Origin of the sequence: Halomonas sp. MMSF_3323 (assembly GCF_030733595.1) — a bacterium.
Classification (GTDB): Bacteria; Pseudomonadota; Gammaproteobacteria; order Pseudomonadales; family Halomonadaceae; genus Halomonas; species Halomonas litopenaei.
The window spans coordinates 115,343-161,113 of record NZ_JASHIT010000006.1 but is presented as its reverse complement, the minus strand read 5'-3'; the positions used below and the strand labels follow the sequence as shown (position 1 = coordinate 161,113).

General features: G+C 65.0%; 39 protein-coding genes (1 of these 39 running past the window's edge). 22 read left to right on the top strand and 17 right to left on the bottom strand.

Annotated elements, in window-relative coordinates:
• Positions 1–23: 23 nt before the first annotated feature.
• Positions 24–1,874: a 3D-(3,5/4)-trihydroxycyclohexane-1,2-dione acylhydrolase (decyclizing) gene (gene iolD, locus RBB39_RS04660; RefSeq protein ID WP_045994830.1), complete on the bottom strand. Its 1,851-nt coding sequence runs from the start codon at positions 1,872–1,874 to the stop codon at positions 24–26.
• A gap of 83 nt (positions 1,875–1,957) precedes the next feature.
• Here iolD and RBB39_RS04655 point away from each other — a divergent pair, with 83 nt between their 5' ends.
• Positions 1,958–2,230, top strand: a complete 273-nt coding sequence (locus tag RBB39_RS04655; RefSeq protein ID WP_157033131.1) for a hypothetical protein — start codon at positions 1,958–1,960, stop codon at positions 2,228–2,230.
• Here the strand turns inward: RBB39_RS04655 and RBB39_RS04650 are convergent.
• The 7 genes from RBB39_RS04650 to RBB39_RS04620 form a co-directional block, all read right to left on the bottom strand.
• Complete coding sequence (locus RBB39_RS04650; RefSeq protein WP_157033130.1) at positions 2,227–2,991, bottom strand: SDR family NAD(P)-dependent oxidoreductase; 765 nt, start codon at positions 2,989–2,991, stop codon at positions 2,227–2,229. The two genes, RBB39_RS04655 and RBB39_RS04650, sit on opposite strands and share 4 nt — an antisense overlap.
• Before the next feature lie 61 nt (positions 2,992–3,052).
• Positions 3,053–3,835 carry an HpcH/HpaI aldolase/citrate lyase family protein gene (locus RBB39_RS04645; protein WP_045994828.1) on the bottom strand — a complete coding sequence of 261 codons (783 nt, stop codon included), beginning with the start codon at positions 3,833–3,835 and terminating at the stop codon, positions 3,053–3,055.
• A gap of 19 nt (positions 3,836–3,854) precedes the next feature.
• Positions 3,855–4,784, bottom strand: coding sequence for an SMP-30/gluconolactonase/LRE family protein (locus RBB39_RS04640; RefSeq protein ID WP_045994827.1), 930 nt, complete (start codon positions 4,782–4,784; stop codon positions 3,855–3,857).
• A gap of 103 nt (positions 4,785–4,887) precedes the next feature.
• Complete coding sequence (gene araD / locus RBB39_RS04635) at positions 4,888–6,615, bottom strand: L-arabinonate dehydratase (RefSeq protein WP_045994826.1); 1,728 nt, start codon at positions 6,613–6,615, stop codon at positions 4,888–4,890.
• Positions 6,616–6,744: 129 nt separating this feature from the next.
• A complete protein-coding gene (locus RBB39_RS04630) occupies positions 6,745–7,995 on the bottom strand; it encodes a Gfo/Idh/MocA family protein (protein WP_253029035.1) in 1,251 nt (416 codons plus the stop codon).
• Between the two features lie 673 nt (positions 7,996–8,668).
• Positions 8,669–9,700: a LacI family DNA-binding transcriptional regulator gene (locus tag RBB39_RS04625; RefSeq protein WP_045994825.1), complete on the bottom strand. Its 1,032-nt coding sequence runs from the start codon at positions 9,698–9,700 to the stop codon at positions 8,669–8,671.
• A 307-nt stretch (positions 9,701–10,007) separates the two neighbouring features.
• Positions 10,008–10,130: a hypothetical protein gene (locus RBB39_RS04620; RefSeq protein ID WP_287164521.1), complete on the bottom strand. Its 123-nt coding sequence runs from the start codon at positions 10,128–10,130 to the stop codon at positions 10,008–10,010.
• A gap of 92 nt (positions 10,131–10,222) precedes the next feature.
• Between RBB39_RS04620 and RBB39_RS04615 the strand changes: the two genes are divergently transcribed.
• Positions 10,223–11,488, top strand: a complete 1,266-nt coding sequence (locus RBB39_RS04615; RefSeq protein WP_083970645.1) for a beta-propeller fold lactonase family protein — start codon at positions 10,223–10,225, stop codon at positions 11,486–11,488.
• A 169-nt stretch (positions 11,489–11,657) separates the two neighbouring features.
• On the opposite strand, the gene RBB39_RS04610 is transcribed toward RBB39_RS04615, so the two are convergent.
• Positions 11,658–12,809: a DUF2955 domain-containing protein gene (locus tag RBB39_RS04610; protein WP_083970644.1), complete on the bottom strand. Its 1,152-nt coding sequence runs from the start codon at positions 12,807–12,809 to the stop codon at positions 11,658–11,660.
• A complete protein-coding gene (locus tag RBB39_RS04605) occupies positions 12,799–13,860 on the bottom strand; it encodes an HlyD family secretion protein (protein WP_045994823.1) in 1,062 nt (353 codons plus the stop codon). Before RBB39_RS04605 ends, RBB39_RS04610 begins: the two co-directional genes overlap by 11 nt.
• Before the next feature lie 268 nt (positions 13,861–14,128).
• On the opposite strand from RBB39_RS04605, the gene RBB39_RS04600 reads away from it, so the two are divergent.
• The 7 genes from RBB39_RS04600 (at position 14,129) to RBB39_RS04570 (ending at position 20,012) form a co-directional block, all read left to right on the top strand.
• Complete coding sequence (locus RBB39_RS04600) at positions 14,129–15,748, top strand: glucan biosynthesis protein (RefSeq protein WP_045994822.1); 1,620 nt, start codon at positions 14,129–14,131, stop codon at positions 15,746–15,748.
• A 107-nt stretch (positions 15,749–15,855) separates the two neighbouring features.
• Positions 15,856–16,113 (top strand): type II toxin-antitoxin system RelB/DinJ family antitoxin, encoded by a 258-nt coding sequence (locus RBB39_RS04595; RefSeq protein WP_045994821.1) that lies wholly within the window; start codon positions 15,856–15,858, stop codon positions 16,111–16,113.
• Positions 16,113–16,385, top strand: a complete 273-nt coding sequence (locus RBB39_RS04590) for a type II toxin-antitoxin system mRNA interferase toxin, RelE/StbE family (RefSeq protein WP_083970643.1) — start codon at positions 16,113–16,115, stop codon at positions 16,383–16,385. The genes RBB39_RS04595 and RBB39_RS04590 overlap by 1 nt, the downstream gene beginning before the upstream one ends.
• A 406-nt stretch (positions 16,386–16,791) precedes the next feature.
• Complete coding sequence (locus tag RBB39_RS04585; protein WP_253029036.1) at positions 16,792–17,829, top strand: TRAP transporter substrate-binding protein; 1,038 nt, start codon at positions 16,792–16,794, stop codon at positions 17,827–17,829.
• The gene (locus tag RBB39_RS04580) at positions 17,830–18,330 is read left to right on the top strand and encodes a TRAP transporter small permease (RefSeq protein ID WP_239452596.1); all 501 of its coding nucleotides are present in this window, start codon (positions 17,830–17,832) and stop codon (positions 18,328–18,330) included.
• Positions 18,330–19,580, top strand: a complete 1,251-nt coding sequence (locus RBB39_RS04575) for a TRAP transporter large permease (RefSeq protein WP_239452597.1) — start codon at positions 18,330–18,332, stop codon at positions 19,578–19,580. The genes RBB39_RS04580 and RBB39_RS04575 overlap by 1 nt, the downstream gene beginning before the upstream one ends.
• 162 nt (positions 19,581–19,742) lie before the next feature.
• Positions 19,743–20,012, top strand: coding sequence for a hypothetical protein (locus tag RBB39_RS04570; protein ID WP_315900842.1), 270 nt, complete (start codon positions 19,743–19,745; stop codon positions 20,010–20,012).
• Between the two features lie 60 nt (positions 20,013–20,072).
• Here RBB39_RS04570 and RBB39_RS04565 read toward each other — a convergent pair whose 3' ends face one another.
• A complete protein-coding gene (locus RBB39_RS04565; protein ID WP_108133746.1) occupies positions 20,073–21,113 on the bottom strand; it encodes a LacI family DNA-binding transcriptional regulator in 1,041 nt (346 codons plus the stop codon).
• A gap of 167 nt (positions 21,114–21,280) precedes the next feature.
• Between RBB39_RS04565 and RBB39_RS04560 the strand changes: the two genes are divergently transcribed.
• The 4 genes from RBB39_RS04560 (at position 21,281) to RBB39_RS04545 (ending at position 25,222) form a co-directional block, all read left to right on the top strand.
• Positions 21,281–22,255, top strand: a complete 975-nt coding sequence (locus tag RBB39_RS04560) for a TRAP transporter substrate-binding protein (RefSeq protein WP_045994306.1) — start codon at positions 21,281–21,283, stop codon at positions 22,253–22,255.
• A gap of 141 nt (positions 22,256–22,396) precedes the next feature.
• Positions 22,397–22,909, top strand: coding sequence for a TRAP transporter small permease (locus RBB39_RS04555; RefSeq protein ID WP_045994307.1), 513 nt, complete (start codon positions 22,397–22,399; stop codon positions 22,907–22,909).
• A gap of 6 nt (positions 22,910–22,915) precedes the next feature.
• Complete coding sequence (locus RBB39_RS04550) at positions 22,916–24,208, top strand: TRAP transporter large permease (RefSeq protein ID WP_045994308.1); 1,293 nt, start codon at positions 22,916–22,918, stop codon at positions 24,206–24,208.
• A 63-nt stretch (positions 24,209–24,271) separates the two neighbouring features.
• On the top strand, positions 24,272–25,222 hold the full coding sequence (locus RBB39_RS04545) for an NAD(P)-dependent oxidoreductase (protein WP_045994309.1): 951 nt from the start codon (positions 24,272–24,274) through the stop codon (positions 25,220–25,222).
• A 62-nt stretch (positions 25,223–25,284) separates the two neighbouring features.
• Here the strand turns inward: RBB39_RS04545 and RBB39_RS04540 are convergent, their stop codons facing one another.
• Positions 25,285–25,986, bottom strand: coding sequence for a DUF938 domain-containing protein (locus RBB39_RS04540; protein ID WP_045994310.1), 702 nt, complete (start codon positions 25,984–25,986; stop codon positions 25,285–25,287).
• Positions 25,987–26,153: 167 nt separating this feature from the next.
• Here RBB39_RS04540 and hutC point away from each other — a divergent pair, with 167 nt between their 5' ends.
• Positions 26,154–26,861: a histidine utilization repressor gene (gene hutC, locus RBB39_RS04535; RefSeq protein WP_045994311.1), complete on the top strand. Its 708-nt coding sequence runs from the start codon at positions 26,154–26,156 to the stop codon at positions 26,859–26,861.
• A gap of 85 nt (positions 26,862–26,946) precedes the next feature.
• On the opposite strand, the gene RBB39_RS04530 is transcribed toward hutC, so the two are convergent.
• Complete coding sequence (locus tag RBB39_RS04530; protein ID WP_045994312.1) at positions 26,947–28,269, bottom strand: YjiH family protein; 1,323 nt, start codon at positions 28,267–28,269, stop codon at positions 26,947–26,949.
• Positions 28,270–28,974: 705 nt separating this feature from the next.
• On the opposite strand from RBB39_RS04530, the gene hutI reads away from it, so the two are divergent.
• The 3 genes from hutI (at position 28,975) to hutU (ending at position 33,004) form a co-directional block, all read left to right on the top strand.
• A complete protein-coding gene (hutI, locus tag RBB39_RS04525; RefSeq protein ID WP_045994313.1) occupies positions 28,975–30,186 on the top strand; it encodes an imidazolonepropionase in 1,212 nt (403 codons plus the stop codon).
• 106 nt (positions 30,187–30,292) lie between these two features.
• Positions 30,293–31,276, top strand: a complete 984-nt coding sequence (gene hutG / locus RBB39_RS04520) for a formimidoylglutamase (protein ID WP_083970572.1) — start codon at positions 30,293–30,295, stop codon at positions 31,274–31,276.
• A 36-nt stretch (positions 31,277–31,312) separates the two neighbouring features.
• Positions 31,313–33,004: a urocanate hydratase gene (hutU, locus tag RBB39_RS04515; protein WP_045994314.1), complete on the top strand. Its 1,692-nt coding sequence runs from the start codon at positions 31,313–31,315 to the stop codon at positions 33,002–33,004.
• 209 nt (positions 33,005–33,213) lie between these two features.
• On the opposite strand, the gene RBB39_RS04510 is transcribed toward hutU, so the two are convergent.
• The 3 genes from RBB39_RS04510 to hrpB all read right to left on the bottom strand — a co-directional run bounded on the left by RBB39_RS04510 (position 33,214) and on the right by hrpB (position 37,412).
• A complete protein-coding gene (locus tag RBB39_RS04510; RefSeq protein WP_157033107.1) occupies positions 33,214–33,681 on the bottom strand; it encodes a YchJ family protein in 468 nt (155 codons plus the stop codon).
• A 108-nt stretch (positions 33,682–33,789) separates the two neighbouring features.
• Positions 33,790–34,722, bottom strand: a complete 933-nt coding sequence (locus RBB39_RS04505; RefSeq protein WP_204248984.1) for a glutaminase — start codon at positions 34,720–34,722, stop codon at positions 33,790–33,792.
• A 110-nt stretch (positions 34,723–34,832) separates the two neighbouring features.
• Positions 34,833–37,412, bottom strand: a complete 2,580-nt coding sequence (gene hrpB, locus RBB39_RS04500) for an ATP-dependent helicase HrpB (RefSeq protein WP_045994316.1) — start codon at positions 37,410–37,412, stop codon at positions 34,833–34,835.
• Between the two features lie 298 nt (positions 37,413–37,710).
• Here hrpB and RBB39_RS04495 point away from each other — a divergent pair, with 298 nt between their 5' ends.
• A complete protein-coding gene (locus RBB39_RS04495; protein ID WP_239452598.1) occupies positions 37,711–39,138 on the top strand; it encodes an NCS2 family permease in 1,428 nt (475 codons plus the stop codon).
• Positions 39,139–39,196: 58 nt separating this feature from the next.
• Here RBB39_RS04495 and RBB39_RS04490 read toward each other — a convergent pair whose 3' ends face one another.
• On the bottom strand, positions 39,197–39,868 hold the full coding sequence (locus RBB39_RS04490) for a TetR/AcrR family transcriptional regulator (RefSeq protein ID WP_045994317.1): 672 nt from the start codon (positions 39,866–39,868) through the stop codon (positions 39,197–39,199).
• Between the two features lie 364 nt (positions 39,869–40,232).
• On the opposite strand from RBB39_RS04490, the gene xdhA reads away from it, so the two are divergent.
• The 4 genes from xdhA to guaD form a co-directional block, all read left to right on the top strand.
• Positions 40,233–41,711 (top strand): xanthine dehydrogenase small subunit, encoded by a 1,479-nt coding sequence (gene xdhA, locus RBB39_RS04485; protein ID WP_045994318.1) that lies wholly within the window; start codon positions 40,233–40,235, stop codon positions 41,709–41,711.
• Positions 41,695–44,103 (top strand): xanthine dehydrogenase molybdopterin binding subunit, encoded by a 2,409-nt coding sequence (xdhB, locus tag RBB39_RS04480; RefSeq protein WP_045994319.1) that lies wholly within the window; start codon positions 41,695–41,697, stop codon positions 44,101–44,103. Before xdhA ends, xdhB begins: the two co-directional genes overlap by 17 nt.
• Complete coding sequence (gene xdhC, locus RBB39_RS04475) at positions 44,100–44,939, top strand: xanthine dehydrogenase accessory protein XdhC (protein ID WP_045994320.1); 840 nt, start codon at positions 44,100–44,102, stop codon at positions 44,937–44,939. Before xdhB ends, xdhC begins: the two co-directional genes overlap by 4 nt.
• A 270-nt stretch (positions 44,940–45,209) precedes the next feature.
• Positions 45,210–45,771 carry the beginning of a guanine deaminase gene (gene guaD, locus RBB39_RS04470; RefSeq protein ID WP_253029032.1) on the top strand. The gene runs 734 nt beyond the window's last position, so the window shows 562 of its 1,296 coding nt (coding positions 1–562); it begins with the start codon at positions 45,210–45,212; its stop codon lies off the right edge, out of view.

Here is a 45,771-nt window from a genome sequence, read left to right as displayed (position 1 = left end):
CACGCCCTGGCTCGGTGACGTGGCTAGATACCGCGACGCTGGTGGACACGACCGGCGTCCATGGCAGCGACGCGCTCGGCGTCGACCCCATCGGGCACCTGTTGCGGCAGTCCCACGTCCCACCAGCAGTCGCAGGAGGACCACTTGGTGGGATCGATATCGACCACGATGACGTAGGTACGCGGGCTCTCCTGGGCACGCTCGTAGGCGGCGCGGAAGTCGGCGATGTCGCCAAGGTGCTCGCCATGGGCGCCCTGGGCACGGGCATGCTGGAGAAAGTCGACGCGCACCAGTTCATCTGCCTGACTGCGACAGTCGGCCAGCATGTTGTTGAAGGAGGGATTGCCGCTGTTGTTCTGCAGCTTGTCGATCACCGCGTAACCGGCGTTGTCGCACACCACCACAATCATCTTGTGGCCGGTCAGCACCGAGCTGTAGATATCGGAGTTCAGCATCATGTAGGAGCCGTCACCGACCAGCACCACCACATCGCTGTCGGGGTTGGCGATCTTGGCACCCCAGCCGCCGGCGATTTCGTAGCCCATGCACGAATAGCCAAACTCGATGTCGAACTTGCCAAGCTGACGGCTCTGCCAGTTCATGTTGAGCTCTGCCGGCAGACCGCCGGCGGCGGTCAGCACGGTGTCCCCCGGTTGCTGCACCGTATTGACTGCGGCGACCACCTGGGCGTAGGACGCCACCTGGCCGGGCGTGATCTCGCCGCGCCGAGCGCAAAGCGCCTTCCACTCGGCCGCCAGCGCCTGTGCGCTGTCCAGCCAAGCGGCGTCTGCCTGCCAGTCGCCCAGAGCGTCATCGAGCCGCGCCAGACTGTGCCGGGCATCACCGACGACCGCCAGCGCCCGATGCTTGTACGCATCGGTGGGTGCCACGTTGAGCGACACCATGGCAAGGTCCGGATGCCGAAACAGCGACCATGACCCGGTGGTGAAATCCTGAAGCCTGGTGCCCACGGCCAGCAGCAGATCGCAGTCGTGTGCCAGGGCGTTGGCCGAGTCGCTGCCGGTGACGCCGACAGGTCCCGCGTTGCAGGGGTGTGACTGCAGCAGCGAGGCGCGACCGGCGATGGTCTCCACCACCGGGATGCGGTGGCGCACGGCAAAGTCCGCCAGGCGCTCGTTGGCCTTCGAGTAGTGCACTCCGCCACCGGCCAGAATCAGCGGCCTTTCGGCCTTCTTCAGCAAGGCGATGGCCTCGTCGATGCTGCGGCTGTCGGCTTCCGGGCGGCGAATTCGGTGCACGCGCTCCTCGAACAGCGCCTCGGGGTAGTCATACACCAGCCCCTGCACGTCCTGGGGCAGCGAGATCAGCACCGGCCCGCAGTTGGCGGGGTCCAGCAGAGTTGCCACCGCCGCCGGCAGCGACTGGATGATCTGCGCCGGGTGGGTGATGCGATCCCAGTAGCGGGTGACGGGCTTGAAGGCGTCATTGACGCTCAAGCCCGGCTGATGAGGGTGCTCGACCTGCTGCAGCACGGGGTCCGGCAGACGGCTTGTGTGGGCATCACCGGCCAGCATCAACAGCGGCAGGCGGTTGGTGTGGGCGATGCCGGCGGCGGTGATCATATTGGTCGCGCCCGGCCCGATGGAGGTGGTGGCGATGCCGATCCGCTCGCGCCGATTGGCCTTGGCATAGGCCACCGCCGCCATCGCCATCGACTGTTCGTTCTGCCCCCGCCACAACGGAATCACGTCCTGGATGCGGTTGAGCTGCTGGCCGAGGCAGGTCACGTTACCGTGACCAAAGATGGCAAAGCCGCAGCCAAACAGCGTATCGATGTGTCCGTCCCGCTCGACCTTCTGGGCCGCCAGAAAGCTGGCAATGGCCTCGGACACCGTCAATCTTGTCGTCTTCATTTCTTTCTCCCGTCATCCCGAAGGCTGCATCGAAGTACCGGCGAACGGATGAATTCCGTCTTCCGGACGCTGACGACTGGCCCATGAATATCTCGTTCACTGTGATCGCTCGCTGTGAGCGTTCATTGCGATCGCTCGCTGCGGTCACCGACAGCGCAAACCCGCTGCAGACCTTCACCGCACCATGTCTTGCCGCGCTGCTTGCCGCACTGCTTGCCGCACTGCATGAAAACGTTTTCATTCGTCGTCAAAAAAGAGAGGCTGACACTTGCCCTCTGCGTGCTGGCCCTGGCGCTCTGCGCGAATCCGTCAGCCGGTGGCTAACCCGCTACCCGTGCCAGGCGCTCCTGGGCTAGACCAGTCCACCATCCACGATAAAGGTCTGGCCGCTGATCATCTGGCTGTCGTCTGCGGCAAGAAACAGCACCATCCGGGCGATATCCTCTGGCTTGACGCGCTGGTGGAGGCTCTGATTCTCGAGCACCTGCTGCTCGAGCTCCGCGCTCCACCACAGGGACTTCTGCCGCTCCGTGATCACCCAGCCTGGCAGCACGGTGTTGACGCGGATGCCGGCGTCGCCCATGTCCCGGGACAAGGTTCTGGTCAGCCCTATCGTGGCCGCCTTGGCACTGGAGTAGGCACAGATATCCCGTGAACGTCGCATGAAGCTGGGGGAGCTGAAGTTGATGATCGACCCGCCCCCGGCCGCTTTCATGCCGGCGAAGACGGCCTGGCAGGCAAACACCGCGTGGCGCAGGTTGGTCGCCTGCAGGTCGTCCCAGGTGTCGACGTCCAGTTCACTCAAGGGCACACGGGTGTCCCGCGCCGCATTGTTGACCAGCACCTCGACCGGGCCGAACGCGCCAGCCGCCTGCGCGATCGACGCCCGCAGCGCTTCGATGTCGGTCACGTCGCAGCGGGTAAACGCCACCTGGCCGCCCTGGCGCTGCAGTCGTTGTGCCAGTAGTGATCCCGCCTGCTCGTCGATATCGATGAAACTGACGCAGGCCTTCTGCTCGCAGAAATGCTCGACCAGGCTGGCACCGATACCGGACGCCCCACCGCTGATGAACACATGGCGCCCCTCGAGGCTCGGATACCGTGCATAGCTGTCCAATCGAAAACCCTCCACATCACCTGGATGTTCTGTCCTGCTTCATCTGCGACACCTAAGGCTCTCAATAACCTGCCTTTCCCGTCGCCTCGCGCTGCATCTCCTGCAGAATGCTGCTCGAACCTGCCACCAGCATTCGCGCATCCGACGACACCGTCACCAGATCGCATCCACGGGCCAGCATTTCGCGGGCGTGTGCCGCGCTGCCGTTATGGATACCGACGATCTTTCCCTGCTGGCGACAGCCATCGACCAACCGCTGAATGATGGCGTCAAGTTCGCTATCGTCATGGTCGAACCCCGGCGTCTTGCCGTGGGACAGTGCCAGATCCGCGGGACCGATATAGATACCGTCGAGGCCTTCCACCGCGAGGATATCCTCGAGATTCGCCACGCCTTCCCGGGTCTCGATCATCGCCAGCACCAGCAGCTCGTGGTTGGCATGGGTGACATAGTCATTACCGGCATAGAGCATGGCGCGGTGGGGACCGAAGCTGCGCACACCCAGGGGCGGATAGCGGCAGGCCGCCACCAGTGCCCGCGCATCCTCGGCACTGTTGATCAGCGGGGCGATGACACCGTAGGCCCCGGCGTCCAGCACCTTCATGATCAGCCCCGACTCGAGACTCGGCACCCTGACCAGCGGCACCGTCGGGGTGGTCGAAATGGCCGTCAACATCTCCACCAGCTGGGGGTAGTCGATCAACCCGTGCTGCATGTCGATGGTCAGGCTATCCCAGCCCTGGTGGGCCATGACCTCGGCAGAAAAACCGCAGGGCAACGACAGCCAACCATTGACCACGCCCGTGCCTTCCTTGATGTGCGACAGAATTCGATTGGTTCTCATGTTCTGCTCCGTATAGGGCTCACAAGAATGCCGGAGGGGAAGACGGCGCCAGCTCGGCGTGTCGGCTCGCGCCGCCGAAGGTCGAGACCGGCACACCCGGCACCTCGACCTCCAGCGCAAGGACGCTGCCGGACAGCGGAAACGCCGCCAGATCGGCCTCGGACAGTCCCTTGCGCAGGGTGGTGACAAACAGGGTCTTCATGTCCGGGCCGCCAAAGCACGGCATGGTCGGCCCCGTGCATGGCAGCGATACCTGTCGCGCCAGACGCCCGCGATCGTCCCAGTAGTTGAGCACGCCGCCGAACACACCGGCGCTCCAGTACCCACCTGCGACGTCGGTGGCGCCACCGTCGGGACGTCCGTGCACGGCGGGATCGGTCACCGCCATGACCCGGGGCGCCCCCATGGCGCCGCTCTCCAGGCAATAGTCGGCGACATAAAGGGTGTCGCGGCGCGTATCGCTGAAGTAGAGACGGCGGCCGTCGGCGCTCCAGGCCAATCCGTTGGCAACGATGAATCCCTGGTGCAGACGTGTGGTCTCGCCCGAACGGGACACGCTGTAAAGAGAACCAAGCGGGCGCGACCTGCACTGCTCGTCCATGGTCCCCACCAGCAGACGCCCGTCGGGGCCTACCTTGCCGTCATTGAAGCGTGTGCCGGCCAGCGGCTCGCCGGGAGGACAGCAGAGAAACTCGAGCGCGCCGCTTGACGGCTCGAAAAGATGGATGCCCGAGCGCATCGCCACCACCAGGCGGCCATCGTCGCAACGACCAAAGGAGCCCAGGGTTTCCGGCAACACCCAGCGCTGGCGATGACCATCCGCAAGGCGCCAGGACTCGATCGCCGGGGCGTAGAGGTCGGCCCAAAGCAGGCACCCCGTCTCGGCGTCCCAGACCGGCGATTCGCCGAGCTCGGCACGACTTTCGATCAGCACTTCGACGCTGGTCATATCCCCTGCTCCTCTGTTGGCAACGCCTCCGGCCACGCCGGGCGACGTACCGGGCGACGTACCGGACGACGTACCGGGCGAAGTAAAGAACGCTGTCCCATGCTCAGTAGATGTCCGGCTCGGGAATGCTGCCGGGCGCCCCTTTGGCGAAGTCGAAGTCGCAGCCTTCATCCGCCTGGGTCACGTGCGCCTTGTACAGCGCGGCATAGCCATGCGGATGGCGATCTGCCGGCGGCTGCCAGTCTTCCAGGCGACGGCGGATCTCCGCCTCCTCGACCAGCAGGTCCAGGCGCCGATTGGGCACGTCCACCGAGATGATGTCTCCGGTCCTGACCACCGCCAGGGGGCCGCCGACCGCCGACTCCGGCGTCACGTGCAGGATGCAGCTTCCGTAGCTGGTGCCGCTCATGCGGGAGTCCGAGATGCGCAACATGTCACGCACCCCCTGCTTGAGCAGCTTGCCGGGGATCGGCATCATCCCCCACTCCGGCATGCCAGGGCCGCCCACCGGCCCGCCGTTCTTGAGCACGATGACGCTGTCGGCCGTCACCGGGAGATCCTCGTCGTCGATGTGTGCCTTGAGCTCGGCGATGGTCTCGAACACGAAGGCCGGCCCCTGGTGGACATGCAGCCGCGGATCGGCCGCGGTCGGCTTGATGATGGCGCCCTTGGGCGCCAGGCTGCCGCTTAGCACGGCGGTCCCGCCGGAACTGTTGACCGGTTCCTCAAGCGAGTGAATGACCTCCGGTCGCCAGACCCTTGCCCCCTCGATATTGTCGCCGAGGCGGCGGCCTGTGACGGTCATGGCATCGAGCGCCAGCTCCTCGCCGATCGTCGACATCAGCGCCGGCAGTCCCCCGGCGTAGAAGAAGTCCTCCATCAGGAACTCACCGGATGGCTTGAGGTTCAGCACCAGAGGCACGCGTCGCGATATCTCGTTGAAGCGCTCCATCGGCAGGTGAATGCCGAGGCGCCCCGCCATGGCGACGAGATGAATGATGGCGTTGGTGGAACCACCGATCGCCATGTCCACGGCGATGGCATTGTCAAAGGATGCCTCGCTCATCACGTCGGTGGGCTTGAGGTCTTCCCACACCATGTCCACCGCCCGCTTGCCGCTGGCGAAGCAAATCCGTGAATGGTTGGCGTCCACCGCCGGGATGCTCGAGGCCCCCGGCAGGCTCATGCCCAAGGCCTCGCCGATCGACATCAGGGTGGCCGCGGTCCCCATCGTCATGCAGGTCCCCGCCGATCGGGCGATACCGTTCTCGATGTCGTTCCAGTCGGCCTGGGAGATGTTGCCGATGCGACGCTCGTCCCAGTACTTCCAGACATCGGTACCGCTACCCAGCACCTGCCCGCGAAAGTTGCCACGCAGCATGGCACCGGCCGGTACGTAGATGGTCGGCAGATTCATCGAAATGGCGCCCATCAGCACGCCAGGGGTGGTCTTGTCACAGCCGCCCATGACCACGGCGCCATCCACCGGGTAGCTTCTCAAGAGCTCTTCCACTTCCATGGCCAGCATGTTGCGATACATCATGGCGCTGGGCTTCATCAGCTGTTCGCCCAACGATATCGCTGGCAATTCCACCGCAAAGCCCCCGGCGGCGGTAATCCCGCGCTTGATATCCTTGACCCGCTCGGGAAAGTGGGAGTGGCAGGTATTGAGATCATTCCAGGTATTGATGATGGCGATCACCGGCTTGCCGACGAACTCCTCATCCCAATAGCCCATCTGCTTCACTCGGGAACGATGTCCGAATGAACGAAGATCATCCCGCTTGAACCAGCGATTACTGCGCAGATCATCCACACTTTTCGCGTGCATTGCGTTCTCCTGAGCCACACTTCAGCCTCACCACTTTGGCCGTCCTGCCGGTTATTGTTGTGTCACCACCGCCATCCCGTACGGGGCGGCGTTACATCCAGCCCCTGATGGGGTATCGAAGCCAAATGCCTAGGGGGATGTTGCTGGCATCGCCACCCACTCCCCATTGGCATTGGTCGATGCCAAGGCTGTCGCCACGAACTCCACCCCGCGCACCCCCGCACGGAGGTCCGGATACCAGTACGCCAGGGGGTCGGCTCTGGTCCCATGACGCGCGGCATCAATCACCTCGAACAGGTCGCTGTACAGGCTGGCAAAGGCTTCTCGGTAGCCCTCCGGGTGACCAAAGGCCACACTCGATACCCGCCGGGAGGCCGGGTGCAGTCCTGGCGCGCCCTTGGACAACCATTGAGGGGCGTCGTCCAGGCGTCGGAACAGCAGCTTGTCGGGATTTTCCTGGTGCCACTCGAGGCCGCCCTTGCTGCCGAAAATACGAAAGCAAAGGCCATGCTCGGCGCCGGCAGCCGCCTGGGTGATCCACATCATGCCCCTGGCGCCATTGGTGTAACGCAGCATCAGGTTGGCGTTGTCATGGGCCGTGCGCTCGGGCACCACTGCGACCACATCGGCGCTGACTTCACGGGTACTGAGCCCCGAAACGTACTCCAGCATGTGGAAGGCATGGGTGGCGATGTCACCCAGGATCAACGATTCGCCCGCGACGGCGGCTTGCATATGCCAGTCTTCTCCCGCCACTTCGGCATCGCTCATCCTGGCCAGGTGACCCTGGACGTAGTCGCACTGGAGCTGTCGAATCTCGCCCAGTTCCCCCGCCTCGATCATGGCCCTGGCCTGACGCACCATGGGGTAGCCGGTGTAGCCGTAGGCCACACAGAAGCATCGCTCGCCTCGTTTCGCCAAGGCTTCGAGTGCCCGCGCTTGCGCCAGGCTATTGGTCAGCGGCTTTTCACACACCACGTGAAAACCCAGCTCCAGCGCCAGTCTTGCCAGCGCAAAGTGCGAGTCATTGGGGGTCAGGATGGCGACAACCTCGGCGCCGTCCTCACGGGCGGCTTCCTCGCGCAACAGCGTCTCGCCGTCGCCATAGCCACGCGCAACGCCCAGCTGCCGTGCCTGTTGTAGCGAACGGTCGGCGTTCGACGACAGCGCCGCTGCCACCAGCTGGTAGCGCCCATCCATCTGCGCCGCCGCCCGGTGAACCTGACCGATAAACGACGCAACGCCACCACCGATCATCGCCAGCCGCAGTGGACGGGCTGCCCCGGCTTCGCCGGATGCCTGCGGCGAGGCTTGCCCTGCCATCGGCAAGGAAGATTGGGCCGAGGTATCGCAGGCGTCAGACATCGGTCGCTGTGTCATGTGTTGAACCTTTTCAAGAACCTTTACCGAAAGCCTTTATCGAGCGCCGCTATCGACTAACTTTATCGACTAACTTTATCGATCAACTTTATCGATGCTGAATGGCAGACACTCGAGCCTTGGAGCTTGGAGTGGACGACACCTGGTATCGATGGAACTGGTATCGGCGCCCTCCTTCATGTGGACCGAGGCTAGCGCATCAAAAACGCTTTTGAAAACGTTTTCATCGCGATTTATACCAAGGATTAATTCACGAAAAACTCATCGTATCGGCTCGTTCATCCTCGATTAACACGGACCAGGCCAAGCGATCTCTTACATAAAAAGGAAATCTCTTCAAAAAATTTTGCGATTACATTTACACCTGGATAAGCGATACCCGAACACAAGGACACCAATGTCGTCGACACGGAGCGTGCAACACACTTCCCTCGACGCCACATGATTCAGCGCGATCATCCATTGCGTACAGGCTGAGGGCTCACCGCCGAGACACCGCCCTGCTCAGTGGCGGCAAAAAGGAGAGTTCATGAAATGACGGGATTGGCTGCAACTACCAGAAGCGAGAAAAAGCGAAGGCCTTACTCAGAGATATCGCCAACTGTTCAAGTCATCGACGCACACTCAATCAGCCATCCCGCCTGCCCACGGACAACCGGGAAAGATGGCATCCTCAGGTGATGCGACGGGTCGTGCTGCGCTGGACAATATGACAGGGCAACAGGACGCGATCGGCTGACACGGCGGGCCGCTGCACACGCTCGAAAAGCCCCGCCACCGTCCGTTCCACCATGTCACTGAACGGCTGGCGAATGGTCGTCAGGTCAAACGACCGACTGGAGGCAAACTGAATATCATCGATGCCGACCACGCCGACGTCGTCAGGGACCCTTAACGAAAAGTCATGGCGGATCGCATCCAGCCCACCACAGGCCATGATGTCATCGAAGTAGAAGATGCTGTCGGGCATACCGGGGGTGCTGTTCAGCAGCTCGCAGGTGGCCGTGTAGCCTGCCTCGTAACTGTGCCTCAGGCCTTCGGCATGGCCATGCAGACGCTGTCCACGCTGCTCGAGTCGCTGCGAGAAACCACGCAGGCGATCCTGGGTGGCCTGCTCGTTGGAAGAGGCTCCGACATAGGCCGGTCGACAATAGCCGCTGTCCAGGAGGTGATCCGCCGCCATCCGCCCCATCTCCTCGTCATCACAGGTCACCACCAGAGCGCCGGAATCCGGCGCATCGCGCCCGAAGACCGCCACCGGGGTCCTGTGCTGCTCGCAGGCTTCGACCAGTTCGGCAGGCACCGAGGCGGACGTCACGATCAGCGCATCCACGTGATACTCCATCACCAGGGAGACGGCCTCCTCGATGCTCTTGGCGGTATTCACGTTGATCAACAAGGTGTGGCAGTTGTAGCGCTGAATGGCGGAAGAAAACTCGCTGAGAATGGCGAGATAGGCAGGGTTCTCGAAGTTGGTGACGAGGATGCCGATCAGACTGGAGCGCGACTTGATGCCACGTGCCAGGCGGTTCGGCTTGTAGCCAAGACTGTCTGCCACCGCGAGGATTCTGCTGCGCATCTCGGGGGAGCTGCTGCCGTTGGGATTCATGGCGCGTGACACGGCCGCGATCGACACCCTGGCCTCGCGCGCCACGTCGGTGATGGTGACGCGCCCCGACGGCGACCGGTCGCTCGTTTTCGTCATGCCAACTACTCCTTTGCGAGCTCGCTTCCTCGGATCACCCAACCGCGGCGACTTCAGGCCCCTCGCGACATTCTACAGCGTCTCGAGCGTCGCACACCGTCGCCGAACTGCGCACCGCCTCGTTGCACTGGCGAATCCCTTGATGGACACCTTGGCTCACCTTGAAATCCAGCAGCCTGGATTGCCAGCAGAAAATCCGATTGTTGCACGCGCGTTTGACGACAGTCACCTGCATCATTGCGGCGCAATCTTGCCTAAGCTTTATCTCAACAACGATTCTTTAAAGCACAGTTTCTGCTAGATGCTCTCACTCCGGCAACTTCAACGATGGCAATTGAATGACGTGCACGCTGATCCCGGCGACGCCGTCGAGGCCATGGCGCGAGCCAGCTGACCTGGGCTGCTTGCCCTGGTAGGCGTAAGGACTCACCGGCGAGCACCTACATAAACCACGACTAGCCTGAATGCCTGGATCTGCCGGCATCGCGGCACAAGAAAAGCAAAAACTGACCAAGGTACGCTATGAAAAATCCAGTCTTGATGGGCCTCGTCCTGCTTTCGGTTTCCCTGCCTGCCATGGCCAGGGACGTGACGGGTGGTGTCTACGTCGCCACCAACAACGCCGACGAGAACTCGCTGATCGCCTGGCGCCAGTTTGACGATGGCACCCTGGAGAAAGTCGGCGAGTACACCACCGGCGGCACGGGCAACGGCATGGATGGCGGCCTCGACCCGCTCGGTTCGGCCTACGGCGTGTGGCGTTCGGCAGACAACCGCAACGTACTGGTGGCCAACGTCGGCGACGGCACCCTGTCGTCACTTCACGTCGAAGACGACCTGACGCTGACGCTCAACAATGTGGTGGATGCCGGCGGCGCCAAACCCAAGGCCATCGACGGCCATGGCGACATCGTCTACGTCGCCAGCACCGATGGTGCCAACGATGAGCCGGGGGTGATCAAGGGCTTTACCATCGATGGCGATGGCAACCTGACCGAGATCCCCGACTCCGTTCGGCCGCTGGACGATTCTCCGGTCAGCATGGAGTTCACCGAGGACGGCAAGTACCTGACGCTTGTCGGCTTTCTTACCGGCATGGTGCATGTCTACGCAGTGGACGACGAAGGCCTCCTGTCGCAGGAGCCGATCTCGAGCCTCGAGTCGCCGCACCTGAGCGAGGAGCGCTTCTTCGCCCTGCCCATCGGCACCAAGCTGGTCACTCGCCCGGACGGTCACAGCACCCTGCTGGTGACCGAAACCCGCTATATCACCCAGGGCTACCAGTTCCACCCGTCCTCCGAGGAATCGAAGGCCAAGTATCCCTTCCTGCAGGAATACGAGGGCCAGACCGGCTCCATGTCGTCCTACGACATCGACGAGAACGGCAAGCTGACCCTGGTGTCGGCGGATGTGATGACTGGCGACGACATCTGGGGTGGCGAGCAGGCCGCCTGCTGGGTCACCACCTCGGAAGACGGCAAGTACGCCTGGACCACCAACTCCCATACCTCGAGCCTGTCGACCTTCAGCGTCGATCCCGAGGACGGCAGCATCGCTCTGCTGGAAGAAGCCGCCTACCGCGCCGAGGATTACAACGAGTATTTCGCCGACATGGACCTGAGCGCCGACGGCAACTACGTCAACATCATCAGCGGCAACACCGGCAAGACCTGGGTGTTCGAGATCCAGCACGATGACGGCAGCCTGAGCGTGGTCGATGCCTATCCCGGCAGTGCCGAAGTCCACTCCTACGGGCTGGTGACCATCCCGCTGCCCCAGGGCGGCTAGGCGACTTTTCGGACAAGGACTAGGGGGCGGCGACCAGAGCAGAAAGCTATGCCACAAAGCTTCGCCAGGAAGCTGACCAAAATCGCCAGATCAGCCGGGTAGGTAAAGTAGCTAAAATGGGGGCCGTGCTGACACGGCCCCCTTCTCTATTGCAAGCAGCATAAAAAACTCAACTCGTGCGCGGTGCTTCCCGGCTCGAGGCCGCAGGCCATAGATCCAGCAGCCGATGCAGTACCGCCATCACCGCCAGGGTGACCAGCAGTGCCACGCACATCGAGCTGAACCGATAGACGGCGTCGACGACCAGATCCTGATCGGGTCTCAGGTACTGGCCAAACAGGATACCCAGGGTCGTCAGCCCGCCGAAGCCGATGCCGGAGCCGGCGTTCTCGATGACGTGCTCCCGTGCGAACAGCAAAAGACCGATGGCGTAGGCCAGCAGCACCAGAAGCAGATGGTCGCTCTTGGTGAACAGCACCATTTGCAGCACCAGTGCCAGGTTGCAGCCCAACAGAGTGCCGATGGCACGACGCCAGGCCGACATCCGGGCGCCATGGTAGCCGAGGGCAAACAGGATCAGGATGGTCGCCATCTGCGCGGACAGGGAGTCGCGCAGATCGAGCAATTGAAACACCAGAAAGGACAGGGTCGCGGTCAGCGCCCCGATCAACGCCTGATGGCGCTTCAGCGCCGCCGTCTTGGCCTGACGTGGTGGCGGCTGTCGCGGCGTGACATCGGGAAACAGCCAGTGCATCAGGGCGGCGATGGCCACCGCCAGAAAACTCGCCACGGTGTTGCTGGCCAGCAGATCGAACAGGTCGAGGTCGGGGTAGCTGGCAAAATGCAGCATGATGCTCAGGGTCAGCACGCCGTTGGCGCCGAACACGAACAACGGCCCCCTGGCCATCAGGGTGAAGCGTCCCAGGAACATCAGGAACACCAGTCCCGTCATCACCACCGGCAGATGCTGGGTCAACCCCACCACCAGGCTGATCTCGACCACATTGAGGCAGGCGTTACCCAGGAACTGGCGCACCACATGGGCGTTGAACACCGGAATGATCCCGAGCAGAAACATCGGAAAGACGGTGAAGAAGACACCATAGTTCCAGTGCATCAGCTGGCTGATCAGAAAGCCGAACCAGGCCCCCACCGCGATACGCAGACACTGGCGCAGGCCGTTGTCGCTGAGCTTCGAGGCCTTCGGTTGCTGCTGCCCTGACGACGCCGGTGGCTGCTTAATAGACGACGCCCGTAGCTGCTTGGTAGACGACGCCCGTGGCCGCTTGGTAAACGACGCCGGTAGCCGGTTAATAAACATAATGCAGCCAGGACATCAGCCGAATCTGCAGCGCCCCCAGCGGATGGGCCAGCGGGTGCTCCCCGGGAAACAGCTGCACCGTGGCGCGGGAGCCGGTGGGTAGACTCGTCGGTGCGTCCCCGGCCAGCGAAAGGTGCAGGCGAAGGCGCTGGGCGTCGCGCAGCCAGCGGTCGGTGGTGGGGATGTCGGCCAGGTTACCGTCGGCGCTGATCTGTCCGTCGTAGACCCCGGCGTCGCGCTTCTCTACCCGGGCGGCAAAGACCTGGCCGGGCATGGCGTCGAACACCACCCGGGCCTCGTCGCCGGCGGTGACCTTGCGCAGGCTCTTCTCGCGGAAATCCGCGATCAGTTCGACCTCATCGGTGATCAGCGCCAGCGCTGGCTGTCCCTGGGTGGCGTAGTCACCCACCTCGAGTTGCAGGTTGCTCAGCGTGCCGGAATGCTGGGCCCGCACCAGGGTGTGGTCGAGATCGAGCTCGGCCTGCTCCAGGGCGTTGCGGGCCTGACGCAAACGCAAGTTGGCCTCCCCTTCGGCACCCAGTTCGGCCTCCAAGCGCGCCACTTCGGCCTCGGCGGACTTGACCTCGGCCTGGGCCTGACGGTCGGTGGCTACCAGGCCATCAAGGCGCTGGCGCGAGATGCTGTTCTGGCTGATCAAGCGCTCACCTCGCCGGCGCTCCTGGGCGCTCTCCTGGGCCCTGGCGCGGGCCGCTTCGAGGGCGGCGCGGGCCGATGCGATGCTGGCGCTCAAAGTCGCGTTCTGCTGGCGGGCTGCCTCCCGTTCCAGTCGCGCCTGCTCAAGCGCCAGCTCGAAGGGCGCGGGGTCGATACGAAACAACGGATCACCCGCCTCGACATGGTCGTTATTGCTGACGTGGACCCGCTCGACGGGGCCGCTGACTTCCGGGGCGATACGCACCACCGGGCGCATGACCCGCGCCTCCGGGGTCATCGGCATGTAGGTATCTGCCACCACAAAATAGGCAAACATCAGGACGAACATGCCCAAGGCCAGGCGAACGATCCACCTGAAGCGCTGGTCGGGGGTCATGGTATTCCTCTTGGTTACACGACGGGCTGACTTGACGGGCTCACGTGACGGAGCCGCTCGGTATTTGACGAAGGCGTCCCCCGTCGACCGGCCGCGTAGACTAGCACTTTGTTAGCCTGTTAACAATATTGAGACCCTTCATGCACCCTTCCTGAACCTTTGCCGATTCGGGCAGTCGTACCCTTCGACGTGCTCGACCAGGCGTAGCGACTGCTTACCCAGGCAGTCGCCCGACACCCGACATGCTCGACCCACAAGGATGATGGAAATGCAGCGACGTGACTTCCTCAAGGCGGCCACCGCCCTCAGCGCCTACGCCCTGCCAATCTCCCCGCTGCTGGCCGCGCTGGACCAGCGGCTCATGACCACCGGAGAAAAGGTCTCCTTCGACTACGCCTGGCTGAAAGGCTTCGCCCGCCATCTGTCGGGGCAACCTCACCAGGATCACGAAGGCGAACTGCCCGACCAGCTCAAGTCCCTTTCCTGGGACGACTACCAGGCCATCGGCTACCGCGCCGACCACGCCCTGTGGAGCAACAGCGACGCGCCCTATACGGCCCAGCTGTTTCACCTGGGTCGTGGCTTCACCACCCCGGTCAGGATCTACCAGGTCAGCCAGGGACAGGCGCAGGAACTGGCCTACGACCCGGCGCTATTCAACTTTTCCAATGCCGATGGGGATAGCGTGGTCGATACCGATACGCTATCCGAACGCCTCGGCTTCGCCGGCTTCCGCCTGCACCATCATCAGGACCCCAAGCGCGATATCGCCTCCTTCCTGGGCGCCAGCTACTTCCGTGCGGTCAGTCAGAGCATGCAGTACGGCATGTCGGCCAGGGGCCTGGCTATCGACACCGCCGGCAGCGAACCCGAGGAATTCCCCGATTTCACCCGCTTCTGGCTCGAACAGCCCGAGGGTGAAGACAAGCTCATCGTCTACGCCCTGCTCGAGTCGGAGAGCACCACCGGGGCCTACCGCTTCGATATTCGTCGCGACGTCGAAGGCGTGGTCATGGACGTGGCCGCGACCCTCTATCCGCGCAAGACGATCGAGCGTCTGGGCATCGCGCCACTGACCAGCATGTACCTGGTCGGCGAGAACGATCGTGACGTCAACTATGACTGGCGCCCGGAGATCCATGACTCGGATGGGCTGTCGATCCACACCGAAAGCGGCGAATGGTTGTGGCGCCCGCTGGTAAACCCGCCCCAGCTTCGCTACAACGCCTATTCCGCCACCCATGTTCAGGGCTTCGGCCTGGCCCAGCGCGACCACGACTTCGACCACTACCAGGACGATGGGGTCTACTACGATCGCCGACCCAGCGTGTGGGTCGAACCTACCGAGGGCTGGGGCGAAGGCAGCGTGGACCTGGTGGAGCTGCCTGCCAAGGACGAGACCTTCGACAATATCGTGGCCTACTGGCAACCCAAGGCCCCGGTGGAGGCCGGCCAGGAGCTACGCTACGCCTATCGTCTGAGCTGGTACGACCTGCCGCCACAGCAACCCAGCCTGTCGCGCTGCGTGGCGACCCGTACCGGACTAGGTGGCGTCGTCGGCCAACGTCGCGAGTACTTCAGCTGGCGCTTCGCCGTGGACTTCCGCGGCGGCCCCTTCCCCTTCGATGACGCAAGCGAGGCCGAGGTGGAGCCGGTCATCGAGACCAGCGCCGGGCGCGTCGAGATCACCTCGGCCCGACCGCTGGACGCCATCCAGGGCTACCGGGCCATGTTCGATGTGGTACCACCGGACGAGGGCACCGAGCCGATCAATCTGCGTCTGTATCTGCGCGATAGCGAAGGCAAGCCGCTGTCGGAGACCTGGATCTACCAGTGGACGCCGCCGCCCGGCGATGAGCGCGAGTTGCATAACCCCGATCACTTGTAGTCGCCCCCCCACCGACGATGCGGGGCGCCCTCCTTCCTTGATGACAAGTTGCCAGTGCCAGGCCACAATGTAGCTACACAGTGGCTACCAATGAGAAGGAGACATTCATGGGTACCGATACCGTGGTCCGAGCTCGCATCGACAGCGAGACCAAAGAGCGCGCCACCGCCGCCCTCGATGCCATGGGCCTGACCGTGTCCGACGCCATCCGCCTGCTGATGCTGCGGATCGCCGACGAAAAGCGCCTGCCGTTTGCGGTGCAGGTACCAAGCGCCACCACGACCAAGGCGCTGGAAGAGCTCGAAGCCGGAAAGGGCAAGCGCTTCGATAGTGCGGATGCGCTGTTCGACGATCTAGGCATCTAATGCTGACCCCAGTTCGCTCGAGCCAGTTCAAGCGAGACGTAAAGCGGGTCCAGAAGCGCGGCAAGGACATGGAAAAGCTACGCCGACTGCTGGGCCTGCTGCTTGAGCAAGCGCCCTTGCCGGATACCTACCAGGATCATGCATTGCAGGGAAACTGGAAGGGTTACCGAGATGCCCATATCGAGCCAGATTGGCTGTTGCTGTATCGCGTCGTGGATGACCAACTGCAATTGGCCCGGACAGGTAGCCACGCAGATCTCTTCCGCGAGTAGGCTAGGGCTTGTCTGAAAAGTGCCTGCGCTCGGTAATACGGCGTTAAAAATCGGCTGGTGCGCCAGCCCGGTCAAAATGCTCATTTACACCCCGTAAACTGCGCTTTCTCACCAATTTTTGCCTTGTCTAACCTTCGCTCGTCGACTTTTCGAACAGCGCCTAGCCTGAAACCCTTCCCCGCATGGCGGTTCCCGACACCACGACACAGGGTAATTCCCCTGCTCTCATCCTTTGCTCTTCCCCCTCAACTCAGCCGAATTGACCGCGTGGCGCCGCTTCCGGCATGATCGTGGCTGCTAGATCACTCCAACCTCTCAACAAAAACAAGGCGCTAGGCGGCTACCATCGTAAAGTGACGGCCCGCCGAGAAGACGCCATTTCGCTGAACACCACCAAGGAACCCCCATGACACGCCACATCGCGCCCCGCCCCCTTGCCCTGACCACCCTGGCCGCCAGCATCGCTCTGTCCACTGCGCTTGCCACGTCCGCCGCCCAGGCCAACGACTTCGCCGACATGGACCCGGTCAAGCTGCGCCTGGCCCACGTGGTCAACGAGCAGGACGGCTTCCATATCGCCGCTACCAAGTTCGAGGAGCTGGTCGAAGCCCGCACCGACGGCAAGGTCGACGTCGAGATCTTCCCCAACGCCACCCTGGGTGATGAGCGCACCCTGCTCGAGGGCATGCAGATCGGCACCGTCGACATGGGCGTGATCACCAACGGCCCGGTGGCCAACTTCGTCGAGCCCATGGCGGTATTCGAACTGCCGTTCCTGTTCGCCTCGCCCGAGGAGGCCTACTCGGTACTCGACGGCCCCATCGGCCAGGAACTGCTCGACAGGCTGGCCGACGTCAACCTCAAGGGCCTGGCCTACGCCGAGCGCGGTTTCCGCAACCTGACCAACTCCGAGCGCCCGGTGGCAAGCCCCGAGGACATCGACGGCCTGCGCATCCGCGTCATGGAAAACCCGGTCTACGTCGACACCTTCCGCGAACTCGGCGCCAATGCCGTGCCGATGGCCTGGACCGAGGCGCTGACCGCCATGCAGCAGGGCACCATCGATGGCCAGGAAAACCCGATCAACGTGGTCCACTCGTTCAAGCTCAACGAGACCCAGGACTACATGACGCTGTCGCGCCACACCTACGCCCCGGCGATCTTCGTCATGGGTATGCCGTCCTGGCAGAAGCTGCCCGAGGCCGCCCAGGAGGTCGTCGAGGCCGCCGCCCAGGAAGCCGCCGAGTACGAGCGTGAGCAGAACGCCGCCATGGCCGAGCAACAGCTTGCCGAACTCAAGGAAGCCGGCATGCAGATCGAGGAGTCCCCCGACATCGCCGCCTTCCAGGACGCCGTCGCTCCGGTCTACGAGACCTACGGCGAGCAGTTCGGCGACTACCTGCCGCGCATCCAGGAAGCGCTGAAGGCCGGGGAGTCCAAGTAAGTGCTGTCCCTGCTCGAACGCCTTGAGCGGGGACTCGACGCCGTGACACGCCCGGTGGTGTTCGCCGCCATGGCGGCGCTGATCGGCGTCATCTCCCTGCAGATCATCTCCCGGGTAGCCTTCACCGCGGTGGGCTGGACCGAAGAGGTCGCACGCTTTCTGCTGGTCTGGATCACCTTCCTGGCCGCTACCCTGGCCTACCGCGCCGGTCGTCATATCGCCGTGACCTTCGTGGTCGACGCCCTGCCCGGCCTTGGCGGACGAGTCGCCAGGATCATCGCCCACCTGGTGGTGCTGGCCTTTCTGCTGGCGCTGATCATCATCGGCTGGAACTACATGCAGTTGCAGAGTTTCCAGAAGTCGGCGTCACTGCGCCTGTCGATGACCTGGGTCTACGCGGTGATGCCCCTGGCAGGCGCCTTGATGGCCTTCACCACCTTGGTGGCGATCGTGCGAGAGCTCACCGGCCAGACGCCGGCGAGCCCGCAGGAGGTGGCGTGATGCTGTTGCTGTTCATCTCCTTCGTGGTGCTGATGCTGATCGGCGTGCCCATCGCCTTCACCATCGGCGCCAGCACCCTGGTGACGCTGGTGGTACAGGGCACACCGCTCGCCGTGGTGCCCCAACAGATGTTCCAGGGCATAAACACCTTCGCCCTGGTCGCGGTGCCGATGTTTATCCTCACCGGCGACCTCATGGCCCAGGGCGCGGTCAGCCGCAAGCTGGTCGACTTCGCCGACAGCCTGTTCGGCTTTCTCAAGGGCGGGCTTTCGCTGGTGTCGGTACTGGCCGGGATGTTCTTTGCCGCCATCTCAGGCTCCGGTGCGGCCACCACCGCTGCGGTGGGCTCGAGCCTGGTGCCGGAACTCAAGCGCAAGGGCTATGACCCGGCCTCCGCCGCCAGTCTGATCGCCGCCAGTGGCACCATCGGCGTGGTGATCCCACCCTCGGTGCCGATGATCATCTACGCGGTCATCGCCCAGGAGTCGGTGTCGGACCTGTTTCTGGCCGGCTTTCTGCCGGGGCTGGCCATGGGTCTTGGCCTCGGTGCCATCGCCCTGGTCCAGGCCCACCGTCGCCAGTACCCCCACGGCAGCCCGCTGTCGCTGGCGACCATCTGGCGGACCCTGCGTGCAGCAAGCTGGGGGCTGATGACGCCGGTCATCATCCTCGGCGGGATCTTCTCGGGGGTGTTCACCCCCAGCGAGGCGGCGGTGGTGGCGGTGGTCTACGCCCTGCTGGTGTCGCTGTTCGTCTATCGCGACCTGACCTATCGGGACGTGTACGCCGTGATGATCCGCTCGGCGATCACCACCTCGGTGATCATGCTGGTGATCGCCACCTCGGCGGTGCTCAGCTGGACATTGTCCAGCGCCCAGGTGCCGGCCCAGATCGCCCAGTCGGTGCTGTCGCTGTCCACCGATCCCTACGTCATCCTGCTGCTGGTGGTGGCGGTGATCCTGCTGACCGGGGTGTTCATCGAGACCGCCAGCGCCCTGATCATCCTGACACCGGTATTGCTGCCGCTGGTGACCCAGCTCGGCATCGACCCGGTGCACTTTGGCCTGATCATCGTGGTGGGGCTGGCGATCGGCATGATCACACCCCCTGTGGCGATCAACCTGTACGTGGCCTCTTCGGTGACCCAGCTGCCGCTCGAGCGTATCACCCGTGCCATCCTGCCCTACCTGCTGGGGCTGATCGGCGTGCTGTTGCTGGTGGTCTACGTGCCCCTGTGGCTCTCGTCCTGACGCCGGAGGCGAGAAGGCCGGTTTAGCGCCAACCAGCGAGCCGCGGATGCTGTCACCAGGATCCGCGGTTTTTTCTTTGCTGCCACAGCGCCATACTGGCGATGGACCGCTTCATCGGCGACTCCTTTGCAGCTTCACCGTACCCTGACATCCGGAGCCTTCATGTCCCTTCGCCTGCCTGTCGTTGCCCGCCCCGGCCTTCGCGCCTTCCTGCACCAAGCAAGGATCGGCCTGCCGAGCCGCGCCATGATCGCCGCCATGATCGCCGCCCTGCTGCTGGCAAGCCTCGCCGGCTGCACCACCTACACCTACGATGACGGACACAAGGAGACGGTCTGGGGCGTTCCCCCGGTGGATGAGCACAAGACCGAACAGGAGCGCCAGAACGAAGGCGTCAAGTATCGTGAACCGGGCGTTATCCCGGAAGAATGATCGCCCGATTTGCTCCCTCATTTCACCGGTGGTACAGGCCTCGCCAGGACCTGCTGATGCTCAGGTGCTGCCGCCCTTCACCAGGGTGAATCCCAGATCCCGGATCGGCCGTTCCGGGGTCTTGCCGGACAGACGCTCGAGCAGCAGTTCCGCCGCCTGGGTGCCCATCTCGCTACGGGCCACCGCCAGGGTGGTCAGCTTCGGCGTCAGGTGCTCCGCCAGCGGCAACCCCAGATAGCCCCCCACCGCCAGCTCCTCGGGAATCCTGATGCCCTGGCGGCTTGCCGCCAGCAGCACGCCGCTGGCGACGATATCGTTGGAGCAGTGGATGGCGTCCGGTCGCGGTGTCATTGCCATCACATCCTCCAGCGCTCGTACGCCGACCTCGTAGGACGCCGGCTCGTGGTACTCCAGCACCCCGCCACAGGCCGCGCCCGCCTCCTCCAGCGCCCGCTGGTGGCCCTCCAGGCGCTGTGCCGCCCGGTAGTCATGCCCCAGGTGAGAGCCGACGAAGGCGATACGCCGATAGCCCTGCTCAAGCAGATGGGACGCCATAGCGTGACCCAGGGCGACGCCATCCACCCCCACGTTCATGTCGATGGGGTCGTCGCCCACTTCCATGATCTCTACCACCGGGCGTCCCCAGTCCCTGAGTCGCGAGATCACCCGGGGGCGGTGGCGCAGACCGGTCAGGATCACCCCGGACGGCGAATAGCCGAGCACCGTATCGACCAGACTGGCCTCGCGGTCCAGATCCCAGTCGGTGGTGGCCAGCAGCATCTGATAGCCCGCCGCCTCCAGTCGCTTCTGGATGGCGTCGATGACCTCGATAAAGGTCAGGATGGCCAGTGACGGCACGATCACCGGGATTACCCGGGTGCCCGCTGCGGCAAGCCCCCCGGCGATCAGGTTGGGCACATAGCCAAGCGCCTCCACCGCCGCGTCAACACGCTCCTTGACCTCGGCGGAGACTCGCCCCGGCGTATTCAGCGCCCGCGATACGGTGATCGGCGCGACCCCCGCCTGCCGGGCCACGTCGGCCAGGGTCACTCGGCCCTTGCCCCGGTGGCGCTTGCGTGAGCGAATTTCCTGGCTGTCCATTGGCGTCCTTCCTCGAAGATTCCTTTGGCCACAGTGTAACCCAAGACCAAAGTATGGGTAGCGCTACCATCTTAATGGTAGCGCTACCCATGCAATGTCGGCTACCTTTCGACTACGCCTCGACGCAATAGCGTCGTCGGACGATACGCCCCGAGGAGACAACGACAATGAACGCACGCAGCCTCACCCCCCTTGCCCTGGTCACCGCCATCTCGCTCGGCGCCGCTGGCACCGCCGCCGCCGAAGACCTGGCCATCGCCATCCACACCGACCCGTCCCACGCCATGTTCAAGATCGGCGAGCGCCTCAAGGACACCATCGAGAGCGAGTCCGATGGCGAGCTGACGGTGACCCTGCTTGGCACCGAGGTCGGTGGCGAGCGCGACCACCTGGAAGGCGCCAGCTACGGCGAGTACGCCATCGCCCTCGGTGGCTCCATGCCGATGACCCTGTATGCCCCCGAGTTTGCCGCCGCCGACCTGCCCTTCGTCTACGACTCCAGTGACCAGGCGCGCAAGATCTACGAAGGCGAGATCGGCGAGGCGCTGAATCAGAGCCTGATCGCCAAGGGCAACATGCGCCTGGTGGGCCTGTCGGCACGCAACCCCCGCAACCTGACCTCAAAGACCCCGGTCAAGACCCCGGAGGACGTCAGCGAGGTGCGCATGCGCGTGCCGGAGATCGCGCCCTGGGTCGCGGTATGGGGCGAGATCGGCGCACTGCCGAGCCCGATCGCCTGGCCGGAGGTCTACACCTCGCTGCAGACCGGCGTCATCGACATGCAGGAAAACCCGGTGGACAACATCTACGCCGGCAAGCTGTTCGAGGTGCAGGACTATGTCAGCCGCACCGAGCACGTCTACTCGTTCTTCCACTGGCTGATGAACGAAGACGTCTATCAGGAACTGTCCGACGAACACCGTGACATCGTCCTGTCCGCCATCGACGACGCCACCACCTGGGGCGATCAACTGGTCAGCGATGGTCAGGCGGAGCTGTTTGAAAAACTCAAGGAAGAAGGCATGGAGGTGGTCGAGCCCGATGTCGCCGCCTTCCGCCAGGCCGCGCGCCCCGCCGTGGAAGAGATCGCCCAGGACTACGACCCGGCCGTTCGTGACTATGTGCTGTCACTGATCCAGTAAGTCCGAGGCGGCGCTAACCCCGAAGGCGTTGTTGCCTCGAGGGTTGGCACAGCATCTGACCGTCCCACGGGGCCTCGCCGACCGAGGCCTCCCTCCCTTGAGTCAAGTCCCCGCCACCCGGCGGGGGCAACGGAGTGTCCGATGACCTCATCTCCTACCCTGTCCCGGGCACTGGGTGCTTTCTGGTGGTTGTTGACCACCGTGGTAGTCGGTGCCTTCGGCCTGATGCTGCTGGTCATGGCCATTCAGGTAATCGCACGCTATGCCCTCGGCGTCGCGGTGCCCTGGACCGACGAGGTTTCCCGCTATCTGTTCCTGGCGGAGATCTTTCTCGGTTCGGTGCTGGCGCTGCGCTACCAGGAACACATCCGCATCACCGTCGTCACCGACCTGCTGCCAGCGGGCGCCCAGCGCTGGGCGGCGGTCGCCGCCGACGCCATCAGCATCCTGGTGCTTCTGATGATCATGGGGGGCGCCTTCAACATGATGGAGCGCACCGCCGGCATCTTCGCCAGCACCTTCGACATGAGCTTTTCCTACCTGTACCTGATGCAGCTGGTCGCTGCCGGCCTGATGGCACTGCTGCTGGTGGAGGACCTCGTCGTTCGTCTGCGCGGCAAGCCTTCCACCTTGCCTGACGAACCCAAGGAGTAAGACACCATGGAAATCTTTGCCATCATGTTCGTCGGCCTGATCGTGCTGCTGATGCTGGGGGTGCCGGTCGCCTTTGCGATGATCGCCTCATCGGCGGCGGTGCTGGCCTACACCCGTGGCTTCGCCGAGATCCCGCTGGAGATGATCGCCCAGCGCACCCTGTACGGCGTCAACAGCTTCACCCTGCTGGCGATTCCCGCCTTTCTGCTGATCGGCCGGCTGATGAACTCCGCCGGCATCTCTGATCGGGTGTTCGACGTGGCGCGCTGCGCCGTGGGTCACCTCAAGGGCGGGCTCGGCCACGTCAACGTGCTGGCGAGCATGCTGTTTGCCGGCATGTCGGGCTCAGCGGTGGCCGATGCTGGCGGGCTTGGCGCGGTGGAGATAAAGGCCATGGAAGACGATGGCTTTCCCACCGACTTCAGCGCCGCGGTCACCGCCAGTTCCGCCACCATCGGGCCGATTATCCCGCCCAGCATTCCGGCGGTCATCTATGGCGCCCTGGCCAACGCCTCCATCGCCGCGATCTTTCTCGGCTCCATCCTGCCGGGCCTGTTCATGGGTGCCGGCCTTATGGTGATGGTGGCGGTGATCTCCCATCGTCGTGGCTACCCGACCCGGGCCCGCGCCACCATGGCCGAATTCACCCGTGCACTGTCGCGGGGCCTGCTGCCCATGCTGACGCCAGTGATCATCCTGGTCGGCATCCTGTCGGGGCTTTTCACCCCCACCGAGGCCTCGGTGGTGGCGCTGCTCTACTGCATGATCATCTCGTTCTGCGTCTATCGCTCGATCACCCTGCGCGAGTTCGTCCAGATCCTGCGTGACACCGCCATCGACACCTCGGTGCTGCTGCTGATCATCGCCGGCAGCGCGCTCTACAGCTGGATCCTGGCACGCTACCAGGTCACCGCCCTGGTCGCCGACTTCCTGCTCGCCACGGTCAGCGATCCTATGCTGCTGCTTCTGCTGCTGAGCCTGTTCATCCTGCTGATCGGACTATTCATCGACTCGGTGCCGGCGCTGTTTCTGCTGACGCCGCTGCTGGTGCCGGTGGTGGTGCAGTACGGCATCGATCCGGTGCACTTCGGCGTGCTGATGATCTTCAACCTGATGATCGGGCTGATCACGCCACCGGTGGGCACGGTGCTGTTCGCCATCCAGAAGATCACCGACCTGCCCTTCAACACCCTGGTGCGGGCCACCCTGCCGTTCTACATCCCGCTGGTGGCGGTGCTGATCGTGATCACGCTGTTTCCGTCCATCGTGATGTTCCTCCCCAACCTCTTGCTCAAATGACGCCGCGACCGGGCAAGGCTCCAGGGCCTTGCCCGGCGGGCTTATCTCAATAGGAGTCATGCCATGGCTATACTGATCACCGGTGGCCTCGGCCACGTCGGTTCCTGGGTCGCCACCCTGCTCGCCCGCCAGGGCAAGAAGGTCATCATCTGCGATATGGCCGCCCCCCACGTCGACCGCATGGGCCTCGACTATCTCGAGGAAGTGCGCGACAACGTCCACTTCGAAGCGGTCGACGTGCTCGACACCCACACCCTGTTCGAGACCTTTCTGCGCTATCGCGACGAGCTTGAAGGGGTCATCCACGGCGTCTCGGTGATCGCCGGGCCGAGCTTCCAGACCCGCCCGTTCAAGCACCTGTCGATCAACGCCATGGGCACCCTGAACGTCTACGAGACCTGCCGACTGCTGGGCATCGACAAGGTGGTCAACATGAGCTCCGGCGCGGTCTACGGCGACGCCGCCGGCCCCCAGGTCGAGACCATGCCCTACAAGGCCACCGACCTTTACGGCGCCACCAAGATTTCCGGCGAGCTCTACGGCGACCAGTACACGGCGACCTACGGCATGGATATCCGTCAGGCCCGACTGTTCTTCGTGTATGGCCCCGGCAAGCGCCCTTCCCACATGCACGCGGTCTACCAGGCGATGTTCGGGCCACTCGAAGGGCTACGCGATGTGCACCCGGACAACGGACGCGACCAGACCACCGACTGGACCCACGTCGAGGACACCGCGAGGGGCATCCTGGCGCTGTTCGATGCCGACAGCGTGCCTCACCGCCACTACAACATTTCCTGCGGTGTGCCGATCGCCCATCAGGACATCGTCGACAGCGTCACCGACCTGCTCGGCCACGACAGCGGCATGCGTCTGGGGCCTGGCCCCTTCGTGGTGCGTGGCAGCCCCCTGGACATCACCCGCGCGCGCACGGATCTGGGCTTCGAGCCGCAATTTACCGATATCCGCGAGGGGCTCGAGGACTACCATCGCTGGCTCAAGAAGAACGCCTGAAACGACACGGCCGGCCTGTCAAAGGCCGGCCGCTCGCAGACGGGGTCGATCCGCTTCCGCCATCACTGCCGACGGAACACCAGCGCCAGATTGTTGGCCGGCAGCTCGTGGACGGCCTCCCGGCTCAGGCCGTGCTCGGCGGCAACCTCGGTCACCTGCTCCAGGTCCCGCACGCCCCAGCGCGGGTCACGGCGCCTCAAGTCGGCGTCGAAGGCCGCATTGGACGGCGCGGTATGCTCACCACCACGTCGGTAAGGGCCGTACAGCAACAGCACGCCGCTTGGCTCGAGGTGGACCTGGGCCTTTGCCATCAGCGCAGGCGTCACTTCCCACGGCGAGATATGGATCAGATTGATCGCCACCAGGGCGTCAAAGGTGTCATCCGGCCAGGGCTCCAGCAAGTCGCGGCGCACCGGCGCCAGCAGATTGCCGCCCCCTTGCGTCGCTTGCTCCGGCTCTCGCCCAGCAGGCCCTGCCCGTTGCGCTTCGCTTTCGCCTTGCCTGTCACCCTCCGCTGCCCCTTGCCTATCTTCTGCTGCTGCAAGCGCGCGCCAGGCAGCGATGGACGCCAGCGCCGCCTCGGAAACGTCACTCGGCTGCCATCGCCAGCCCGGCTGGCACTGCGTCATATAGAGTCCGTGCTCACCACTGCCGCTGGCGAGCTCCAGCACACGGGCATGGCGTCCCAGGCACTGGCGCAGCACCGCGTGGATGGGCTCGCGATTGCGAAGCGCCGCTGGACTGGAGAGTCTCGCGTCGGACATGGGAAAACCTCACGGTAAACAAGGGGAGTAACAAGAGCGGCAATGGCCAAACGGATATAACGGAAGCATGGTAACGTCTGGCATCAACGGCTTGCGCAACGATGCCAAGCGATGATCGTCCCGGTACACTAGCAAAAGATACCCTTCATCTTCACCAAGGACGGCCCATGGCTCGACCCGCGCCTCGCTACCTCGAGATTCAACAGCACATCCTGGCCAAGATCCAGCGGGGGGAATGGCCCACCGACCATCGCATCCCGGGTGAGGAGCAGCTGGCGCTCGACTTCAACGTCAGTCGCATGACCGCCAACAAGGCCATCCGCGAACTGGTTCAGCGTGGCTACCTTACCCGCCAGCCGGGGGCGGGAACCTTCGTCACCGAACGCAAGGCGGAATCCTCGCTGATGGAGGTCCACAATATCGCCGAAGAGGTCCGCGGTCGCGGCCATCACTATCGGGCCAGGGTGCAGCGTGCCGAAGCGATCGATGCCAGTGAGGACATCGCGTTGCAACTGGGGGTCAAGCGAGGCAGCAAGGTCTTCCATACCCGCATCGTTCACCACGAAAACGACGAGCCCATCCAGCTCGAGTTGCGCTACGTCAATCCCCGCCACGTGCCCGACTATCTGGACGCCGACTTCACGCTCACCACGCCCCATCAGGTGCTGATCCAAACCTGGCCGATCACCGATATCGAACACGTGGTCGAGGCCGTTTCGGCAGACACACGACAGGCCGAGGAGCTGGCCATTTCCACCTCCCTCCCTTGCCTGCAGTTGCGGCGGCGCACCTGGTCAAATGACCTGCTCATCAGTTACGCCGTGTTGATCCACCCGGGAGATCGCTACAAGCTGCGCTCGGCGTGGAAGGACTGAGGGACGGACACAGCCTCCACCAATGCACGAGGGCCGGACAGTGATTGTCCGGCCCTCGTGCTTACGGCTACAGCGATCGACAAGGTTACTGCAGCAGCATGGCCGCCGGGATCGCCATTACCAGGGTGAGTGCCACCCGCACCGCCCACACCACCAGCATCTGCCATATCGTGATGGGAATCCGGGTGGCCAGCACGCAGGGAATGGACGCCGAGAAGAACAGGATGGACGACACCGACACCACGCCGGCGGCAAAGCGCGCCACGAAGTCGATTCCCGCGTCGCCACCGAGCAGCAGCGCCGGCAGGAACATCTCGGCCAGGCCCGCCGCGCTGGCCTGGGCCAGTTCCTGGGCATTGTCGATGCCGAAGATCGCCACCACCGGATAGAACAGCCAGCCCAGCCACTCGAACACCGGCGTGTACTTGGCCACCAGCAGTCCCAGCAGCCCCACCGACATGATCGACGGCAGGATGCTGATCGCCATCACCAGCCCTTCGGTCAGATTCTTGCGTACGCTGGATCCCAGCCGCGGCGCCTGCTCGGCCACCTTGATACCGGTGCGCCACGCCAGCGCCAGGCGATCCCCCTTCCGCGCTTCAGGTTCGCCGTCGGTCGCGGTGTTGTCCATGCCTGACAGCGGCCACAACCGCGCGGTCACCGCCGAGACAACGAAAGTGATCACCAGGGTGATCCAGAAGTAGGCGTTCCAGTAGTCCATCAGCCCCAGGGTCTTGGCGACGATGATCATGAACGGCGCGGAGACGGTAGAGAAACCGGTGGCAATGATGGCCGCTTCTCGGGCCGAGTACTGGCCACCGGCGTAGGCACGGCTGGTGATCAACAGTCCGATCGAGTAGCTGCCGACAAAGGAGGCCACCGCGTCGATGGCGCTTCGACCCGGGGTACGCCACAGCGGGCGCATGACGGGCTGAACCAGGATGCCGATCAGCTCGAGTAGCCCATAGCTCAGCAGCAGCGCCAGGAAGATGGCACCGATCGGCACGATCAGCCCCACCGGAATCACCAGCTTGTCGTAGAGAAAGGGCAGCATGTCCGGCTGATGCAGCAGTGCCGGACCGGCGGTGGTCATGGTCAACAGCGCCGCCACCACCCCCAGAAGCTTGAGCACGGTGAAGATCTTGTCGGTGAGACTGCGTCGCCAATCCCCCTTGATCAACGGATAGGCCGCGCCGGCGATGATCAGCGCCAGGGCGTAGAACCTCGCCCAGTCACCGAGCCCGGCCCGGGCCGCGGTCACCAGATGATCCAGCGGAATCGTGGTTCGACCTTCCCAGGCAACCGGAACAAAGAAGATGAAGATGCCGATGGCGCTGGGCACCAACAGCTTGAACAACAGCAGGCCGAGGGGTGTCTGGCCTACCGAGGAACCAGGAGTCGTCGCCATGAAGGGAACCTCGTCGAAGTGTGAACCAACTCGTAAGTGTCATCTTGTTTGTATATACATTTCAACCGCTATAGTGGCAAAGCACTCCCCCTCAGCGCCTTTAGACGATGGTCTAATACGCCACAAACTTCTCCTCAGATTCGTTCGTTAAACGGCGTTATCACGCTCCGCTAGACCTCTTTCCTGCAGCGTCGCAGACAGGCCGCCGGTCAGGGCATCGGACGAACCGGCAAGGACTCCAGAACCACACTTTCCTGTATATACATGATGCTGTCGAGCGATCCCATGGGGCACCCGACGCCTTCCGCGCGTGCCTGAAACGCTCTCGGGCCCCTCGACGACTCGGGGTTCAGAAAAGCCGGTAACGATCCCGCGGCCAAGACGGAGTGCACTGCGCCTAGACGACCTGCGCTCCCCCGGGGCGATGCTTCAGAGAGGACAGGCCTGGTGCATCCGCGACCATGTATATACGTTTATCGAAGCAATCCGTCGGGATTTCACGCCTATCCGCGCACTACGACCATGGTCTATTGATGCGCCATGACCTGAAAGCGAGCCCATAAAACGCCTGCAAGCCGCTGTTTCAACAACCATCCATCAGGCCCGAACCAGGGTTCGGGCAATGCATCACTGGCGACTCGGCGGCTTGACGAAACGGCCTGAAGGCATTATTTGTATATACATTACCCGACACGGAGCATCCCCATGTCCGAGCAATCCAAGCGCCTGCTGTGGCGCGATCTGGCGATCTTCGACGGACTGACCACCCTGCCCGAGCGTCACTGGGTAGCGGTCGAGGATGGACGGATCTGCGCCCTGGGCACCATGCAGACCCTTGACCCGAGTCAACATCGCGACGCCGTCGACATGGGGCAAGGCGGCGTCATGACGCCGGGCCTGATCGACTGCCATACCCACCTGGTCTTCGGCGGGCAGCGCAGCGACGAATTCGAGCTGCGCCTGCAAGGCGCCTCCTACGAAGAGATCGCACGTCGCGGTGGCGGCATCCTGGGCACCGTTACGGCGACCCGGGAAGCCGACGAATCGGCCCTGTTCGACGCCGCTGCGAAGCGTCTCACGTCGATGATCGAGGACGGCGTGACCAGCGTCGAGATCAAGTCCGGCTACGGCCTGACCCTGGCCGACGAACTGAAGATGCTGCGGGTGGCGCGACGTCTCGGCGAGCAACTGCCCGTTCGCGTCACTACCACCCTGCTGGCCGCCCATGCCCTGCCACCGGAGTATGCAGGCGACGCCGATGGCTACATCGAGCTGGTGTGCAACCAGATCCTGCCGGCGGCCCACGCCGAGGGCCTGGTCGATGCGGTCGACGTGTTCTGCGAGCGCATCGCCTTCTCAAGCGAACAGTCCCGGCGCGTGTTCGAGGCGGCCAGGGCGCTTGACCTGCCGGTCAAGGCCCACGCCGAGCAGCTTTCACTGTCCGGTGGCGCCGCCCTGGTGGCCCAGTTCCGAGGGTTATCCGCCGACCATATCGAGTATCTGGACGACGACGGCATCGCGGCGATGGCCGATGCCGGGACCGTCGGCGTCCTGCTGCCCGGCGCCTTCTACACCCTGCGTGAAACGCAGCACCCACCGATCGACGCCATGCGTCGTGCCGGTGTCGCCATGGCGGTGGCCTCGGACGCCAATCCTGGCACCTCGCCCATCGTGCTGCCGACCTTGATGCTGAACATGGCCTGCACCCTGCTGCGCCTGACGCCCCAGGAGGCACTGGCCGGCATGACCCGCCACGCCGCCCAGGCCATCGGCCAGCCAGACCTTGGACGCATCGCCGTCGGCGCTCCCGCCGATCTTTGCGTCTGGAACATCGATAGCCCGGCCGAACTGGCCTATGCCGTCCAGCCGGGACGACTCAAGCATCGCCTGCTGGAGGGCGTATTGACCCATGGATGAGCAGCTATCTTCCCCCTGGTCATCCATGACCCCGGCGGCTGACCCAGACACCATGCCGTCCAGCCGGGACGGCTCAAGCATCGCCTGCTGGAGGGCGTATTGACCCATGGATGAGCAGCTCGCTTCCCCCTCGTCTCCCACCGCGCCGTTGACCGAACCGGACATGGGTATCTGGCAGGGGCGTACCGACCCCGAGCCCAACAGCGAGCGCTGGCACCAGCGCATCGCCGCCTACCGCTCCGGCGCCGAGCCTGGCGTCGTGGTGACGGGCTTTGCCAGTGATGCCGGTGTCGCCCGCAACAAGGGGCGGGTGGGCGCCGCCGATGGCCCCGCCGCCATTCGCCGTGCCCTCGCCCCCATGGCCTGGCACCGCGACGCCCCGGCCTACGATGCCGGCGATGTGCACTGTGTCGGCAATGGCCTGGAAGATGCCCAGGAGGCGCTGGGCGCGCGGGTGACCGAGATCCTCGACCAGGGCCACCAGCCGGTGGTACTGGGCGGCGGTCACGAAGTCGCCTACGCCAGCTGGCGCGGCCTCTCCGAGCATCTGGACAAGGGCCACCGCAGGCCCACCGTGGCGATCATCAACCTGGACGCCCACTTCGACCTGCGCGACCCCAGCGAACAGACGTCTTCCGGCACGCCCTTCGCCCAGATCGCCGCCGACTGCGCCAGGCGTCGCTGGCCGTTCCGCTACGCCTGTCTCGGAGTCAGCCAGGCGGCCAACACCCGTGCCCTGTTTCACACCGCCAAGCGGCTCAAGTCGCTGGTGGTCGAGGATCGCGAGTTTCGCGATAGCCGCATCGCGTACATCAAGCGCGACGTGCAGCGTCTGGTAGCCGACTGCGATCACGTCTACCTGACCATCGACATGGATGTCTTCCCTGCAAGCGATGCCCCTGGCGTCAGCGCTCCCGCCTCGCGGGGCGTGATCCTGACCCACTTCGAGCCGATCCTCGAGTTCCTGCGTCGCTCGCGCAAGCTCCGCCTGATCGACATCGCCGAGGTCAACCCGGCGTATGACATCGACCAACGTACGGCGCGTCTCGCCGCCCGCCTGGTGCATCAACTGACCCGGTCCAACGCCTGACCGAGCCTTTTATTCCCTTTCACTACAGGTACCGACATGAACCAGATCACGCCCTCGCTGAACGACCGCCACGATCCTTCGCGCAAGATCGCCGCCCCCACCGGCACCGAGCTGTCGTGCAAGAGCTGGCTGACCGAAGCCGCCCTGCGCATGCTGATGAACAACCTCCACCCTGACGTCGCCGAGCGTCCCGAGGATCTGGTGGTGTACGGCGGCATCGGTCGCGCTGCCCGCACCTGGGAATGCTTCGACAAGATCGTCGAGGTGCTCAAGCGCCTGGAGGACGACCAGACCCTGCTGATCCAGTCCGGCAAGCCGGTAGCGGTGATCCCGACCCACAAGGACGCGCCGCGGGTACTGATCGCCAACTCCAACCTGGTGCCGGCCTGGGCCAACTGGGAGCACTTCAACGAGCTCGACAAGAAGGGACTGATGATGTACGGCCAGATGACCGCCGGGTCCTGGATCTACATCGGCTCCCAGGGCATCGTCCAGGGCACCTACGAGACCTTCGTCGAGGCTGGCCGTCAGCACTTCAACGGCGACCTCAAGGGCCGCTGGGTACTGACCGCCGGCCTCGGCGGCATGGGCGGCGCCCAGCCGCTGGCGGCGACCCTGGCCGGCGCCTGCTCGCTGAACATCGAGTGCCAGCAGACGAGCATCGACTTCCGTCTGCGTACCCGCTATTTGGACGAGCAGGCCAACGACCTGGACGACGCGCTCGAGCGTCTTGCGCGCTACACCAGTGAAGGCAAGGCCATCTCCATCGGTCTTTGCGCCAACGCCGCCGACGTCCTGCCGGAACTGGTCAAGCGCGGCGTCAAGCCGGACATGGTCACCGACCAGACCAGTGCCCACGATCCGCTGCACGGCTACCTGCCCTCTGGCTGGACCTGGGACGAGTACGTGGCCCGCGCCAAGAGCGAGCCCGACACAGTGGTCAAGGCCGCCAAGGCGTCCATGGCGGTGCATGTGCGCGCCATGCTCGAGTTCCAGAAGATGGGCGTGCCCACCTTCGACTACGGCAACAACATCCGCCAGATGGCCCAGGAAGAAGGCGTCGAGAATGCCTTCGACTTCCCCGGCTTCGTCCCGGCCTACATTCGTCCGCTGTTCTGCCAGGGCATCGGCCCGTTCCGCTGGGTGGCGCTGTCCGGCGATCCGGAGGACATCTACAAGACCGACGCCAAGGTCAAGGAGCTGATCCCCGACGACGAGCACCTGCACCACTGGCTCGACATGGCCAAGGAGCGCATCAGCTTCCAGGGCCTGCCGGCGCGTATCTGCTGGGTCGGCCTGAAGGATCGCGCGCGCCTCGGCCGCGCCTTCAACGAGATGGTCAAGAACGGCGAACTCAAGGCGCCCATCGTCATCGGCCGTGACCACCTCGACTCCGGTTCCGTGGCCAGCCCCAACCGCGAGACAGAGTCCATGCTGGACGGCAGCGACGCCGTGTCCGACTGGCCGCTGCTCAACGCCCTCGCCAACACCGCAGGCGGCGCTACCTGGGTCTCACTGCACCACGGCGGGGGTGTCGGCATGGGCTTCTCCCAGCACGCCGGTGTGGTCATCGTCGCCGACGGTACCGACGAGGCCGATGCCCGCCTGGCCCGCGTCCTGCGCAACGACCCGGCCAGCGGCGTGATGCGCCATGCCGACGCCGGCTACGACATCGCCAGGCAGTGTGCCCGCGACAACGGCCTCGACCTGCCGATGCTCAAGGACTGATGCCGTCCCGGGCGCGCCGCTGGCGTGCCCGACCCTGGCATCAAGGCGCCTTGTCCCTGAGCGCGCCTCCTGCCCGGGAGCGCCATGTAAGAAGCGCAGACGCCTGCACAAAGGCCGCCCCTAGGGGCGGCCTTTATCGTGTACAACCGTGATTCACTTCGATGCCACTTGAAACGTGCGCCGACGCCCCTGAAGTGGCCGGCGACGGGTCAGGCGCAGCACTGCTTGAACTTGCGCGCACTGCCACAGGGACAGGGATCGTTGCGTCCCGGCTTGAGTCGAGACACCCTGGCCTCGCCATCCAGATAGACCCAGCGCCCCTGGTGGCGCACAAAGCGCGAGCGCTCTTCCAGCACGCCCCAGCGCTGCCGCCCTGGCGTGTCCTCGGCAAAGGTCGCACGAAACTGCACCCAGCCCTGATCGCCTGTTTCACCGCTATCGAGAATCTCGAGACGCTTCCAGCGGGTATCGTCGTCACCGCCCAGTTGCGCCGGGCAACTGTCCGGGTGCCAGCTATGGCGCAGGTAGTCCTCGAGCCCGAGGGCGAAGGCCGCAAAGCGCGAGCGCATCAGCGCCTCAGGCGAACCTGCGTTCTCGCCCTGGTGCAGCAGACCACAGCAGTGCTCGAGGACCAGGCCACTGCCGCAGGGGCAGCGGGTGGATGACGTTGTAGTCAAGGTGCGGCTCTCCTCTTATCTACCTTGCGCTTTGCCACAGCGCGGGCCTTGTACGAACACCCGACGTGGGTGGCAACGCTTTAAACAGACTGCCGACCTGTACCGGCCTCACGCAAATACCGACCAGCCTGTGGCCTTGGAAAGCCCTTCCAGGGCGGCGGTGCCCTTGAGCGAATTGCCGTAGCGATCCAGGCCCGGCGACCACACCGCGATCGAGGCCACGTTGGGTACCACCGCCATGATCCCGCCCCCGACACCGCTCTTGCCCGGGAAGCCGACCCGATAGGCGAAGTCCCCCGAGCCATCGTAGTGGCCGCAGGTCATCATCAACGCATTGATCGCCCGTACCCGCTCGAGCCCGATCATGCGCTGGCCCTCGAAGCCACCACACAGAAAGCGTGTGGCCCTGGCGAGCTGGGCGGTGGACATCTCGATGGCGCAGTGATGGAAGTAGGTGCCCAGCACCCGGTCACAGTCGTTGGTCAGGTTGCCGCAGGAACGCAGGAAGTAGGCCAGGGAGAAGTTGCGATCCCCGGTGGCATGCTCGGAGCGCGCCACCTGCTCGTTGATGTGGATGTCCTCGTCGCCGGAGGCCTCGCGCAGAAAGCGCAGAATCTCGCCGAGGGTGTCGCGTGGCGCATTGCACCCGAGCACCGCGTCGGTGGTGACAATCGCCCCGGCGTTGATGAAGGGATTGCGGGGAATGCCGTCTTCCACCTCCAGCTGGACGATGGAGTTGAAGGCCCGGCCCGATGGCTCGCGCCCGACCCGCTGCCACAGGCCATCGCCGTGGCGCCCCAGCGCCAGCGCCAGGGTGAAGACCTTCGACACGCTCTGGATCGAAAAGGCCTTGGCGGCGTCGCCGGCATGAAACTCCTGTCCATCCACGGTGCACACACTGATGGCGAACTGGCGGGGATCAACACAGGCAAGTTCGGGGATATAGCTTGCCACCTGGCCCCACTCGCCAGCCTGACGAGCCTCGCGATCCAGCCTCTCGACCAGCGCCTGCAGTTGTTCCGGCGTAAGGGTCTTTCCCATGAGCGTGATTCTTCCAGGAGCCTGACAAGGCTGGCGATGGTCGCCCCCTCCTTCGTGGCTGTCAACGCCGGTTCCCGGCCGGGGACAATCTCCCGGGCGATATGTCCCGCTCAGCGCCCGCGCCGCTTGGTGCGCATGGTCGCCTCGGCGGCAAGCGGATCTTCTGGCCAGGGGTGCTTGGGGTAGCGGCCGCGGTTCTCCTTGCGCACCTCGGGGTAGACGTTGTGCCAGAAGCTTCGAAGGTCCATGGTCGTCGCCAGCGGACGCCGCGCCGGGGACAGCAATTCCAGGCGTACCGGCACCCGCCCGTCGACGATATGCGGTGTGGCCTCGCAACCGAACAGGGCCTGCAATTTGGCGGCCAGCACCGGCACGATACGCGTGCCGTGCTCGTCGCCGTCGTCGACCTCACGCTCATAGCGCAAGGCCGCGCTGTCACCGCTTGGCAGCGCCAGCCGTCGCGGTGCCAGCTCGTCCAGCTTGCCCGCCAACGGCCACGGCAGACGTTCGCGCAACAGCCGTTCCCAGGGCAGCGCCAGCACCTGATCGAGCCGCGACAGGCCGTCCAGATGCGGACCGAGCCAGTCCTCGAGCTCGGCCATCAGGCTGGCGTCGTCAAGCTCCGGCCACTGGGGATCATGCGCCCGTCGCAACAGCGCTACCCGTCTTCTGAGCTGTTCTGCCGCCTCGTCCAGCGGCAGCGCCTCGCGCTGCCCCAGGGCGTCGAGCAGCGCCCTATGCCTCGCCTCTCGACTCGGCGGTCCTGCCAGGGGCTTGCGCTCCAGCACCACGGCATCGAGGGCGCGTACCCGCTCGCCTTCCAAGCGCCCCGCCGATGCGTTCCAGGCGACCCGCTCGGTCCAGTCGCCAAGTTCAGGAAAATGCGCCAGCAGCGCCGCCTCCTCGATCCGTACGCCACGGTACAGCCGGGCCTCACGCTGGCGACCGTCCAGGTCCACCGCGACCAGCAGGGGCGCGTGGGCCAGGGGGTGATCGCTTGCCAGCGTCACCAGGCCACCGCCACGCAGGCGAAAGCGTCCGGGCGAAAGGTGCTGAGCGACACGATCGGGGTAGGCGCAGAGCAGAAGCTCGCCCAAGGTTATTGAGGCGCCCGGCTCGCTTGCACGGGACTCACCCCCATGGGCCTTGTCCAGCGCCACCCCGGCGCGCTTGCACAGTCGCCGGGCCTCCCGCTGCCAGGCAGGGTCTGGCCTCGGCGACGACAACAGCGGTACGAACACCCGCTCCAGATCTGGCTCCCGCGAGGCGCCCTGACGACCCTCGAGCCAGGCGGACAGGGCGCAGGCCAGGGCCAGCGACGCCTCGCCGGCGCGGCTGGCTCGCTCCAGCATGGCGGCGAGCCGGGGATGCACCGGCCAGCGTCCGGCTGCCCGGCCCAGCGAACTCAAGCCGCCATCAGGCTCGACCAGCCCGAGGGACTGCAACAGCCGACGCCCGCTGTCCAGGGCCGCTGTCCCTGGAGAAGTCACCCAGGCAAGCGCGGACGCGTCCTTGACGCCCCAGCGCGCGAGTTCAAAGGCCAGGCCGGACAGGTCTGCCTGGTGTATCTCCGGCTCGGCGTGGGGCGGCAGCGGCTGCTCTTCCGCCCACAGCCGATAGCAGCGTCCAGGCCCCTGGCGCCCTGCCCGCCCACGCCGCTGATCGGCGCTGGCTCGGTTGACACGGCGGGTCTCGAGACGCGAAAGCCCGGTACGCGGGCTGAACACCGGCACCCGCTCCAGTCCTGCATCGACCACGCTGCGCACGCCATCCACGGTGACACTGGACTCGGCGATGGCGGTGGCCAGCACCACCCGACGCCGGCCATTCGGGTCAGGACGAAGGGCAGCGCGCTGCTGCTCGAGCGGCAAGCGTCCATGCAGCGGCAGTATCGCGATATCCTCCAGCCGCTCGCCCAGCCAGCGCCCGAGACGTTCGATTTCGGCAACGCCAGGCAGGATCACCAGCACGTCGCCAACAGGATCACCACCACCCCTGGCATCGTCATCCCCGCCATGGGACACAGGATCGGACGCCTGCAGCGCCTCCATGACCACCCGGCCCTGCTGCTCCTCTGCAGAGGCGCGCTGGGACAGCGGCCGATACAGCGTCTGGACCGGATACTGCCGCCCCGGGCACTCGATCACCGCCACGTCCTGCCCCAGCACGCCTTGCATGGCGGCCACGTCCAGGGTGGCGGACATCACCACCAGGCGCAGGTCCTCGCGCAGCCCCTGCTGGACGTCGAGGGCCAGCGCCAGCCCCAGGTCGGCCTCCAGACTGCGTTCATGGAACTCGTCGAAGAGGATGCCGGTGACGCCCTCCAGCATGGGGTCATGCTGCAGCATGCGCGACAGCACGCCCTGGGTGACGACTTCGAGGCGAGTCGTCGGGCCGACGCGGCTCTCGCCACGCATGCGATATCCCACCGTCTCGCCCGGCCGCTCGCCCAGCAACTCGGCCATGTGGCCCGCCGCCAGACGCGCCGCCACCCGACGAGGCTCCAGCAGCAGCAGACGCCCGCGACCATCGTCGCCACCGCACCAGTCACAGTCCAGCAGGGCCAGCGGTACCCGAGTGGTCTTGCCGGCCCCGGGCTCGGCCACCAGCAGCGCCCGGTTGTGCTGTTCAAGCGCTGCGGTGAGCTGAGGCAGTCGGGCATCGATGGGCAGGCTGGGCGGTGAAGACATCGGCTCGGGGGCTCCTCGGGCGGGACGGGACGGGACTGAACTGGGCTGCACTGGCCTGCACAAGCAAGGCAGCAATGCGCCGCCGATGATAGCACGCCGTTCCCCCAGGGCCCGGCGGCAGCGACCCCGCCCGAGGCCTAATTTGTATACACTAGAAACAACATTTTGTTGCCAGTAGATGACGTTTTTGTCTACGCTCTTCAAGCTGACCAAAAGGTCAGGTTTTTTAGCGCGACGCCCGTCGCGGCATCACCCAGACAATCGACAGCGGCCACTACAACGACAAGAGGACCCTGAGATGAGCGAGACCACGTCCACGCTTTCACCGCGCGACCGTCATCCGGCAGCCAGCGCGAGTCGCCCTGACGGCGACGACGGTACTGCGGATCAAACCAACCAGGACGCCGTCGGCCGGCTTGCCTGGCTGGATCGCTACTTCAACGTCAGCCGCCGGGGCAGTTCGCTGAAGACCGAACTGCTGGCCGGGATCGCCACCTTTCTGGCGGGCATGTACATCATCGTGGTCAATCCGGCGGTATTGTCGGACGCCGGCATTCCCTTCTCAGCGGCGCTGTCGGCTACGGTGGTCATCAGCTTTCTGAGCAGCCTGGCCATGGCGCTGTACGCGCGAAACCCCATCCTGGTGGCGCCCGGCATGGGCATGAACGCCCTGTTCACCTACACCCTGGTACTGGGGGCGGGTCTGTCCTGGGAGGTCGCACTCGGATGCGTGTTCTGGTCCGGTGTGATGTTCGCCGTACTGGCCATGTTCAACGTCCGCGAGGCGATCATCGACGCCATTCCGCCGTCGCTGCGCTACGCCATCACCTGCGGTATCGGCCTGTTCATCACCTTTATCGGTCTCAAGAACGCCGGCTTCATCGTGGCAAGCCCCGCCACCCTGGTCAGCCTGGGCAGCCTGGACGCAAGTCTCGCCACCTTCTTCATCGGGCTGATCGTGACCGCAGTACTGGTCATTCGCGGCTTCAACGGTGCCCTGATCCTCGGCATCGCCACCACCACCCTGCTGGCCGCACCGATGGGGCGTCTGTGGGGTGACGAGGTGGTCGTGGCATGGCAGGGACTGGCCGCCTGGCCGGACTTCTCGGCGCTGGGCCAGGTCGACGTGCTGGGGGCTCTCAAGGTCGCCTACCTGCCCTTTATCTTCGTGATGCTGTTCACCAACTTCTTCGATGCGCTGTCGTGCTTCATGGCGCTGTCGGAATCCGCGGGACTCAAGGATGCCAAGGGCAACCCGCGCAATCTCAAGCGCTCGATGACGGTGGACGCCTTCGCCTCGATGATCGCCGCTCCGCTGGGCACCAGCGCCGCCCAGACCTTTATCGAGTCCGGCGCAGGGGTCGCCCAGGGCGGGCGCACCGGCCTGACCGCGCTGGTGATCGCGCTGCTGTTCCTGCCGTTTCTGTTCCTGTCGCCGCTGCTGTCGCTGGTGCCGGGCATCGCCACCTCGCCGGCGCTGGTGCTGGTCGGCCTGTTCATGATGGCCCCGGTGGGCAAGATCGACTGGGCACGCTTCGAGGAGGCCTTTCCGGCCTTTCTGGCGATCATCCTGATGCCGTTGACCTACTCGATCACCCTGGGCATCGCCTTCGGCTTCATGAGCTTCGTGCTGATCAAGCTGGCCACCGGCAAGTTCACCGAGATCAAACCCGCCATGTGGGTGTCCGCGGTACTGTCCGCGATCATGCTGGTGACGGCGCAATAAAAGCGCGCGAGCCCCGGGGCGCCCGCCGCCGGGGCAAGTTGCTAGCGGCCAGACAGCACTAGCTGTTGGAGGAAGACACCACCCCGCAGCCCTTCAATACCACCTGAGTCAGAAAGTCGGTGACACGCTGCATATCTTCGTCGGTGAAGTCGTCGTGGCCGGTGATGCCGGCGACCTGGCTTTGAAAGTCTGCGTAGTGCTGGGTCGCCGACCAGATCAGGAAGATCAGCGATACCGGGTCCACCGGGTCCATCAGGCCGCGCTCGGCCCACTGACGAAACACCTCGGCACGGCTTTCGACCCAGTCGCGCAGCTCGCCACGCAGATAGTCCTGCAGAAAGGGAGCGCCCTGAAGGATCTCGCCAGCAAACAGGCGCGAGGCCTCGGGGTGGCGTCGAGACATCTCCATCTTCGAGCGGATAAAGGCACTGAGCACCTCGGCGGGATCATCATCCACCGAGATATCGTCGAGCATCATGTTCCAGCGCTCCATCACCCCTTCCAGCAGGCGAACGTACAGCGCCTTCTTGCTGCCCATGTAGTAGAGCACATTGGACTTGGGCAGCCCGGCTTCCTCGGCAATCAGCTTCAGGCTGGCGCCCCGATAGCCGTGACGCGAAAACACTCGCTCGGCGGCGTCGAGTATGTCGCGTTCGTTACGCTGGCGAATGGCACCAGCCTCCGCCTCCAGCGGCGCCTTCAGCGCCGTGTCATCAAGCTGTGAGCCCATGGTTATCCCGGTCGTCGAATCGCCCGCCACCGCCGGTTGCAGGTGGGTCGGCAAGGAGGAAAAGAGTGCCTGAACCCCACCGCTCTGGCAATTGGGCAAAGCGGCTAACCTGGCGCGACAGCGCCTGTGACGGGCAGCTTTTTAGGCCTCTGCCGTGGTCGCCGACAGGAACACGCGGCGGGCACCGAAAAAAACTCGACGGCGTGACTTGAAGAAGCTGACCGATTGGTCAAGAATGAAGTTACCCCCTTGCCATGGCGATGCCCCTTGGTACCGACTCGCTGACAACCACTCGGCTCAGTCTGCAACCAGGACATCGACCAGGACATCAACGACGACAACGACAACATAAGCGGACCTGACCATGATCGAGTTCTTCCTCAACGGGCGGCCACGGCGCGTCGACGCCGAGGCCCACCTCAGCGTGCTCGACCTGCTGCGCGAGCGCCTCAACCAGACCGGCACCAAGGAAGGCTGCGCCTCCGGCGACTGCGGTGCCTGCACCGTGGCGATCGGCGAGCCCGATGCCGACGGCAACCTGCGCTATCACAGCGCCAACGCCTGCATCATGCCGGCCCACCAGCTCAATGGACGCCACCTGGTCACCGTCGAGGGGTTGTCCCGGGGGGACGAGCTGCATCCTTGCCAGACCGCCATGGTGGAACACCACGGTAGCCAATGCGGCTTCTGCACCCCGGGTATCGTCATGTCGCTGTTCACCCTTCATGAGGATGACCGCACGCGGCCCGCGCCACTGACGCCTGAGCGACTGGAAGCGGCGCTGGGTGGCAACCTGTGTCGCTGCACCGGCTATCGCCCGATCCGCGACGCCGCCCTGGCCATGGGCGACACCCCGGGCTTCCGGCCCGAATGGCTCGATGATGACGCCCTTGCCCGAACGCTTGCCACCAATGTGGGAGAGCCTGCTACCCGCACCGGCTTCTACCAGCCGCGCCGCCTCGATGAACTGGTCGAACTGCGCGCCCGCCACCCCGACGCCCGCCTGGTGGCCGGCGGCACCGATCTCTGGCTCGAAGTCACCCAGAATCTGGCGGACTTCGCCGAGGTCATCGACGTCACCCGGGTGGAACAACTCAAGGTGCTGGAAGCGGGCCACGACGCCAGCGGTCGACCAGGGATGTGGGTCGGCGCCGCCGTCACCTACACGCAACTGGAACCGCTGTTTGCCGAGCGCTATCCCGCCTTCCATCACCTCCTGCATCGACTGGGCTCTGGTCAGGTGCGCAATCGCGGCACCCTGGGTGGCAACGTGGCCAACGCCTCGCCCATCGGCGACACCCCACCGGTACTGCTGGCACTCGACGCCTGCCTGCGCCTGACCGGACCCGGCGGCAGTCGCGAACTCGCCGCGGCGGACTTCTTCATCGACTACAAGAAGACCGCCCTGGCGCCGGACGAGTGCCTGGAAGCGATCTTCCTGCCGACGCTGGCAGCTGACCGCCAGCTCAAGGTCTGGAAACTGTCAAAACGGCGTGAGGACGACATCTCGGCGGTACTCGGTGCCTTTAGCTGGGCCCTGAAGGACGGCGCCCTGGCCGAGGTCCGCCTGGCCTTCGGCGGCATGGCCGCGATCCCGGCCCGGGCAACCGGCGCCGAGGCGGCACTGGAAGGCCATGCCCCTTCACCCGAGCGGTTCGCCGCCGCCATCGATGCGCTGGCCGAAGACTTTCAGCCCATGAGCGATGTGCGTGGCAGCAGCGACTATCGTCGGCACGCCGCCGCTGCACTGATCGAACGCCTGCGCCTGGTCGTCGCCGACGCGGCATCCCAGGACTCTCAGCACCCGACCCAGGAGGTGATGCTCCATGCGTACGCTCACTGATCTGACCACACCTGCCTCCGCGGCCAGCGATACTGCCGATACTCCCCGCCACGCGCCGGCGGCCAAGGGCTTCTCGGGCAGCGCCGCTCGCCACGAAAGCGCGGTCAAGCACGTCACCGGGCGCGCCGCCTACATCGACGACCTGGCGCTGCCGGCGGACGCGCTGCACCTGGCGGTGGGACTCTCGCCGGTCGCCAGCGGACGCATCACCGGGCTGGACCTGTCCGCCGTGCGCAGCGCCCCGAGCGTGGTCGACGTGATCAGCGTCGCCGACGTCCCGGGCCACACGGATATCGGCCCGGTCTTTCCCGGCGATCCGATCATGGCCGACGGCGAGGTACTCTACGCCGGCCAGGTGATCTTCTGCGTCGCCGCCACCAGCCATCGTGCGGCGCGTCAGGCGGTCAAGAAGGCGCGCCTGGAGATCGATGAGGTCGAGGCGAGCCTCGACCCAGTGGCCGCCGCCGAGGCCGGCGACGTGGTGCGCCCGACCCACCGCCAGCAGAGCGGTGACTGGGAGGCCGCCCTGGCCGGCGCGACACACGTCATCGAGGACGAGCAGTTCGTCGGTGGCCAGGAGCACTTCTATCTGGAGGGGCAGGCCTGCGTGGTCCACCCCACCGAAGACGAAGGCGTGATGGTCCACACCTCCAATCAGCACCCCAGCGAGACCCAGAAGCTGATCGCCGAGGTGCTGGGCATCCCCTTCCACGCGGTCACCGTGGAGGTGCGCCGCATGGGTGGCGGCTTCGGCGGCAAGGAGACCCAGGCCTCGCCCTGGGCCTGCCTGGCGGCCCTGATCGCCCGACGCACCGGCAAGAGCTGCCGTGTTCGCCTGCCCCGGGCCGAGGACATGAAGGTCACCGGCAAGCGCCACCCCTTCCACAACCGCTATCGTCTCGGTGTCGATGAACAGGGCGTGATCCAGGGCGGTGACATCACCGTCATCGGCGACTGCGGCTACTCGCCGGATCTGTCCGAAGCCATCGTCGACCGCGCCATGTTCCACGCCGACAACGCCTATTCGCTGGGCCAGGCTCGGGTCACCGGTCATCGCGCCCGTACCAGCACCGCGTCAAACACCGCCTTTCGTGGCTTCGGTGGTCCCCAGGGGATGATGGTGATCGAAGCCGCCATGGAGGACATCGCCCGCCGCGTGGGAGAGGACCCGCTGACGGTGCGCAAGCGCAACCTGTATCGCCAAGGCCGCGACCAGACCCACTATGGCCAGACGGTGGACCAGATCACGCTGCTGCATGACCTGATCGAGCGGCTCGAGACCTCGAGCGACTACTGGTCCCGGCGCCAGGCGATCACCGAGTTCAACGCCGACAGCCCGGTCATCCGCAGGGGCCTGGCGCTGACCCCGGTGAAGTTCGGCATCTCCTTCACCGCCCAGCACCTCAACCAGGCCGGTGCCCTGCTGCACGTCTACACCGACGGCAGCGTGATGATCAATCACGGCGGCATCGAGATGGGCCAGGGCCTGCACACCAAGGTGTGCCAGGTGGTCGCCCGCGAGCTGGGGCTCGATCTCGAAGCGGTACGCATCAGCGCCAGCCGTACCGACAAGGTGCCCAACACCTCACCCACGGCGGCCTCCAGCGGGGCCGACCTGAACGGCCAGGCGGCCCGCGACGCGGCCAGCAAGCTGAAGTCGCGGCTGTTCGACTTCGCCGCCGAGCGCTACCAGCTCGACCGTCAGGACATGCGTCTGGAACAGGGCGAACTGATCGCCGGCATCGGTGGCAGCGAACGACGTATCGCCTGGGGCGAGCTCATCCAGGACGCCTACCTGGGTCGGGTGTCGCTGTCCGAGAAAGGCTTCTACGCAACGCCGTTGATCCACTACGACCGGGCCAGCGGCAGCGGACGCCCCTTCTACTACTTCGCCTATGGCGCCGCCGTCGCCGAGGTGGCACTGGACACCCTCACCGGCGAGTATCAGGTGGATAGGGTCGACATCCTCCACGACGTGGGCGACTCGCTCAATCCGGCCATCGACGTGGGCCAGGTGGAAGGCGGCTTTATCCAGGGCATGGGGTGGCTGACCAGCGAGGAACTGAAGTGGAACGAGCGGGGCCAGTTGACCTCGTTCGGCCCGGCCACCTACAAGATCCCCGCCTACGGCGATCTGCCGGCCACCTTCAACGTCGAGCTGATGCAGGGCCACCCCAACTCCATGGCCAGCATCTACCGCTCCAAGGCGGTCGGTGAGCCGCCCTTCATGCTGGGGATGTCGGTGTGGTGCGCGCTGCGCGACGCCCTGGCGAGCCTCACCGACTACCGCCAGGCGGTACGGCTGGACACCCCGGCGACACCTGAGCGGGTCATGGCGGCGGCACGCCAGGCACGAAAGCTACACGAGAGTCGCGCAGGGGGCACCCCATGAGCGGCGAGCGCTGGTACGACGCCCTGGCCCGCCTCCGACGCGCCGGCCTGCCCCATGTGCTGGCCACCCAGGTGACCAGCCAGGGGTCTACCCCACGTGAGCCTGGCGCCAGGATGGTGATCACCGCCGACGCCATCATCGACACCCTGGGCGGCGGCACCTTCGAATGGCAGCTGATCGCCTGCGCCCGGGAACGCCTCGAGCGCGGCGAGGCCGGCCTCAGCCTGGAGGCCTTTTCGCTGGGCGGCCGCAGTGGCCAGTGCTGCGGCGGCTTCGTCAATGTGCTGCTGGAAACGGATCTCGGTACGGCCACGCGCCTGGCGCTGTTCGGCGCCGGCCACGTGGGCCGCGCGGTGGCCTCATTGGCGGCGCCGCTTGGCTGGCGACTCGACTGGTACGATAGCCGCGAGGACGCCTTCAGCGGGCTCGACCCGGCCCCAGGCCAGCATCACCACCGGCTTGACGACTGCAACGCCAGCGCCGAGTCGCTGCCTGCCGGCAGCCACGTGCTGGTGCTGACCCACGACCACGCCGAGGACTACGCCCTGGTCGAGGCACTGCTCAGGCGCGGCGACATGGCCTCGATCGGGCTGATCGGCTCGCGCAGCAAGTGGGCCAGCTTCCGCGGGCGACTGGAGCGTGCCGGCATCCCGCACGATCGCATCGACACCGTGCGCTGCCCGATCGGCGACTCCGGCGGCGACAAGACGCCCTACGCCGTCGCCCTGGCCGCCCTGGCCGAGCTGCTGCCACTGGCAAGCCCCAGGCCGGAGGGGGCACGTCGCGACGCGCTGCGCGGCCTGGAAAGCGCAGAGGTACGACGCCTGTTTTCCTGAACCTGTCCTGGCCCGACCGTTACCCGTCTGACCGGGTAGCGCCAGGCGTCTGCCTCCCTGGCCGCCGCGCCTGCCGCCCCCTGACAACAGCGTCACCGCCATAGTGCGATGACGCGATGACCCTATAAGCGACAACCCGATAAAGAGTGCCCCATGACCGAGACCCGTAACGCCTCTGCCAGCACCGCACCCGCGCCCGAGGCTTTCTCCGGAACTTCCGCCGGCGCCTCCACCAGCCCCGCTGGCGGCCCCTGCTCATCGAGCTGGGTCATGCGCGCGCGCATCCTCAGCTTCAACGCCGATCCCGGTGACGGCGACACCCCGCTCGAGGGCAGCGTCAGCTACTTCGCCGACGGCGTGCTGTGGTGGGCCGAGGGTGTCGTTCAGGCGGTGGGCGACTATACAGAGCTCGCCCCCCATCTGCCCGCCGACGCCAGCGTCATCGACCACCGCGACAAGCTGGTGATGCCAGGCTTCATCGACAGCCATGTGCACTATGTGCAGCTCGAGATCATGGCCTCCTACGGACGTCAGCTGCTCGACTGGCTCAATGAGTACACCTTCCCCGAGGAATGTCGCTTTGCCCAGCGCGAACACGCCGAGCAGATGGCCGACGTCTTCCTCGATGAACTGATGCGAGTAGGCACCACCACCGCCCAGGTGTTCTGCTCGAGCCATCCGGCCTCGACCGACGCCTTCTTCAGTGCGGCCCAACGCCGCGACCTGTGCATGCTGGCCGGCAAGGTACTGATGGACCGCCATGCCCCCGACGCGCTCACCGACGACACCTACGGCGGCATCCGCGACAGCGAGCGCCTGATCAGTGACTGGC

Coding starts and splice junctions, on each gene's coding strand:
- xdhA (WP_045994318.1), top strand. CDS start 40,233: ATGATCGAGTTCTTCCTCAACGGGCGGCCACGGCGCGTCGACGCCGAG.
- RBB39_RS04595 (WP_045994821.1), top strand. CDS start 15,856: ATGGGTACCGATACCGTGGTCCGAGCTCGCATCGACAGCGAGACCAAA.
- RBB39_RS04530 (WP_045994312.1), bottom strand. CDS start 28,269: ATGGCGACGACTCCTGGTTCCTCGGTAGGCCAGACACCCCTCGGCCTG.
- hrpB (WP_045994316.1), bottom strand. CDS start 37,412: ATGTCTTCACCGCCCAGCCTGCCCATCGATGCCCGACTGCCTCAGCTC.
- RBB39_RS04550 (WP_045994308.1), top strand. CDS start 22,916: ATGGAAATCTTTGCCATCATGTTCGTCGGCCTGATCGTGCTGCTGATG.
- RBB39_RS04575 (WP_239452597.1), top strand. CDS start 18,330: ATGCTGTTGCTGTTCATCTCCTTCGTGGTGCTGATGCTGATCGGCGTG.
- RBB39_RS04505 (WP_204248984.1), bottom strand. CDS start 34,722: ATGGGAAAGACCCTTACGCCGGAACAACTGCAGGCGCTGGTCGAGAGG.
- hutG (WP_083970572.1), top strand. CDS start 30,293: ATGGATGAGCAGCTCGCTTCCCCCTCGTCTCCCACCGCGCCGTTGACC.
- iolD (WP_045994830.1), bottom strand. CDS start 1,874: ATGAAGACGACAAGATTGACGGTGTCCGAGGCCATTGCCAGCTTTCTG.
- hutC (WP_045994311.1), top strand. CDS start 26,154: ATGGCTCGACCCGCGCCTCGCTACCTCGAGATTCAACAGCACATCCTG.
- RBB39_RS04605 (WP_045994823.1), bottom strand. CDS start 13,860: ATGACCCCCGACCAGCGCTTCAGGTGGATCGTTCGCCTGGCCTTGGGC.
- RBB39_RS04545 (WP_045994309.1), top strand. CDS start 24,272: ATGGCTATACTGATCACCGGTGGCCTCGGCCACGTCGGTTCCTGGGTC.
- RBB39_RS04615 (WP_083970645.1), top strand. CDS start 10,223: ATGAAAAATCCAGTCTTGATGGGCCTCGTCCTGCTTTCGGTTTCCCTG.
- hutU (WP_045994314.1), top strand. CDS start 31,313: ATGAACCAGATCACGCCCTCGCTGAACGACCGCCACGATCCTTCGCGC.
- xdhB (WP_045994319.1), top strand. CDS start 41,695: ATGCGTACGCTCACTGATCTGACCACACCTGCCTCCGCGGCCAGCGAT.
- RBB39_RS04590 (WP_083970643.1), top strand. CDS start 16,113: ATGCTGACCCCAGTTCGCTCGAGCCAGTTCAAGCGAGACGTAAAGCGG.
- RBB39_RS04570 (WP_315900842.1), top strand. CDS start 19,743: ATGTCCCTTCGCCTGCCTGTCGTTGCCCGCCCCGGCCTTCGCGCCTTC.
- RBB39_RS04600 (WP_045994822.1), top strand. CDS start 14,129: ATGCAGCGACGTGACTTCCTCAAGGCGGCCACCGCCCTCAGCGCCTAC.
- RBB39_RS04625 (WP_045994825.1), bottom strand. CDS start 9,700: ATGACGAAAACGAGCGACCGGTCGCCGTCGGGGCGCGTCACCATCACC.
- RBB39_RS04655 (WP_157033131.1), top strand. CDS start 1,958: ATGAATATCTCGTTCACTGTGATCGCTCGCTGTGAGCGTTCATTGCGA.
- RBB39_RS04490 (WP_045994317.1), bottom strand. CDS start 39,868: ATGGGCTCACAGCTTGATGACACGGCGCTGAAGGCGCCGCTGGAGGCG.
- RBB39_RS04640 (WP_045994827.1), bottom strand. CDS start 4,784: ATGACCAGCGTCGAAGTGCTGATCGAAAGTCGTGCCGAGCTCGGCGAA.
- RBB39_RS04540 (WP_045994310.1), bottom strand. CDS start 25,986: ATGTCCGACGCGAGACTCTCCAGTCCAGCGGCGCTTCGCAATCGCGAG.
- RBB39_RS04610 (WP_083970644.1), bottom strand. CDS start 12,809: ATGTTTATTAACCGGCTACCGGCGTCGTTTACCAAGCGGCCACGGGCG.
- araD (WP_045994826.1), bottom strand. CDS start 6,615: ATGCACGCGAAAAGTGTGGATGATCTGCGCAGTAATCGCTGGTTCAAG.
- RBB39_RS04560 (WP_045994306.1), top strand. CDS start 21,281: ATGAACGCACGCAGCCTCACCCCCCTTGCCCTGGTCACCGCCATCTCG.
- RBB39_RS04565 (WP_108133746.1), bottom strand. CDS start 21,113: ATGGACAGCCAGGAAATTCGCTCACGCAAGCGCCACCGGGGCAAGGGC.
- RBB39_RS04645 (WP_045994828.1), bottom strand. CDS start 3,835: ATGAGAACCAATCGAATTCTGTCGCACATCAAGGAAGGCACGGGCGTG.
- RBB39_RS04630 (WP_253029035.1), bottom strand. CDS start 7,995: ATGACACAGCGACCGATGTCTGACGCCTGCGATACCTCGGCCCAATCT.
- RBB39_RS04585 (WP_253029036.1), top strand. CDS start 16,792: ATGACACGCCACATCGCGCCCCGCCCCCTTGCCCTGACCACCCTGGCC.
- RBB39_RS04555 (WP_045994307.1), top strand. CDS start 22,397: ATGACCTCATCTCCTACCCTGTCCCGGGCACTGGGTGCTTTCTGGTGG.
- hutI (WP_045994313.1), top strand. CDS start 28,975: ATGTCCGAGCAATCCAAGCGCCTGCTGTGGCGCGATCTGGCGATCTTC.
- RBB39_RS04495 (WP_239452598.1), top strand. CDS start 37,711: ATGAGCGAGACCACGTCCACGCTTTCACCGCGCGACCGTCATCCGGCA.
- xdhC (WP_045994320.1), top strand. CDS start 44,100: ATGAGCGGCGAGCGCTGGTACGACGCCCTGGCCCGCCTCCGACGCGCC.